We start from the raw sequence: 57671 nt of genomic DNA, 5'->3' as shown, positions 1-57671 counted from the left end.
TCTTCAGGTCGGCGGCGACCGACCACCGGTCCGGTTCGCCGGCCGGGATGTCCTCCACCACGAGCACCCGGCGGCTCACCGCGGCGCAGCGGCGCAGGATCGCCGCGGCGGTCGCGTCGTCCCAGTCGTGCAGGATGTCGAACAGCAGGTGGGTGTCGCCCTCGGGCACGGCTTCGAGGAAGCTGCCGGCGACCACCTCGCACCGGCCGGCCAGGCCCGCCTCCCGCACCGCTTCGCGCGCCCCGGCCGCCGGTCCGGGCAGGTCGAACACGGTGCCGCGCAGACCGGGGTGGGCGCCCAGGACGGCGATCATCGTGGCGCCGCGACCGCCGCCCACGTCGACCAGGTGCCGGGTGCCGTCCCAGGACACCACGGCGGCCAGGTCGGCGGCGACGCGCCGGGACTTGCCGGCCATCAGCGCGTCGAAGGCGTCACCGCGGTCCGGGTCGGCGGCCAGGTCGTCCCAGAAGGAGCGGCCGTGGACCCGGTCGTACCCGGGTTCGCCGGTGCGCACCGCGTGCAGCAGCCCGGCCAGCGCCAGGTCCATCCGCCCGCCCGGCCCGTCCAGGTCCAGCCAGGCCCGCAGGCCCGACGGATGGGCGGTGGCGAGCATCCGGCCGGCCGGGGTGACCGCGTACGTGCCCGGCTCGGGCTCGGTGTAGAGGCCGAGCTGGACCAGGTAGCGCAGGAGCCGGCCGAGCGCGTCCGGGTCGGCCCCGCCGGCCCGGGCGAGCGCCTTGAGCCCGGTGTGACCGTCGGCGATGTGGTCGGACAGCCGCAGCGTGGCGGCGACCCGCACGGCGAAGGGCGGAAGCATCTCGAGCATCGCCGAGATGTCGGCGCGACGGGCGGCCATGGTCAGCGATCCGCCGTGTACAACCGGCCCCGCGACCAGACCCGCGGCACGCCGCCCCAGCGCATCGCGGAGGCGGCGTCGGGGAAGAAGCCGCGACCAGGGTGGTTGGCGCTGGTGTTGCAGAGCACCGGGATGCCGGAGTGCCGCTCGTACGCGGTGAGCAGTTCGAACAGCAGCGGATGGGCCGGGCCGACGGTCTGCAGCCGGGCGCTGCCGTCGGCGTGCACCACCGCCGGCACCCGGTCCCGCCACCCGGGCCGGATGTGGTGCTCGAAGAGCATGTACGGGTCGGGTGTGCCGGGGTCGAACACCTCCGGCGCCCGCGCCTCCAGGCAGATCGGCGCCACCGGCCGGTACGACTCGCGCAGCTTGATCTCGTTGAGCCGGTCCTTCATCCCCGGGTCGTGCGCCGGGGCGATGATGCTGCGGTGGCCAAGGGCGCGCGGACCCAGTTCGGCCCGGCCGTCGACCACCACGACCGGCTCGCCGGTGCGATGCAGCAGCTCGGCGAGTTCGGCGACGCTGCACGGGCGGCCGGTCCAGCCGGGCGGGACCGGCGAGTCGACGAGGTCCGGGCCGTCGAACACCGACCAGCGCAGCGCGGCGCGGCCGGTGCGGCGGAACAGCTCCGCGCAGGCGGTGCCGATGGCCGAGCCGGCGTCGTTCGGGAACGGCGGCACCCACACGTCGCTGAAGTCGCCGCTGGCCCGCAGCCCGGAGTTCCACTTGATGTTCAGCGCGCAGCCGCCGGACAGGCAGAGCGGCTCGCCGGCCCGCACGTACGCGGCGCCCGGGCCGGTACGCAGCCCGCGCAGCAGCAGCCGGAACAGGAACTCCTGGAACGAGGCGAGGATCGCCGCATCCGAGAGCCCGAGCGGCGCGAGCCGGCGCCGGGCCTGGTGACTCCAGAGGAACGCGCCGGTGATGCCGATCGGCAGCATCGACTCGGCCAGCTCGGTCATCACCGTGATCGCCTCCTCGCTGGCCGGGGCCAGTGAGGCGTACGCCATCGCCTTGCCGGAGACCGGCAGCAGCGCCTCCAGCTGGGCGAAGTCGCCCAGCCCGCCGAGCCGGCGGCGCTCGTCGGCGGGGACGCCGAACGGCGGGAACAGCGAGGCGAAGATCGGGTAGAGGGCGCCGACGATCGGGACCACCACGCCGAGCGAGTGCAGCGCGGGCGTGGCCGGGTCGAAGCGGTAGAGGGTGGCGGGCATGCCGCCGTCCCACACCAGGATCAGCGCGGCGCGGTCCGCCGCCGCGTACGGGCTGGTGCTGTAACCGGCGAACGCGTGGCCGGTGGCGTGCGGGTAGCTGGAGTAGTCGAAGGTCTTCGAGCCCAGCGGCAGACCGCTGCCGGTGGTACGGGGGTGGGCCGGCAGCGGGTCGCCGGGCTCGGCGATGACCGCGTAGCCGGCCAGGTCGATCATCTGCCGCCCGCCGTCGGGCAGCTCGATCTCCGCCGCGGTGCGTCCGTCGCCGGACTGCACCCAGCCGTCGACGCTGATCGCGTCGATGTCGCCGATGCCCAGGCCGTGGTGTTCCAGTTCGGCCACCACGCCGCTCAGGTCGGTGAGGCGGGCGTGGCGGCGGCGGTTGCCGACCTTCTCCTCCTCGACCGACCAGAGCAGACGGTCGCCCCGGATGAGGGCGTGCGCGCCGTCGTGGGTCAGTTTCAGCCCGCAGATGACCTCGTCGTGCTCGGACAAGTCCGCACCTCCACCGATCGTTGCCAGCCCTCGCACGGTCCGTGGTGGACCGTCACTCCGTCGTGGCGGCCAGCGGCTCGGCGTCCTTGCTCTCCAGCTGCCGCACCACGTGGTTCTCGATGTCGGCGGCGGTACGGATGTTCTGCACGCTCTGCTCGTCGATCGGCGGCAGGTCGAACTCGTCCTCCAGGGCGAAGGCGAGCTCCAGGAGGGCCAGGGAGTGGTACTCCAGGTCCTCGACGAGGAGCACCTCGTCCTGGTCGCCCTTCTCCGGGTTGGGGGCCAGTTCGAGGACCAGCTCCCGCACCCGCTTCCGCGTCTGCTGCTCATTCGGAATCGGCACGGGGGCACCGTAACCCCGCCCCGATCGCCCCCGGAAGCGTGCGCGAACTCGACCGCGGACACCCTCCGGAGGCGGGTTCAGAGGCGCTCGTAGAGCACGTCGTCGGACCACACGTACCGGGTGCGGCCCCAGGACATGGCGGTGCCCGGGTCGGGGAAGAAACCGCGTCCCGGCAGGTTCGCGCTGGTGTTGCAGAGCACCGGTACGCCGCTGAGGCGCTCGTAGGCGCGCAGCAGGTCGTGGACCACCCGGTTGCCGGCGTCGACGGTCTGCAGCCGGGCGCTGCCGTCGACGTGCACCACCGCCGGGATGCGTTCCACCCAGCCGGCCCGGACGTCGTGGTCGAAGAGCATGTACGGGTCGCGGGTGCCCGGCGCGAACACCTCCGGCGCCCGCTCCTCCAGGCAGATCGGCGCCACCGGCCGGTACCACTCCCGGCCCTTGATCTCGTTGAGCCGCTGCTGCATGTCCCGGCTGGTGGCGGGCGCGATGAGGCTGCGGTGCCCGAGCGCGCGCGGGCCCAGCTCGGCCCGCCCGGTGAGCACGACGACCACCTCGCCGCGCTCGTGCAGCAGCGCGGCCAGGTCCTCGACCGGGCACGGCCGCGACGTCCAGCCCGGCGGCACCACGCCGTCCCAGCGCAGCTCCGGCCCGGCGAACTCGCTCCACTGAAGACCGGTACGCCCGGTCGTGCGGGCCATCTCCGCGCACGCGGCGCCGATGGCCGAGCCGGCGTCGTTGGGGAACGGCGGCACCCACACCCGCGGGAAGTGCCCGCTGCTCCGCAGGCCGGAGTTCCACTTGATGTTCAGCGCGCAGCCGCCGGACAGGCACAGCGGCAGCGCCCGCAGCTCCGGGTGCCGGTCGAGCATCGCCACCATGCCGGTGACCAGGGCCCGGAACAGGTACTCCTGGAACGACGCCAGCAGCTCGGCGTCGGTGGCGCCGAGGCCCCGGGCGAGCCGGAGCACCCGCTGGCTCCACTGGAACGAGCGCATCTGCGTGTCGACCGCGCCGAACTGCGCGGTGACGGCGCCCATCACGTCGATCACCGCCTCCACCGGTTTGCCCAGCCCGGCGTACGCCATCGCCTTGCCGGAGACCGGGAGCAGCGCCTCCATCCCGAACCGGCGGTCCGGGTCGGCGCTGCGCCGGTCGACCCGGAACGGATCGAAGTGCGAGGCGAAGATCGGGTACAGGCCGCCGAGGAACTCGTTGACCCGGCCGACGCCGCGTACCCGAGGGCCGTCCGGTTCGACCAGGTAGAGGAAGGGCGGCATCCCGCCGTCCCAGACCAGGCCGAGTGCCGGCTCGCCGCGCTGCGCGAACGGGCTGGTGCAGTAGCTGGCGAACAGGTGCCCGGTGGCGTGGGTGTAGCTGGCGAAACCGGCCGGGCCGAACCGCTGCGGCAGCGGGCCGTGCCGCGCGTCCAGGGGCCGCGCCGAATCGGTCACCGGGTCCTCGTAACCGGCCACGTCCAACGGGTGCGGGCGCGCGCCGTCGAGCAGCCACACGTACGAGGTGCCGTCCCGGTCCCGGGCCCAGCCGTCGACGGCCACGCCGGTCAGCTCGCCCGCCGACAGGCCGTGCCGGCGCAGTTCGTCGTGGATCACGTCGATGTCGTGCAGTTCCGAGTGGCGGTTGTGGTTGTCCAGCTTCTCCGCCTCGGTGGAGAACAGCAGCCGACCGTCGTCGATCACGGCCACCGCGCCGTCGTGCGTGACCTTCAGTCCGCAGATCAGGGATCGTCCAGGCACCTTCGCAGCCTCCTCGCCGGGTCCGTTCAACTGGGCAGAATGCCCAGTTGCCCGCACCTGACCGGGCAGGCGTGCCAGGGACATCGCGCCCACGTCACACGTCGAGCGCATGCTCGCGCCGGGCCGGCCGGCACCGCAAGCGTGCCCGCCGGCCGGCCCGCGCGGGCCTGCCGCCGTCGCGTGGCACCGCGTTACGCTCCGCCCACCCGTGCCCAGGAGGTCCCCGATGGACGGACAGGATCGCGCCACGGCGGCAGGCTCGCCGCTGACCGACTGGGTGCACCGGCCGCGCCCGGACGCGGCGGTCCGCTTCGCCGGGCCCGGCGACGGGTGGGACGAGTGGAGTTACGAGCGGCTCGCCGAGGGCGCCCGCCGGGTCGCCGCCGGGCTGCGCTCGGCCGGGACCGCCGACGGCGACACGGTGGTGATCGTGGAGCCCACCGGGCCCCGGTTCATCCAGCTCTACTTCGGCGCGATGGTCGCCGGCGCGGTGCCGGTGCCGACCGCGCCGCCCGCGTTCGGCCAGGACCTGACCGGGTACGCGCGGGCGCTGGCCCACCTGGTCGGGCGGGCCGCCCCGCGCATGGTGGTGACGTCCGCCGCGCTGGCCGGGCAGCTCGCCGGGCTGGTGCCGCCGCCGGTGCCGGTGCGGATCGACGACGACGTGATCGCCGCCGCCGACCCGGGCCCGTGGCCGGGCTGGGCCCCGGCGGAGCTGGCGATGCTCCAGTTCACCTCCGGCTCGACCCGGGCGCCGCGCGGGGTCCGGGTGCCGGTGCCGGCGCTGGAGGCCAACGTGGCCGCCATCGCGCAGTGGCTGCGGATGCGGCCGGAGGATCCGACCGCGTCGTGGCTGCCGATGCACCACGACATGGGGCTGATCGGCTGCCTCATCACGCCGGTGGTGCGGCAGAGCGACCTGTGGCTGCTCTCCCCCGAGCAGTTCGTCCGGTCCCCGCTGCGCTACCTGCGCTGCTTCGGCGTTCTCGGCGCGCGGCTCACCGCGATGCCGACGTTCGGGCTGGAACACATCGCGCGCAAGGTGCGCCCGCAGGACCTGGACGGCATGGACTTCTCCGCATGGCGGGCGGTCATCGTCGGCGCCGAGCGCGTCGGCACCGGTGCGGTGGAACGCTTCGTGCGGCTGCTGGCCCCGTACGGGCTGGACCCGCGCGCCATCCTGCCCGCGTACGGGCTGGCCGAGGCGACGCTCGCCGTCACCGGCCTGCCGCTGGACGAGCTGTGGACGTCGGTGCCGCTGGACCCGCGGCGGGTGGTGCTCGACGGGCCGGTGCCCCTGGCGCCGGAGACAGGTGGCGCGCTCGTCGGCTCCGGCCGCCCGCTGGGCGGGATCCGGGTCTCGATCGTGGACCGGGACGGCCGGGAACTGCCGGAGGACCACGTCGGCGAGATCGTGGTGGACGGTCCCTGCCTCACCGACGGCTACCACAACGAGCCGCCCGACGCCGACACCGGCCGCCGGGACGGGCCGCTGGTCACCGGCGACGCCGGGTTCCTGCACGACGGCCAGCTGTTCGTGCTGGGCCGCATCGGCGACAGCGTGAAGGTGCGCGGCCGTACGCTGCTGGCCGAGGACGTGGAGGCGGCGCTGGAGTCGGCCGGTCTGCCGCGGCACCGGCAGACCGTCCTGCTGGGCATGCGCGGGGACCGGCCGACCGCGGTGGTGGTGGTCGAGCAGGCCGACCCGCTGCGGCTGGAGGCGGCGCAGGGCCTCGTCGGCCGGGTGACCGAGGGTGCCGACCTGGTGTTCGTCCCGGCCGGTGTCGGCACCATCCCGCGAACCACGAGTGGCAAGCCGAAGCGGCGTGAGCTGTGGAGAATCTTCCTGACAGGACAGCTGACCACAGCCGCCGCGCACTCGGAGGATCCTTCATGACCACACGTCCGGACGTCGTCGTCCTCGGTTCCGGTGTCACCGGTCTCAGCACCGGCATCCGGCTGGCCGAGGGAGGCGCGCGGGTGCTGATCCGTACCGCGGAGCCGCCCGAGCGGACGACCTCGATGCAGGCCTCGGCGCTGGTCGGCCCGAACCTGTCACCGCCGGACGACCCGCAGCGCGCCTGGACCGACGAGACGCTGCGGGTGCTGCGCGGCGAGCCGATGCCGGGCGTGACGCTGTGCGAGGGTGTACTCGCCGCCCGGCCCGCCGGGGCCACCCCGCCGTTCGTGGAGCAGACCCCGGGGTTCCGGCCGCTGGACGAGCACGAGCGCCCGGCGGGCTTCGGCACCGCGTTCTCCGTCCGGCTGCCGCTGGTCGACATGCCCGTCTACCTCGCGTACCTCCAGCAGCACTTCCTGGACGCCGGGGGCGAGCTGCGCGCCGAGCCGGTGGCCTCGCTCGACGAGGCGGCGGCGGTGGCGCCGGTGGTGGTCAACTGCACCGGGCTGGCCGCGCGGAGCCTGACCGGCGACGACGAGCTGTACCCGGTGCGCGGCCCGAAGATCGTGGTGCGCAACCCGGGGATCGAGCGGTTCTTCCTGGAGGCGCCGATGACGCCCACCTGGGCGTCGATCTTCCCGCACGGCGACCACGTGGTGCTCGGCGGCGCGCAGCGACGCAGCGACGACACCACGCCCGACCCGACCGAGGAGCGGGACATCGTCGCGCGGTGCGCCGCGATCGAGCCGGCCCTGGCCGGCGCCGAGGTGCTCGCGCACACCGTCGGGCTGCGCCCCGGCCGCCCGGCCCCGCGGGTGGAGGCCGAGCGCCGGGGGGACGCGCTCGTCGTGCACAACTACGGCCACGCGGGGAACGGCGTCATGCTCTCGTGGGGATGCGCCCGCGACGCCGCCGCGCTGGCGCAGGGCGGCGGGACCACCGACCGGCCTGACGAGTGAGCCGGCGCCGCCGGGCGCCGGCCTGACCGGAGGGACACCATGTCCACTGCCACCTGGGCGTCCGGCGCCGACGCGTCGGCCCTGTTCCGCACCGCCGCGGACCGGGTTCGCGCGATCGACGTGCAGCACATCCGGGACGCGCTGTACGCGCCGGGCGGCTCGTACCGGTGGCCCCGGCACCGGATCAACGAGGTGGAGCTGGAGTGGCGGCGCTGGCGGCTGCGTCACCACCTCGGACTGCGCGACGAGCCGCCGGCCTCGATCCGGCTGTACGAGCGCCTGGCCGTGTCCGCCGGGGTGCCGCCGGCCGACGTGTCACCGCTGGCCGGCGGCGGGCCGCTGGTCGACGCGACGTACGACCAGATGTTCCCGCAGGGCCCGCTGATCATCAGGGCGGTGAAGTCGCGGGTGGTGCGGCGGCCCACCGACCACGAGGTGGACGAGGAGTACGCGACGCTGCTGCGCGAGTCCAGCGGCCGCCGCAGCGACTACCTGTCCATGCTGGACCCGTCCGGGTACTACTGGCACATGCCGGACCTGATCTCGGCGGCCACCGCGCGGGAGTGCATGAAGGACGTCGAGGTGCTGCTGGCCGCCCCGCGCGGCGAGTCCTTCGCGGGCGGGCCGCAGCCGGGGTGGGACGTCGAGCACGACGCGCTGGTGAGCCGGTCGATGAACGCGTACCTGGGCGCCGGGCCGACACTCATCAAGATCCACGAGGATCCGGCGCTGGTCGCCGAGATCAGCGCCCATATGGGCCGGCCCATGCACCCGACCCGGTGCACGTACCTGCGCTACGAGAAGGGCGACTACCTGGGCGTGCACACCGACCAGCCGACGTGCGAGGTGTCGCTGCTGTTCACCATCGCCGGCGACCCGGGGCCGATGCGCTCGTACCTCGACGAGACCGGCCACGACCCGGCCTGGCTGGACCGGTGGGTGCGGGAGGCGGGCAACTTCCCCGACGGGGGGCTGGACTTCATCTACCAGCCGCGCGAAGGGCTGGCGCTGACCGGCCGGGCGGTGCCGCACGCCCGCCTGCCGCAGGCGGAACGGGCCGTCATCGGCGCGTTGTTCTACAGCGGCCTGACCTGACCCGCGCTCCGGGCGCCCGGAGAGGGCGCCCGGACGGCGGCTCACCGGGGACGGTGACGCACCTGCGCGCCGGTGTAGCCGTGCAGCCCGGCCACGCCGCCCTCCACGCCCAGCCCGCTGCACTTCAGGCCGCCGTACGGCTGGTCCGGGGACAGTTCGGCGTGCGAGTTGACCCACACCGTGCCCGCGTCCAGCCGCGCGGCGACGTCCCAGGCGCGCTGCGGGTCCGCCGACCACACCGAGGCGCCCAGCCCGTACGGGCCGGCGTTCGCGGCCCGGACCGCGTCGTCGAGATCGGTGTACGGCACCACGGGCAGCACCGGCCCGAACTGCTCCTGCGTCACGACCGCCAGGTCGTCGGTGGCGCCGGCGAGCACGGTGGGGGCGTAGAACCGACCCGGGCCGGGCAGCGGCGCGCCGCCGGCCGCGACCCGCGCTCCCCCGGCGGTGGCCGCCTCGACCAGCGCGGTGACCCGGCGCAACTGCGCCCCGGTGGTGAGCGGCCCCAGCTCGGTACCCTTCACCGCGCCGTCGCCGACCCGGGTGGACCGGGCCCGGTCGGCCAGCGCGTCGACCACGCGACCGTGCCGCGACGCCGGTACGTACAGCCGCTTCACCAGCATGCACGCCTGCCCGCTGTTGGCGAACGCCTCCCAGAACAGCTTCTCGGCGATCGCGTCCGGGTCGGCGTCGTCGAGCAGGATCGCCGGGTCGTTGCCGCCGAGTTCGAGTGTGACCCGCTTGAGCCCGGCGCCGGCGGAGGCGGCGACCCGGCGCCCGGCGGCCACCGACCCGGTGAACGACACGTGCGCCGGCACCGGATGCGCGACCATCGCCGCGCCGAGGTCGTCCCCGCCGGACACGACGTTCACCACGCCGGGCGGGAACAGCGGCGCCAGCAGCCGCCCCAGTTCCAGCACGGCCAGCGGCGCATACGGCGAGGGCTTGAGCACGACCGTGTTGCCCGCCCGCAGCGCCGGGGCCAGCTTGGCGGCGGCGATCGCGACCGGAAAGTTCCACGGGGTGATCGCGGCGACCACGCCCAGCGGACGCCGGGTCAGCTCGACGTGCCCGCGCCGGTCGTCGCGCAGCAACTCGGCACCGAGGTCGAGTCCGGCGTGGTAGCGCAGCGCGCCCGCCGCGCCGTACGCCTCGGCGATCGCCATCGCCGTCGGCTTGCCCTGCTCGGCGGTGACCAGCGCGCCCAGGCGGGACGCGGCCCGCGACACCTCCTTCGCGGCGGCGAGCAGCGCGGCACGCCGGGCCTCGTCGTCGGCGGCCCAGCCGGCGGCGGCGGCGAGCGCCGCGTCCATCGCCCGGTCGAGCTGCCGGCCGGAACAGACCGGGGCGGCGCCCAGCGGCGCGCCGGTGGCCGGGTTGTCGACCGGGAGGACGGCGGCCGCCTCCTCGGCCACGCCGCCGATCGTCATCGCCGGGGCGTGCTCAGCGGTCGCGGTCATGGTGGCGTCCTCCGTCACATACGGCCCGCGCGGCGGGCGTCCTCGATAGATGGGTAGACGGGCCGGAAGCCCAGGTCACGGCGGGCGGCGGTGGTGTCCACGACGCAGCCCAGCGGGCCGCCCTCCTCCGCGTCGCCGGCTCCGGCGCCGCGCGCGCTGAACTCCGCGGCCAGCGGGCGCAGCAACGCCGCCGGGGCCGGCTCGTCGTCGGCCAGGTTGTACGTCTGCCCGGCCGCGGCCGGGCTGCGCAGCGCGGCGAAGATGCCGGCCCGCACGTCGGCGTGGTGCACCAGGTGCAGCCGCTCGTCGTCCGGCCGGTGCGCGGACCAGCTCAGCGCGTCGGCGAGATGCGGATCGCCCTCGCCGTAGGTGAACGCGACACGCAGCACGCACACCTCCAGCTCCCCGCCGGTGAACTGCCGCAGCGCCGCCTCCGCGCCGAGCTTCGCGGCCGGGAACGACGACTCCGGCGACTTCAGCAGCGGGTCGTCCTCGCGTACCGGCCGGTCGCCGGCGGGCGCGTAGACGAGGTAGCTGCTCATCTGCACGAACCGGCGCACCCCGGCGTCGAGCGCGGCGCGGGCCAGCGCCGCGGTCGCGGTCCGGTTCACCTCCTCGGCGCCCGGCCCGTCCAGGCCGACGAACGCGGACGCGATGTGCACCACCGCGTCGACCCCCTCGACCGCGCTGCGGCACACCGCCGGGTCGCGCAGGTCGCCGGTGACGAGCCGGCCGCCGCCCGGGCCCGGGCCGGGACCCCACACCAGCAGGCGCGCCTCGCCGCCGAGCCGCTTGAGGTGGGGCAGCAGCCGGGCGCCGACCCGGCCGGTCGCGCCGGTGAGCAGGATCCGGCCGAGCGGCGCCGGCTCGGCGTCGACGGTCTCCAGGGGTACGCGCATGGCTGTCGCCTCTCTGCGAGGTGGCCGCGCGAACAGCTGCGGGCGTACGCGGCCGGGATCCGTCCTATGCGGCCGCGCGCAGCGGCCGGCGCTCCTCGGCCAGCCGCTCCAGCAGCTCGATGCCCCGCCCCACGCCGGGCATCCCGGCCATCTCCGCCTGGAGCCGGGCGGCGTTGCGCCGGTAGAGGTCGTCGTCCAGGGTGGCGCGCACCGCGTCGCGGAGGCGTTCCGGCGTGGCCGCCGCCTCGTCCAGGCGGATCGCCACCCCGGCCGCGCTGAGCCGGTGGGCGTGGTACGGCTGGTCGACGGCGACCGGGACGACCACCATCGGCAGGCCGTGCCGCAGCGCGCCGACGGTGGTCAGGTAGCCGGCGTGGTGCAGCACCACGGCGGCGCGGCGCAGCACCTCGTCCTGCGGGATGTACGTGGCCAGCCGCACGTTCGGCGCGTCGATGCCGGTGGCGGCGAGGTCGACGCCGGAGCCGAGCGTCATGACCACGTCGACGTCCTCGTCGCGCAGGCCCCGCGCGGCCGCGCGGAACAGATGCGGCGTCTGGTTGAACGCCGTGCCCATGGTCATGTAGATCAGCGGCCGTGTCGCGCGGGCGGTGAGCCAGTCCGGCACCGGACCGTCCACCTGGTACAGCGGCGGCATGATCGGGTGCACCACCTCGTCCTCGGCCCGTCCGCCGAACCACAGCAGCGGGTCGTCGGACAGCGGCTGCATGCTCGGCAGGTACGCGTCGAGGTAGAGGTACGGGTAGAGCCGCGCCATGCCCGGGTCGGCGGGCAGTCCGAGGCGGGTGCGGGCCTGGCTCCAGCCCGCGCCCATCGTCTGCGCCGTGACCGCCCGGGGCAGGCGCGGGAGCTGGCCGAGCGCCGCGTAGGGCACGCCCACCGCGTCGGCGGCGAGCGGCCCGGCCCACTCCAGCGACTCGTGCAGCAGCACGTCGGCGCGGGTGGCCCGGAGCACCTCGACGATGCCCGGGATGAGCGCGGCGGTGGCCATGGCCATCAGCCGCAGCCGCCGGCGCTCGTCGTCGAACGCCGACGTCCTCGGCCCGTCGGCCAGCCACGCCGGGCCGACCTCCACCACGTCCAGCCCGGCCCGGGTCACCCAGGGGCCGAGGCCCCGTCCGGTGACCACAGTGACGTCGTGCCCGGCGGACCGGGCGGCGAGCGCGAGCGGGGCGATCGCATGGAAGTGCCCGACCGCGGGCTGGCAGGTCACCACGACTTTCATGAGGGCCATCCACCTCCGGATAATGGGTGACGGAGCCCTGGCCCCCGGTATTCTCGCCCAGCCGATCCGCAGGCACCACAGTCGACGGAGGCCACCGATGACCACCTCCTCCCCGCCCGGAATCGCGGCGGACTTCCTCGCCACCGTCACCGGCGCCGCGTACGCCGACGACCCGTACCCGTTCCTGCGCCGGCTGCGCGACGAGGCGCCGGCGGTACGCACCAACGCGGGCATCTGGCTGGTGTCCCGGTACGACGACGTCCGCGCCGGGCTGCGCGACCCGCGGTTGAGCTGCGACCTGGGCCGGCTGACCGCGTACGACGAGTACTTCCGTACCCGGGGCATCGACGCCCGGTTCCCGCTGCCGCTCAACGCGCTCGACGCGCCGGACCACCCGCGCATCCGCTCGGCGATGAGTCACGAGTTCGTGCCGCAGGCGGTGGACGCCATGCGCCCGGCGATCGACGCGGCCGTCGCCGAGGTGGTGGGCTCGCTGCCGGACCGGGGCGAGATCGACCTCGTCGCCGACGTCGCGTACCCGGTGCCGATCGCGGTGATCGGACGCCTGTTCGGGCTGCCCCGGGCGGACTGGCCGCTGCTGGAGCGGTGGTCCCGCGCGTTCGGCGCCGCCTCCGACCCGGACGCGCTGCTCAGCGACGCGCAGCGGGACGCGGCGGCCGAGGCGACGCGGGAAGCAGGCGACTACTTCGGCCGGCTGCTGACCCGCCGCCGGCGCGAGCCGACCGGTGACCTGATGAGCAGGTGGCTGGCCGCGCAGCGCGCCGAGCGGACGATGACACTCGCCGAGCTGCTGGTGAACGGCGTCTTCCTGCTCATCGTCGGGCACCACAACACGGTGAGCCTGATCGGCAACGGGATGCTGGCGCTGCTGCGGCACCCGGAGCAGCTCGACCGGCTCCGTACCGACCCGGCGCTGACGACGGGCGCGGTGGACGAGCTGCTGCGCTATGACAGCCCGGTGCAGACCGCGACCCGGGTCACCACCGGGGAGCACCGGGTCGGCGACGTCACGATCCCGGCCGGCCAGCCGGTGATGCTGCTCGTCGGCTCCGCCAACCGGGACGAGCGGGCGTTCCCCGACCCGGACCGGCTCGACGTGGACCGGCCCGGCGCGAACCGCAACCTCGGCTTCGGGCGGGGCGCGCACGCCTGCGTGGGCGGCTACCTGGCGCGGCTGGAGACGGCCGCGACGCTCACCGCGCTGCTGCGCGCCCGGCCCGGGCTGGCGCTCGCCGGTGCGCCGCGCCGGGCGGTGCCGAGCTTCAGCCTGCGGGCGCTGACCGCACTGCCGCTGCGCGTCGACCGGGCGCCTCACCCCTCCCGGTAGCCGCGCGACGCGACCTCGGCGACCAGGCCCGGCAGCACGGCAAGAGACGGGCAGCGCGCCTGGTCGCCGGTCTCGGCCAGCTCCGCCACGGCACCGGCGAGGGCCGCCACGACAGTAGTCACCAGATCGTCGCCGACGTCCCGGAACGCCAGGTCGTTGGTACCGAACCGCAGCCCGCTGGTCTGCCCGACCGGCCGCGGGTCGTCCGGTACCGGATTGCGGTTGGCGAGCACGCCGTGCGCCTCCAGCACGTCGCAGACGTACCGGCCGGACACCGGGGCGTGCCGCAGGTCGACGAGCACCATGTGGGTGTCGGTGCCGCCGGTCAGCACCGGTACGCCCCGCCCGGTGAGGGCGTCGGCGAGCAGCCCGGCGTAACGCACCATCCGGCCCATCGCGGCGGCGAACGCCGGCCGGGCCGCGTGGCGCAGCGCGACCGCCTTGCCGGCGATGGCACCGAAGTCGGGCGTGCCCTGGAAGCCGGGGAACACCGCCCGGTCCAGGTCGGCGGCGCGGATCCGGGACCGGGCGCCGAGCAGGGCCAGCCCGCCCCGGGGGCCACGCAACTGCTTGTACGTGGAGGTGGTCACCACGTCGCAGTGGTCGAACGGCGACGGGTGCAGCCCGGTGGCGACCAGGCCGCTGACGTGGCTGACGTCGGCCATCAGCAGCGCGCCGGTCTCGTCCGCGGCGCGGCGGAACGCGGCGAAGTCGACCGCCCGGGGGCAGGCCGAGCCGCCGCAGATGAGCAGCCGGGGCCGGACCTCGCGGACCAGCGCGGCCACCGCGTCGGTGTCCACCAGCCCGTCCGGGCCGACCCGGTAGTGCCGGGCCCGCACCCGGCGGGAGACGCTCGCCGCGCCGGAGACGTGCGACAGGTGCCCGCCGTGACTCAGTTCCAGCGACAGCACGGTGTCGTCCGGCCCGAGCAGCCCGTAGAGCACGGCCAGGTTCGCCGCCGAGCCGGACGCCGGCTGCACGTTCGCGTGCGCGGCGCCGAACAGCAGTTCGGCGCGGGCCCGGGCGAGCCGTTCCACCGCGTCGACGGTCTCGGCGCCGGAGTGGTAGCGCTGACCCGGGTATCCCTCGGCGGTGACGGCGCCGAAGCCCAGCGCACCGGCGGCCAGCACGGCCGGCAGCGTCGGGCTGGCCGCCGCGACCAGGTTGAGCTGCCGGCACCGCCGCTCCCGGTGCCTGTGGGCGAGTGCGACGAGCGCCGGGTCGGCGGCGGCCAGCCGGGCGAACCCCTCGCCCCCGGCGGCGGCGACAGCGGACAGCGCCGCGATCCGATCGGTCGTGCCGGTCTCCGGCGCGCCGGTGAGCGCCTCGCTGGTCACGGCGTCGACGGCCAGGCCGCGGCGGCGGGCAGCGACCACGCGGTACGCAGCACCTCGGCGATCAGCGCGCCCCGCTGCCGCACCAGGTAGAAGTGGTCGCCGGGGAACAGCCGGGCGGTGAACGTCCCGGTGGTCACCGCCCGCCAGCCGTCCAGGGCGGCCGGGTCGACCTCCGGGTCGCGGTCGCCGGAGCAGGCCAGCACCGGGCAGGCCAGCAGCGGTAGCGGCGCCGGCCGGTAGGTCTCGCTGAGCCGGTAGTCGGCCCGCAGCACCGGCAGCAGCAGCGCCCGCAACTCGTCGCTGTCGAGCACCTCCTTCCGGGTGCCGCCGGAGCGGGCGACGTCCTGCCACAGCTCGTCGCCGCTCATCAGGTGCACCGAGCGGCCCGGGTCCACCGGCGCCTGCCGGCCGGACACCACGAGCAGCACCGGCGACGGCAGGCGGCGGGCGGTCTCGAACGCGACCGCCGCGCCGAGGCTGTGCCCGAACAGGACGGTGGGTGCCGGGTCGAGGCGGGCGAGCGCGTGCGCCACCTCGGAGGCGAGGCGGCACAGGTCGGTGGCGGGCGGCTCGGCGATGCGCTCCTCCCGGCCCGGGTACTGCACGGCCAGCAGCTCCACCCCGCCGGGCAGGTGCCCGGCCCACTGCCGGAAGCCGCTCGCCCCGCCCCCGGCGTGCGGGAAGCAGACGAGCCGCGTGGCCGGCGCGGCGGGCGCGGCGTACCGCTGGAGGCAGCGGGTCAGCGGGGTCATGCCGCCTCCGGTCCCGCGGCCAGGTGCCGCGCGGACAGCACCGTGGGGGTGTCCCGCCGGACCAGGTGCATCGGCCCGAGCAGGTCGAGCACGTCCTGGGTGAGCCGGCCGAGCGTGAGATGGTACTGGCCCCTGGTCATCGGATCCTCGCCGTCGGTCACCGCGTCCCACAATCCCGTCAGGGCGGCCTGGACCGCCTCCGGCCACTGTCGTGTGAAGACCTCCGCGAACGTCGGCGCCGCCGCCGGGCCGACCGGCTCCGCGACGCCGTAGCTCAGGTGCGCGTCGGCCAGCTCGTCGAACCCGGCCAGCCCGTCCGTCGGCGGCAGGTGCGGCCGGGGGCACCACAGCACCGGCCCGTTGCTGCTGACCAGCGTCAGCGTGCCGCCCTCGGCGCCGACGGTGATCCGGTGCCACAGGTGGGCGTGGTTGTCCGGCTCGCGCGGGTCGAGGTGGTGCTGCACCCGCAGCGTGGCCGGCACGCCGCCGAGCACGCCGGCGAGGCTGTGGAACGGCGCCTCGGCGGGCGGTACGCCGGGTGGCGTGACCGGCGGGGCGAACGTCCACGGACGCAGCCGGGGCAGCGCCTCGCCGAGCACGTCGAACAGCGTGTAGAGCACCTGCACGCTGGTGGCCGCGTCGACGAACAGCAGTTCCTGCCGGGCCGCGAGGTCGCGTACCGCGGCGATGAAGCGGCGTACCGCGGCCACGTGGACGTGGTGGCTGTTGAGCCGGTACCGCACCCCGGCGGCGCGGGCCTGGCGCAGGCACTCCGCCAGCTCCCCCGGGTGCACCGGGTGCTCCTGGAGGACGTGCACGCCGCGGCGCATCAGCTCGACCGCGAGCCGGGCGCCGGGCCCGCCGGTGGGCGCGGAACCGACCACCACGCAGGCCACGTCCACGTCGCCGGGCAGGTCCGCCACCCGGGTCCACAGCGGCACGCCGTAGCGTTCGGCGCAGGCCCGGGACCGCTCGCTGCCCCGGGCGAGCACGCCGGCCAGCTCGAACGGGAACGCCGGGTCGGCGACGCCGGCCAGGTAGACCCGGCCGAACCCGGTGCCGGCGACGACCACCCGGGGCCGGGTCACAACGCGCCCTCCTCGACCGCCGTCGCCGCCTCGGCGGCGGGCACGTCGAACGTCTCGAACGCAGTGAGCGCGCCGGTGCGCAGCAGCGCCTCGACCAGCCGCTCCGGGTGCAGGCCCTCAGCCGCGAAGTGCGTCCCCGGCTTCACCAGCCCGTCCAACACCTGCCGCGCGGCCAGCGCCAGGACCGTGCCGGTGAGGGCGGACGTGTCGGTCGAGCGGGCCAGCACGGTCCGGGTGACCGGGTCGCCGGCGGCGTCCGCGCCGGACAGCTCCAGCAGCATCAGCTGGTACGGGCGGCGCGAGAACATGTCCAGGTCGGCGGCGCGGGCCAGCTCGGCGGCGGCCCGGGTGAGGTCGCTCTGCCCGGCCATCGCCCCCTGGAGGCGGCCCAGTGTGGCCATCATCGCGGCGCCGCCGTCGAAGACGGAGTTCCAGCGGACCTCGTCCAGGCCGAGTCCGGCGCCGAGCCGGCGCGCCTCGTAGCCGAGGTACGGGTGCACGCCGACCGGGTTGGGGAAGAACGGCACCAGCGCGTCCACCTGTGGTTCGGCTGCGCGGGCGACCGGCCGGCCGCCGATCCACACCGCGCGCGAGTCCCGCTCCCGGTCGTGCAGGCTGAGCAGGTAGTCGACCGCGCCGGCCGGGGTGAGCTTGTCCATCACGCCGAGGTGGGCGACCAGGCGCCGGGGCCGGGTCACGCCCCGCGCCGCCAGCCAGCGGGGCAGCAGCCCGCTGAGTCCCGGCATCATCCCGGCGGTGACGAGCGCGATCCGGCCCTGCGCGGCCAGGTCGCGCCCGGCGAGACGGTCGTACAGCGGCTCGTCCCCGCCGGCGTCCACGTAGTCCGCGCCGGCGGCCAGGGCGGCCACCGCCACCCGGTCGAGCACCTGGTGCGACGCGCCGCCCGCACAGACGACGAGCCGGCAGCCGGCGCAGAAGCGGGCCAGCGAGTCGGGGTCGTACACGTCGACCGCGACCGCCTCCCCGGCGCCGCCGAGCCGGTCGCGGACCAGCGCCGCGGCCCGGTCGGGGTTCCGGCCGCCGACGCGCAGCGGGCCCACGCCGTCGCGGTGCAGCCGGGCGACCGCGGCGCTGCCCACCGCGCCGTACCCGCCGACCACGGCGACCGGGCCGGCGGTCACCGCGACCACCGCACGTCGACCGCGCCGAGGCACTGGTCGCGCCAGCGGGCCGGGATCGCCTCCGCCGCCGCCGGCCAGCGCTCACCGTCGAACGCGAGCACGAGCGTGACGTCCCCGGCGTACGGCTCGGCGCGGCGTCGGGCCGCCGCGTCGAGGCTGTGCCGGAACATCTCGTACCGCCGCTCGGTCTCGGCCGAGGTCAGGCCGGCCCGCGCGGCGATGGCGGCGAGCCGCTCGTCGGCCGGACGTTCGGCCTGCCGCAGCAGCACGTCGGTCACGCCGGGCGCCTCCTGGCCGGCCGGCGGATAGGTGAGCCGTCCCGGCGGCAGCACGCCACCACCGGCCGCCTCGACGGCGCGTGCCAGATCCGTCTCGGCGGGCAGCCCGACGTCCGGCGGCGCCACGCCGAGGGCCCTGGTGAAGGCGTACTCGACGAGCAGGTCGTCCCGCAGGTCCGGGGTGAACGGCTCGGTGACGACGGCGACCAGCCGGCTGATCTCGCCGCCCTGCTCCAGCCGGCGCCGGGCCACCTCGACCGCGAGCAGGGCGCCGAAGTCCCGCCCGGCCAGCGCGAGCGGCGCGGTCCCGGCCAGCACGTCGGCGCAGGCGGAGGCGTGCCAGTCGACCAGCACCGCCGGGTCCAGGCCGAGGTACGTCTGCGGCGCGGTCACCACCAGGCCGGAACCGGCGGCGGCGAGGTCACCGGCGACCGGGGGAAGCCCGCCGGTGCCGTCGTGCACGAGCACGTCCGGCCCCGGACCGTCGAGGCCGACCAGTGCCACCGGCCCGTCCGGCCCGGTCTCACCCCCGGACCGGGGCTCGGCGGCGGAACCGGCGCCCAGCCCGGCCGCGAGTTCGGCGAGCGTGCACCCCTCCAGCAGGTCGCGCAGCATCTGGTCGAAGAAGGCGTCGGCGGCCGCCGGCACCGACTCGCGGATCCGGGCGACGAGCTGAGCGGCCAGCAGCGAGTCGCCGCCGAGCTGGAAGATGGTGTGGTCGCGGCCGACGGTCGGCACGCCCAGCACCTCCGCCCACGCCTTCGCCAGCGCGATCTCGACCTCCCCGGACGGCTCCGCCGACACCGGCGCGGCCCCGCCCAGCTCCGGCGCTCGCAGCAGCGCCGGCAGGGCGGCCCGGTCGACCTTGCCGTTGCCGGTCAGCGGCAGCGCGTCGACCACCCCGATCGTGCCCGGCACCATGTAGCCGGGCAGCCGCTCCCCCAGGTGCGCGGTGATCTCGGCCGGGGTGACCGGCACCCGGTCGGCCTTGAACCGCACCGCGAACACGTGCATGCCGATCCGGTCCAGGGCCTCGTCCTCGTCGGACAGGCAGACCACTGTGGAGGCGCCGGCCTCGGTGAGCAGCGCCTGCCACTGCGGCCGGGAGACGAACGTCTCGTCCTGTCCGGCCCGTACGTCCTCGAAGTCGCCGGCGGTGGCGTCGAACAGGAACTCCATCGAGGTGAGGATCTGGTAGTTGTCCCGGGTCGTCTCGATGAAGACCAGCCAGCCGCCGGGGCGGAGCATCTCCCTGAACCGCGCCAGCGCCCGGCCGGCGTGGCGGGCGTAGTGCAGCACGTTGGCGCAGAGGATCACGTCGAACGCGTTGGACTCCAGGCCCTGCGCCCGGTAGTCGGCGTTCAGGTCGTAGATGCCGTAGCCGACCCAGGGGTACGCGGCGAAGCGTTCCTGCGCGGCGTTGAGGAAGAAGGTGGAGACGTCGGTGAACAGGTAGCGCACCGGGTGCGCGGCGAGCGCCGGGATCAGGTCGATGCTGGTGCCGCCCACCCCGGCGCCCACCTCCAGCACCTGCATCGGCCGCCCGGCCGGGAAGTCGGCTGCCAGCGTGCACATCGCCTCGACGACCAGCCGGTTGACCGTGTCGCTGAGGAAGTTGCCCTGGTAGGCCGACTCCTGGATGTCCAGCCGCCCCTCGGGGAACAGCAGCTGGATCGGGTCGGCGTCGTCGCGCAGCAGCTCGGGCAGCCGGGTGGTGGCCGCGCGGAAGTACTCCACCAGTTCGGGCCGGTGCCCGCCACCGGGCAGCAGCTCGTCGACCCGCGCCCAGGCCGCCGCCACGTCGTCGGCGGTGACCGGCGGTACGCCGGTGAGCCGGTCGCCGTCGCGGCGCATCATGCCGCCCGCGATCAGGCCCTTGACCCAGCGCCGGACCAGCCGGTGGTGCTTCGGGGCGACGCGGGCGGCGTCGAGCACCTCCGGCAGCGTGTGCGCCGACCCGGCGGTACGGAACAGGCCGGCGCCGCGCAGCGTGGTCACCATCGCCAGCAGCGCGGTGCGGTCCAGTTCGCGGGCGAACGCGACTGCGGCGTCGGCGTCCATCTCTCGGCGTACCTCGGCGAGCCGGCGCCGGGCGCCCTCGAGGAGCCGGGCGGTGTCGCGGACGGCAGCCTCCCGGTCCGGCTCCCGGTGTGCGGTCTCGACCACCGCGGCGAGGCGCCGGTCCAGCGGCGGCTCCCCCTCCACGAACGCGACAGCGGCACCGACCGCCGGATGCGACTGCATCGCCGCCTCGACCTCGGCCAGTTCGATCCGATGGCCGCGGATCTTGACCTGGTCGTCCTCCCGGCCGAGGAACTCGATGACGCCGTCGGGCCGGTAGCGGCCGAGGTCGCCGGTGCGGTACCGGCGCTCGCCGCCGGGTTCGTGCACGCTGAACCGGCGGGCGGTCTGCTCCGGGCCGCCGAGGTAGCCGGCCGCAACGCCCACGCCGCCGATGTACAGCTCCCCCACCGTCCAGTCGGGGCAGTCGCGTCCGGCCTCGTCGAGCACGTGGAACGTCTGGTTGGTCAGCGGCGTGCCGTACGGGATGCTGCGCCAGTGCGGCGGGACCGCCTCGATCGGGTGGTGGATCGACCAGATCGACGCCTCCGTCGCGCCGCCGAGACTGACCAGCCGCAGCCCGGGCAGCCGACCGCGGATCTGGTCCGGCAGGGTGACCGGGATCCAGTCGCCGCTGAGCAGCGCCAGCCGCAGCGACGGCAGGTCGACGCCGGCCTCCACGGTCAGGTAGTCGGCGAGCATCTGCATCTGCGCCGGGACCGAGTTCCACAGCGTGACGCTGTGCAGCAGCATCGTGTCGACCCAGTGCGACGGGTCGGCGCGCCGGTCGTGGTCGGGCAGTACCAGCGCGCCGCCGACGGCCAGCGGGCCGAACAGGTCGTACACGGACAGGTCGAAGGCGAGGCTGGCCAGGGCCAGCACCCGGTCGTCCGGCCCGACGCCGAAGCGGACGTTGACGTCCTCGACGGTGTTGACCGCGCCCCGGTGGTCGATCATCACGCCCTTGGGTGTGCCGGTCGAGCCGGACGTGTAGATGACGTAGGCCAGGTCCTCCGGGCCGGCGGCGGGCGTCAGCAGCCGCTCGTCGGGCTCCACCGGGTCCAGGCGGTCGACCAGGATCGGGGCGTCGAGACCGTCGGCGGTGGCGGCGGTGGCCAGGACGTGCCGCGCGCCGGCGCCGGACAGCAGCGCGTCGCGTCGCGCCCGCGGGCTGCGGGTGTCGATCGGCAGGTAGACGCCCCCGGCCAGCAGCGCGCCGAGCGCCGCGACCGGCTGCTCCCAGCCGGTGTGCATGACGATGGCGACGATGTCGCCGGGCGCGCAGCCGCGCTCGCGCAGCGCCGCCGCCACCGCGCCGGCCCGGCCGAGCAGCTCGCCGTACGTGAGCGTGCGCTCCCCGGACAGCACCGCCGGGCGGTCCGGGGTGCGCCGGCACTGCTCGACCACGCCACTGTGCAGCAGTCGTCCGGACAGCGGCGCCGCGGTGTCGTTGACCTCGGCGCGACGGCGGCGCTGCCGTTCCGGCAGGTCCACCGGAGACGGCTGCGACCAGGGCGGCGCGTCGCCGGCGAGCCGCCGTACCAGGTCGCCGAACGCGGCGAACATGTCCTCCGCGACACCGTCGGGGAACACCCCCTGCCGGACGTCCCAGTGCAGTTCGAGGCCGTCGCCGCGTTCCAGCGCCTGGCAGTCGATCCACACCTGCGGGGTCTGGCTGATGCCGTAACCGGTCTCCCCCGCCTCCGGCCCGGGCGCGGTGGTGTCGCCGAGACCGAGCGCGCTGGTGAACACCACGGGCATGAGCGCGGCGTCGGCGCCCCGGCGGCGGGCCAGCTCCCGCAGCACCGTGACGCCGCCGACCAGCCGGTGGTCGAGATCCTGCCAGAGCCGCCGTTGCAGGGCGCCACCGCGTTCGGCGAGCGTGGTCCCCTCGGCGCCGTCGACCTCCAGCAGCACGGCGGAGGTGAAGTCGCCGACCAGCCGGTCCACCTGCGGGTGCAGCGGCAGCCGGTTGAGCATCGTCAGGTTCAGCACGAACCGTCGCCGCCGGCTCCACCGGCCGATCACCTCGGCGTACGCGGTGAGGACCGCCGCGGTCGGACTGAGCCCGTGTGCGGCGGCCGCCTCGCGCAGCGCGGCGTATGCGGGGCCGTCGAGACGCAGCTCGTGGCGCCGGAACCGGACCGGGTCGCCGGTGGACGGGTCGCCGAGGACCGGCAGGTCCGGCGCGGCCGGCAGGGTGTCGATCCGGTCGAACCAGTACGCCTGGTCCCGCTCGTAGCGGCGGGTGCCGCGCAGCCGCCGCTCGGCGGCCAGGTAGTCGCGGAACGTGACGTCGAGCGGCGGCCGGACCAGGTCCGGATCGGTGTAGTGCTCCTGGAACTCGGTGAGCAGCAGCTGGATGCTGACGAAGTCGGCGATCAGGAAGTCGATCGAGACGTGCAGCAGCGCGCCGTCGTCGGCGCGGGTCACCGCCAGGTCGAACAGCGGCCACTCGTGCGGTTCGTAGACCCGGTGGTCCATGGCGGCCCGGACGGCCGCGACGTGCGCCTCGACCTCCTCGGCGGGACGTCCGCGCAGGTCGGTGGCGGCGACCCGCACCGGCGGCACCTCGGCCAGGACGCGCTGCGAACCGTTCGCGTCGATCACCGCCCGCAGCATGTCGTGCCGGTCCACCAGCGCCTGCCAGGCGTCGCGTACCCGCTCCGGGTCCAGGTCGCGCAGCCGCACCTCGCCGTAGGCGTGACAGCCGACCCCGCCGTACGCGAAGACGGTGCGCCGGCCCATCAGGTACGCGGCCTGGATGTCGGTGAGCGGGAACGGCTCGTGGCGGGCCGCCGGTTCGGGTTCGATGCGTCCCGACTCGGCCTCGGCGAGGTACGCGAGCAGCTCGGGTTTGGCGGCGAGCAGCCGGGCCCGCCGTTCCTCGGTCAGCACGCCCTGCGGCGCGCGGAAACGCAGCCGGGCGTCCTCGGCCCACAGCCGGACGCCGGCGGCCTCCAGCTCGGCCAGGATCGCGGCGGCGTCGGCACGCAGCGCTGCGGTCACAGCACACCCTCCTCGACGGCGAGTTCCACGGTGGACTGGGCGGCGACGAGGGCGGCCTGCTCGGCGACCGTCGGCGCGGTGAGAAGTTGGCGCAGCGACAGCTCGACCCCGAACCGGGCCCGGGACGCGGCCACCAGCCGGGTGGCGAGCAGGCTGTTGCCGCCGAGCGCGAAGAAGCTCTCCCGGCGGCCGGTGACCGGCTGGCCGAGCAGGTCGGTCCAGAGTTGCGCCACCGCCTCCTCGACCGGGTCGCTGATCCGTTCCCCGCCGGTGTGGTCGGGCCGGTCGACGATCGCCTCGACGCGTGCCCGGTCGACCTTGCCGTTCGCGGTGAGCGGCAGCTCGGCGAGGTGTTCGACGCGGGACGGCACCATGTGCTCGGGCAGCCGGCGGGCCAGGTGCGCGCGCAGGTCGCCGGGATCGACGCCGCCGGGTGCGACCACCGCCGCGAGCAGCCGGCGCTGCCGTCCCCCGGGGGCGACGGCCACCGCCCGGGTCACCGCCGAGTGGCTCTCCAGGGCCGCCTCGACCTCGCCCAGTTCGACCCGATGGCCGCGGATCTTCACCTGGTGGTCGGCGCGGCCGAGGAACTCCAGCGTGCCGTCCGGCCAGTAGCGGCCCAGGTCACCGGTGCGATACCAGCGGCCGCCGTCGTGGCGGACGAACCGCTGCGCGGTGCGGCGTTCGTCGCCGTGGTAGCCGAGCGCGACGCCCGCCCCGCCGATCCACAGCTCACCCGGCACCCAGTCGGGCCGGTCGGCGCCGGCCGGGTCGGCAACGCGGTAGCGCTGTCCGCGCAGCGGGAAGCCGTACGGGACTGATGTCCACTCCGGGGGCACCTCGGTCACCTCGAACGCGTTGGACCAGATGGCCGCCTCGGTGGCGCCGCCGAGGGCGATCAGCCGGCAGCCGGCGGTCACCGCGTCGAGGCGCCGCCGCAGGTCCAGCCCGACCCAGTCGCCGGAGGCCAGGGCCAGGCGCAGCGGCAGCGGCGGCCGGTCGCCCGCCATGGTGAGCAGCATGTCCAGCAGCGCCGGCGCCGAGTTCCAGACGGTGACCCGGTGGGTGTCGGCCAGGCGCAGCCAGGCGGCCGGGTCAGCTCGCTCGTCCTCGGCGGTGAGCACCACGGTCCCGCCGGCGGCGAGGACGCCGAACAGGTCGTAGACGGACAGGTCGAAGTCGAGGGCGCTAACCGCCAGCACCCGGTCGCCGGGGCCGACACCGAAGCGCGTGCTGATGTCGTCGACCGTGTTCCAGGCGGCGCCGTGCGCGGTCACGACGCCCTTGGGCTCGCCGGTGGAGCCGGAGGTGAAGATGACGTACGCGGGCTGGTCGGGCGTGACGGTGACCGGCTCGGCGAGTTCGGCGGCGGCCAGCGCCCGCGCCATCGGCAGCGCGGTCACGCCGTCGGGCACCGCCGACCCGGTGAGCGCGACCCGGATCCCGGCGCCCCGGTGGATCCGCTCCCGGCGCAGCTCGGGCTGGTCGGCGGCGACCGGGACGTACGCGGCGCCGGCGTGCAGGACGCCGAGCACCGCTGCCACCTGGTCCGGTCCCCGCGGCAGCGAGACGGCCACGTTGTCGCCGGGCCGCACGCCGGCGGCGACGAGCGCGCCGGCCACGCGGCGGGCCCGCCGGGCGAGTTCGCCGTAGCTCAGCGTCGCGCCGTCGCCCCAGGCCAGCGCGGTACGGCCGGGGTCGTCGCGGGCGACGGCGGCGAACCCGGCGTGCAGCAGCCGGTCGGTGACCGGCGCGCCGGTGTCGTTGACCCGGGCCCGCACCTGCGCCTGCCCGGCCGGCAGCGGCACCGGCGCGGGCCGGTCCCAGCCGGCGGTGGCGAGGTGGCGCAGCAACGCGCGGTAGGCGTCGAACATCGCGTCGAGCACGCCCGGCGCGAACAGCTCCTCGACCGCGTCCCAGTTGAACAGCAACCCGCCCTCGTGCTCGGTGACCTGGTGGTCGAGCCACACCTGCGGGGTCTGGGACAGGCCGGTGACGTACCGGCCGAACGGGGTGGTCAGACCGAACGGGCGATCGGTGGCGGCGCTGACGCCGATGGTGCTGGTGAACACCACAGGCATGGCGACCTCCGCCGAGCCGGTGTGCCGGGCCAGTTCCTGCAGGACCGCGATGCCGGAGAAGGAGCTGTGCTCGATGTCGGCCCAGACGCGGCCCTGGAGCCGGCGGACGGCGGCGGCGAAGCTCTCCCCCGGCTCGGGCGTGTTCGCGACCAGCAGCAGCGAGGTGAAGTCACCGACGATGCGGGGGATGTCGGGGTGGGTGGCGGGCCGGTCGAACAGCGTGAGGTTCAGCGTGAAGTCCGGCGTGGCGCTCCACCGCCCGAGGACGGCCGCGAACGCGGCGGCGACCACCGTGGACGGGGTCACGCCGTGCTCGGCGGCCCGCGCGACCAGGCGCGACCACGCCTGGTCGTTCAGGCGTCCCTCCCGCCGGGTGAAGCGGGGCCGGTCGACCTGGCGGGGGTCGCGGGCCAGTGGGAGCCGCGGGCCGGGCGGCAGGTGCGGCAGCCGCTGCGTCCAGTAGCGCCGGGCGGCCTCGCGGCGTTGCGGGTCGGGATCCCCGGCCACCACACAGTCGCGGAAGGTGATCCCCAGCTCGGGCAGGGCGGCGGCCGGGTCGGCGTACAGCTCGGCCAGGTCGGCCAGCACGATCATGATGCTGAGCGCGTCGAGGACCAGGAAGTCGAGGCTGAGGCCGATGCGGGTGCGGTCCGCCGAGCGGACCGCGCGGACCGCGAACATCGGCCAGGCGGCCGGGTCGTGCACCAGGTGGGCGAGGTCGTCGCGCATCCGCTCGACCGCGACCGGGTACGCGTCAACGTCGGCGTCGGTGACCGTGATCCGGTAGCGCGGCACCTCGGCCAGGACCCGCTGCCGGGCGTCGTCGTCGAAGACGGCGCGCAGCATGTCGTGCCGGGCGACGACCCGGTTGACCGCCTCCTCGAACCGTTCCAGGTCGACCTGCTCGCCCTCGAACTCCCAGTACCAGTGCGAGCCGACGCCGCCGAGCGTGAACTCGGGACGCCGGCCCAGCCAGTAGGCGCGCTGGACCTCGGTGGCGTCGAACGGTTCGTACCGTCGCTCGGGGTGGGCCTCGACCGGCACGGCAGTGGCGGGCGCGGCCGGGGCGGCCGGCGCGGACGCCTCGCCGAGCCGGTCCACGAACGCCCGGAGCGTCGGCGCGGCGAACAGCGTCGACAGGCGCGCGCCCGGGAAACCGGCCGCCCGCACGGCGGTGACCAGGCGGGTGGCGAGCAGGCTGTTGCCCCCGAGGGCGAAGAAGCTGTCGTCGGGGCCGACGGTGGGCCGGCCGAGCAGGTCGGCCCAGACGGCCGCGACGGCGAGTTCGGCCGGACCGGTCAGCCGGCCCGCCGCCTCGGCTGCGGGCCGGGCGTCGTCGCTGAACCGGGCGGCGAGCGCGGCCCGGTCGATCTTCGCGTTCGCGGTGAGCGGCAGCGCGTCCAGCACGTCGACGCGGTGCGGCACCATGTACGGCGGCAGCCGCTCCCCGGCGTACGCCCGAAGCGTCTGCGCGTCGACGGGTCCGCCGGCCACCGGGGTCACCGCGGCGACCAGCCGCGGTCCGGCCGCACCGGGTACGGTCAGCGCGACCGCGCGGGCCACTCCCGGGTGCTCGCGCAGCGCCGCCTCCACGTCACCGAGGTCGAGCCGGTGTCCCAGGATCTTCACCTGGCCGTCGAGCCGGCCGAGGAACTCCAGGCGCCCGTCGGAGTGGAAGCGGGCCAGGTCACCGGTGCGGTACCAGCGCTGCCCGTCCCGCTCGACGAACCGCGCGGCGGTGCGTTCCGGGTCGCCCCGGTAGCCCGGCCCGACGCCGACGCCGCCGAGCCACAGCTCGCCGGGCACGAGGTCGGGCCGATCCCGGCCGAGCCCGTCGGCCACGCGGGTGAGCTGGTTGCGCAGCGGGGCGCCGTACGGCACCGACCGCCAGTGCGCCGGCACCTCGGTCACCTCGTGCCAGGTGGAGTGGATGCCGACCTCGGTGGCGCCGCCGAGCGCGACCAGGCGGGCGCCGGGCGCCCGCGCGGTGAGCCGGTCGTACAGGTCGAGCCCCACCCAGTCGCCGCCGACGAGGGCGAGCCGCAACGGCAGGTCGCCGGCTTGCTCCGCCGCCTCGCTCTCGGCCGCCACGAGCAGCATGTCCAGCAGCGCCGGCACCGACGTCCACACCGTGACGCGGTGGCGGCGGACCAGGTCGAGCCAGTGCTCGGCGTCGCGGCGGGCGGTGTCGTCGACGCAGACCAGCGCGGCGCCGGCGGTGAGGAACGCGAAGATGTCGTACACCGACCAGTCGTGGTCGAGCGCGGACAGCGCGAGCCCCCGGTCGCCCGGGCCGATGCCCCATCGGTCGCCGATGTCCTCGATGGTGTTCATCGCCGCCCGGTGCGTCATCTCCACGCACTTCGGGCCGCCCGTCGAGCCGGACGTGTGGATGACGTACGCCAGGTCGTCGGGCCCGGCCGGCCGGGGTTCGGCGAGCGGCGGCGCGTCGGCGGCCGCCTCGACGGCGAGCACCGGCAGCCCGTGGCTCCAGATCGGCTGGTCCCGGGTGGCCGTGTCGGTGAGCACGATCCGCACCCCGGCGGCCCGGTGGATCGCGGCGCGGCGCACCGGCGGCAGGTCGACGCCGACCGGGGCGAAGACGCCGCCGGCGCACAGCACGCCGAGCACCGCCTCGATCTGCGCCGGCCCCTTCGGCAGGGTCACCGCGACCGTGTCGCCCGGGTTCAGCCCGGCGGCGACGAGCTGACCGGCGATCCGCCTGGCCCGCTCGGCGAGTTCGCCGTATCGCACCCCGCCCCCGGCGGCGACGAGCGCGATCCGGTCCGGCCCGGCGGCGGCGTGCGCCAGGAACCCCTCGGTGAGTGTGGTCCGCCGCTGCGGACCGGCGGTGTCGTTCAGCGCCGCCCGGCGGCGGGCGGCGGCCTCCGGCAGCAGGCTCGGCACCGGCTCGGCCCAGGCCTGCAGGTCGGTGGCGATCCGGTCGAGCAGCCATAGGTACGCGGCGAACATGTCGTCGAGCACGTCGGCGGGGATCAGGCCGTCGACGGCGTCCCAGTTGAGCAGCAGCCCGCCGTCGTCCTCGGTGACCTGGTGGTCCAGCCAGACCTGCGGGGCCTGGGAGATGTTCCAGCCGGCGTCGCCGAAGCAGTCGCGGACCTTGCGGCTGAACAGCTCGCCGAGGCCGAGCGCGCTGGTGAACACCACCGGTGCGAGCGCCTGCGCGCCGCGTTCGGCGGAGAGCGCGCGCAGCACCTCCAGGCCGGAGAAGTCGCTGTGCAGGGCGTCGGCGCGGACCCGGTCCTGCAGCCGGCGACAGGCGTCGAGGAAGGTGCCCTCCCCGGTGTGCACGGCCACGATCAGCAGGTTGGTGAAGTCGCCGACCAGGTGCGCCACGTCCGGGTGCAGCGGATCCCGGTCGAACAGCGGCACGTTGAGCAGGAAGTCGGGCTCGGCGCTCCACGCGGACAGCACCTCGGTGAAGGCGGCGGCGAACACCATCGACGACGTGACGCCGTGTGCCCGGGCCCGCTCGTCGAGGCGTTCGCGCCAGGTCGCGTCGAGACGGTGGAAGCGCCGGACCACGCGGTGGACCGCCAGGCGCTCGGGCGCGGTCGCCAGCGGCACCTGCGGCGCGGCGGGCATCTCCGGCAGGCGTTCGCGCCAGTAGGCGACGGCCGTCTCCCGTCCCCGGGCCGGTGCGGCACGGCGCTCGGCGAGGTACCGGCGGTAGCTGTAGCGGATCGGCGGCAGCGCGGTGTCCGGGTCGGCGTACAGCTCGGCCAGGTCGTTGAGGATGATCCGGAAGCTCAGCGCGTCCGCGACGATCATGTCGATGTTGAGGTGCAGCCGGCTGGCGCCGCCGGGCAGGACCGAGACGGCCAGGTCGAAGACCTCGCCCCGGGCGATGTCGAAGCGCCGGTGCGAGAGGCGGTCGCGGATCTCCGCCAGCCGCGCGGTGACCGCCGGCCCGTCGAGGCCGCGCAGGTCGTGGACGGTGGCGCCGGACCACGGCGAGGAGTCGGTGATCCGCTGCCGGCCGTCGTCGAGGATCGTCACGCGCAGCATGTCGTGGCGGGTGATGAGCGCCCGGGTGGCGGCGTCGAGCCGGGCGGTGTCGATCGCGGCGCCGTCGAACTCGGCGTAGAAGTGGGTGGCCACGCCGCCCAGCACGAGTTGTTCGTGCCGGCCGACCCAGTAGGCGTACTGCATCGGGGCGAGGTCGAACGGCTCTCCGGGGTCGTCCGCCGAGGCGGTGGCGGGAGCGGTGGCGGGAGCGGTGGCGGTGGCGGGAGCGGTGGCGGGTGCGGGTGCCTGGCGTGCGGTGAGCAGGTCCATCCAGCCCGCGAGCGTCGGCCGTTCCATGAGTTCGGCGTACTTGACGTCCACCCCGGCCGCCCGCCACCGGCTGGCCAGCCGCATCACCTTCAGCGAGTCGAGGCCGCAGGCGATGAGGTCGCCGTCCGAGGCGTCGAGCGCATCGGTGTCGCCGACCGCGGCGCCGATGTCGGCGCGGACCCGGTCGAGCGTCAGCTCGTGCTGCGTATCCATTTGTCCCCAATCCCACCGGTGGCGACGTCAGGCCGCCTCGTTCGCCCGCTGCCTGAGCTGGTCCGCGAACTCGAGCCACTCCTCGGCGATGCTGCGCGCGATGTCGGCGACCACGTACGTGCAGTGCGCCGGGATGGTGCCGATCAGCTCCGCGTAGCCTTGCGGCCCGGTGGCCTGGCTGTCGAGCCAGCGCAGCAGTGCACGGCCGGACTCGGTGAACCGGACGGACGGGTCGTGCCGCAGGTTCTGCAGGTTGACCGAGCGCTCCCGCATCGGCGGCCGGCGGCTCAGGCCGGCCCGGGCCGGGCGCGGCTCACCCCCGCGCTGACGCAGCGGCAGCGGGTCGTCGCCGCGCTTCATCCGCTCGCGTACGTCCCGCGCGGTGGCCGGGGAGATGCCGGCGGTCTTGGCGATCTCGCGCAGCGACGCCTCCGGCTTGCGGCTGATCAGCTCGCTGGCGATGCGGCGGCCCTCGGCGCTGTTGACCGGGCGCAGCCGGCCGTCGCGGCCGAGCCGGGCGTGCACGTCGGGGGCCCCGATGTCCTGCCGGCGGATGCTCGCCACGGTCTTTGCCGCGAGCCCGGCCGCGGTCGCCACCGCCCGGTCGGACCAGTGCGGGTGCGACCGGAGGATCCGCTGGGCCGCCGCCTCCCGGTCGGCGAGCGACAGCGGCAGCCCGTGGGTGACGTTGGCCTGCACCGCGAGCACGAACGCCGCCTCGACGGTGCCGTCGAACAGGCGGGCGGCGATCTGCGTCTCGCCGCGCAGGACCGCCGCGCGTAGCCGGTGCATGCCGTCGATGACGCGCATGGTGCCGCGGTGGACCAGGATCGGCGGCAGCGGCGCGTCCGTCTCGGCCAGTGTCTGCGCGTGCAGGTCGTCCTCGCCGGCCAGCCGGGGCGAGTCGGCCGCGCGCAGGCAGGCGATCGGCAGCAGTTGCACCGGCCCGCCCTCGGTCGCTCCCGCCGACTCCTCGTCGAGGTCCGCCACCACCGTCATGGCTGCTCCCTTGGTCACGCCGCCTCCAGGGGATGTCGTATCTAGCTTTTATGTGTCTCGTCGCGTCGCAAGAGCCGTGATACGCGAATCCTAATCAGACGGGGAAGCAGAGCACACGCCCCGGACGGGCCGGGATCGCGACAGGTCAGTGATCGCCGTCGCTGCACTATCTCGCTTTCAAGCGTCCCACCGGCGCTACGATCCCGTCGTGCGAGTGCGATACGACGCGACCGCGATCGCCGGACTGGACGACCCCTACCCCGCGTACGCGGAACTGCGGGAGGCCGGGCCGGTCGTGCCCGCCGGTCCCGGGGTGTGGGCGGTCACCGGGCACGCCGACGTCACCGCGCTGCTGGCCGACCCGCGCGTCGGTCACGAGTTCCCGGACGTCGTGTACCAGGCCTCGGGCGAGCCCGACGCGGTCACCGGTTTCTTCCGGGCCACAGTGCTCAACCGGGACGCGCCCGTGCACACCGTGCTGCGCCGGGCGATGTCCCGGCTGCTCGCACCCCGGGCCGTGGCCGGGCTGCGCGGCCGTGTCGACGAGCTGGTCGGCGAGCTGTTCACCGCGATGGACGGGGACGCCGACCTGGTCACCGGGCTGGCCGCGCCGCTGCCGGTGACCGTCGCGGCCGAGCTGCTCGGCATCCCCGCCGCCGACCGCGACCTGGTGCGCCCGTACGCGATGACGCTGGCCCGGGCCTTCGGCGCCGGCATCCGGGTGGAGGGCGACCGGGACGCCACCGCCGCCGCGGTGACCTGGCTGCGCGCCTACGTGCGAGACCTGCTGGCCGAGCGCGAGCGCCGAGGTCGCGACGACGATCCACTGGCCGGCCTGCTCGCCACCGCCGACCCGGGCGGCGCGATCACCGCCGAGGCGCTGGTGGACAACGTGATCTTCCTCTTCTTCGCCGGCTTCGACACGACCACCAACCTCGTCGCCACCGGCTGCGCCGCCCTGCTGTCCCGCCCGGACGTCCTGGCCCGGCTCCGGGCCGAGCCGGAGCTGGTGCCGAGCGCGGTCGAGGAGTTCCTGCGCTTCGACGCGCCGATCCAGGCCACCGCCCGGCTGACCCGCGCCCCGATCGAGGTGTCCGGACGGCGGATCAACGCCAACCGGCTGGTCGTACTGCTGCTCGCCGCCGCCAACCGGGACGGCAGGCGGTTCGCCCGCCCGGACGAGCTCGACATCGCCCGTACTCCGAACCCGCACGTCTCCTTCAGCGCCGGCCCGCACTTCTGCCTCGGCGCCACGCTCGCCCGGCTGGAGGGGGCGGCGGTGTTCGACCGGATCGCCCGCGGCCTGGCCGGCTTCGAGCCGGCCGGCGCCCCGGTGCGCCGCCGGCACATGAGCTTCCGGGGGTACGACCACCTGCCGGCGCGTGTTCGACTGGGCGCGTTCCCCGGTTGAACACCCTCGCTACCGGACCAGGCGCACCGGCAACGACTTGATCCCGTTCATGAAGTTCGAGGCCAGCCGCTGTGTCGGGCCGGCGCGGCGAAGATGCGGCAGGTGCGGGCGCAGCGCCCGCAGCAGCGCCACCGCCTCGGCCCGGGCCAGGTGCGCGCCGAGGCAGAAGTGCGGGCCCACGCCGAAGGCCAGATGGGGGTTCGGGGCCCGGTCCAGCCGCAGGCGGTCCGCGTCGGCGAACACCGCCTCGTCCCGGTTGGCCGACGCGTAGTACAGGACAACCTTGTCGCCGGCCCGGATCGGCTGGCCGTCCAGTTCGGTATCGGCGGTGGCGGTCCGGCGGAACTGCATGATCGGCGTGACCCAGCGCAGCAGCTCCTCCACCGCCACCGGCACCCGGTCCGGGTCGGCCAGGGCGTCGCGGACGGCCGGGTCGTCGGCGGCCAGCTCCAGCGCGCCGGAGACCAGGTGACGGGTGGTCTCGTTGCCGGCCACCACGAGCAGCAGCCACAGGCCGCACAGCTCCGGCTCGGTCAGCGGCCGGCCGTCCACCTCGGCTGTGGCCAGCACGCTCGTCAGGTCGTCGCCCGGGTCGCGGCGGCGCGCGGCGGCGGCGTCGGCCGCGTACCCGAACGCGTCGGCCATGGCCCGCTTGAACGTCCGGACGTCGCCGCCACCGAACTCCGGGTCGTCGAAGCCGACCAGGTGGTTGCTCCAGGAGAACATCAGGTGCCGGTCCTGCGGCGGCATGCCGAGCAGGTCGGCGAGGACCACCAGGGGCAGCTCGGCGGCCAGGTCGCGTACCGCGTCGACCTCACCCCGGCGGGCCGCCGCCGCCACGATCCGGGCGGCGTGCGCGTCGATGGAGTCCTGCAGCGCCCGGACCGTGCGCGGCGTGAACGCGGCGGTCAGCACCCGGCGCAGGCGGGTGTGCCCGGGCGGGTCCATGCCGGCCAGCAGCTGGCGGGTGCGCTGGAGGTCGCCCCGGGTCTTCGGGTCGGCGAGGAACGGCCCGCGGGTGGCCGAGGAGAACAACGCCGGGTCGCGGGAGGCCCGCACCACGCTGTCGTACCGGGTGACCGCCCAGTACCCGTCGCCGCGGTGCAGCACCTCGCCCGCCGGTCCGTCGCCCGCGCGCCCGGACCGGCGGCGCAGGGCCGGCTCCCGTACCCAGGCCACCGGCGCCTCGGCCCGCCGCCTGGCGAACTCCCGCCACGGCGGTCCGGACACGTACGTGGCCGGGTCGGCGAGCAGTTCCGGCGACGCGTCAGGGCTCACCGCCGCCGTCATCCGTGGGCCTCCGCCAGGATGCCGCGCTCGCGCAGCAGCGGCAGCACGCCCTCGCCGAACCAGTACGCCTCCTCCAGGTGCGGCTGGCCGGACAGCAGCAGGTGCTCCACGCCCAGCCCGTGCAGCTCGGCGATCCGGTCGGCGACCTGCTCGTGGCTGCCGACCAGGGCCGCCCCGGCGCCCGGCCGGAGCAGGCCGTACCCGGCCCAGACGTTCGGGTACACCTCCAGCCGGCCTTCGGCGCCCGCGCTCATCCGGGCCATCCGGCGCTGTCCCTCGGACTCGCTGCGCCGGAACCGCTCCTGGGCGGCGGCCACCGTCTTCGGGTCCATCCCGGCGATCAGCCGGTCCGCCTCGGCCCACGCCTGCTCCGGCGTGTCCCGGGTGATCACGTGGAAGCGGGTGCCGCAGGAGAGCCTGCCGCCGCCGCGCTCGCGTACCTCGCCGAGCAGCGCGCCCAGCTCCGGCGGTGACTCCCCCCAGGCCAGATAGACGTCGCCGTGGCGCAGCGCGGTGTCCTGCGCGCCGGCCGACGAGCCGCCCACGAACACCGTCGGCGCGGTCCGCGGCGGGCGCGTCACCAGAGCGGCCCGGACCCGGTGGTGCGTCCCCTCGAAGTCCACCGGCGTGCCCGTCCACGCCCCGCGCAGGATGGTGAGGAACTCGTCGGCGCGCTCGTAGCGCTGGCCGTGGTCCAGCCAGTCGCCGTAGCGGCGCTGCTCGTCCGGGTCGCCGCCGACCACCACGTTGAGCATGAGCCGGTCCCCGGACAGACGCTGGAACGTGGCCACCATCTGCGCCACCAGCGTCGGCGACATCAGCCCGGGCCGCAGCGCGATCATGAACCGGATCCGCTCGGTGCGCCCGGCCAGCGCGGCCGAGACCAGCCAGGGATCCTCGCAGAACATCCCGACCGGGATCAGCATGCCCTCGAAGCCGAGCCGCTCCGCCGCGAGCGCGACCTGGGCGAGGTAGGCGAGGTCGGGCTCCCGGCGTACCGCGCGCCGCGCGCCGGCACCCCCCGGACGCCAGCCGATGTCCCGCCCGTCGCTGTGCGACGGCAGGAACCAGTGCAGGTGCAGCGTCATCCGATCGTCCCTTCACCGGGCCGGGTACACGTTACGACTCCACACATACGAGAGTCGACAAAGGAGGCGGCCGAAACCTACGTTGCTGGGGTCACCGACGGGCCGGGTGGCACCGCCCGGGCGAGGAGGATCCGCGATGGCGCAGCTGCTGCACCCGATGGTGGCCGCCGCGCCGGACGCGGTCGCGCTCGACGACGGCTACGCGGCGCTGAGCTGGCGGAATCTCGACCAGCGGGTGAATCGCTGGTGCGACCTGCTGCACCGGGAAGGGCTGCGCCCGGGCGACCGGGTCGGCGTGCTCGCCGGCAACCGGCACGAGGTGTTCGAGCTGCTGCTCGCCTGCCTGCACGCCGGTCTGGTGATCGTGCCGATGAACTGGCACCTCACCGGCGCCGAGGTCGCGTATCTGCTCTCCGACTCCGGCTGCCGGGCGCTGGTCACCGACACCGAGCGCCTCCCGGCGGCCCGGGACGCGTGGCAGCGCAACGACCGCCGCCCCGGACTGCGCGTCGTGCTCGGCGACGAGCCGGTGGACGGGTTCGCCGCCGCCGAACCGCTGCTCGCGCAAGCCGACGCCGCCGAGCCGCCGGAGGCGGGCAGCGGCGCCACCGGCCTCTACACCTCCGGCACCACGGGCGCGCCGAAGGCGGTGGTCAGCCGGCTGTTCCGCCAGGGCGAACCGCTCCCCCGGCTGAGCGGGCGCCTGAACCGGCTGTGCACGGTGTTGGGCATGCCGGCGGACGGGGTGAACCTGCTGTGCGGCCCCTGGTACCACTCCGGCCAGCTGTTCTTCTCGCTGCTGCCGCTGATCCGCGGGTTCCGGCTGGTCACCCGGCCCCGGTTCGACCCGGCCGCGACGCTGCGGCTGATCGACGACGAGGGCGTCACCATGACGCACCTGGTGCCGACCCAGTTCGTGCGGCTGCTGCGGCTGGACCCCGCGGTACGGGCCGCGTTCGGCGGCGCCACGCTGCGGCGCGTCTGGCACGGGGCGGCACCCTGCCCGGTGGACGTGAAACGGCAGATGATCGCCTGGTGGGGCCCGGTGCTCAGCGAGTACTACGCGGCCACCGAGGCGGGCATCGCCACGATCATCCACGCCGACGACTGGCTGGCGCACCCGGGTAGCGTCGGCCGGCCGCTGCCGCGTACCGAGATCGTGGTGGTCGGCACCGACGACATGCCGCTGCCGGCCGGGCACGAGGGCCGGGTCTACCTGCGCCGCCCGGACGGCTTCGAGTATCGCGACGCACCGGAGAAGACCCGGGCCGCACACCGCGCCGACGGCAGCTTCACCTACGGCGACCGCGGTTACCTGGACGCCGCCGGCTATCTCTACCTGACCGGCCGCGCCGACGACATGATCCTGTCCGGCGGGGTGAACGTGTACCCGGCCGAGGTCGAGGCCGTCCTGCTGCGCCACCCCGCGGTACGCGACGCGGTCGTCTTCGGCGTGCCGGACGAGGAGTTCGGGCAGCAGGTCCGGGCCGTGGTCGAGGTGGACACCCACGCGCTGACCGACGACCTGACCACCGCGCTGGACCGGCACTGCCGCCGCGAACTGGCCGGGTTCAAGGTGCCGCGCTCCTACGAGCTGTCCACCGCGCTGCCCCGCGAGGACTCCGGGAAGGTGCGGCGGCAGGCGCTGCACCGCAGCTCGGCACACCGATCGCAGATACCAGACAGCTGGCGGTGAGATGGACAAGGCCGGTTTCTACCGCGAAGCCCGTCACGACGTGGACGGGCCGCTGCACGGCGTACGCGTGCTGGAGATCAGCAAGGTGTGGGCCGGGCCGATGACCGGCGCGGTCCTGGCCGACCTGGGCTGCGAGGTGATCCGGATCGAGATGCCCGGCAACCGGGAGGGCCGGATGCCGCCGGACATCCCCGGCACCGGCCTGTCCTGGTTCCGGGAGACGGTGCACCGCAACAAGCGCAGTGTGTCGCTGGACCTGCGCAGGGAACCGGCCCGGGAGGCGTTCCTGCGGCTGGTGGTCACCGCCGACGTGGTGGTGGAGAACTACCTGCCGGGCACGCTCGACGGATGGGGCGTCGGCTACGCGCAGTGCCGGCGCGTCAATCCCGACATCGTCTTCGTCTCCATCTCCGGCTGGGGCCAGTACGGCCCGCGCGCCACCGACGCCGGCTTCGACCCGATCGCGCAGGCGGCGGCGGGCTGGATGGGCCTCAACGGCGAGCCGGACGGCACACCGATGAAGGCCCCGTCCTTCCTCGCCGACGATCTGGCCGGGCTGCACGGCGCGATCGGCGCGCTTGCCGCGCTGCGACACCGCGACCGCACCGGCGAGGGCCAGCACGTCGACGTGTCACTGCTGGACGCGTTGCTCGCCAACAGCGGCGGCTACCTGACGCTCGGCGCGACCGGCGTGCCGCTGCGCCGCTGGGGCGACCAGGCCGACTTCGTCGTACCGGCCGGCACGTACCGCTGCCGGGACGGCTGGCTCTACCTGGCGGTCGCGCTCGACAAGCACTGGCGCTCGCTCGCCGCGGCGATGGACCGGCCGGAACTGGCCCGGGCCCCGGGCTTCGCCACGAACGAGGAACGCCGCGCCCGCCGCGACGAGGTCAACGCGCTGGTCGGCGCGTGGTGCGAGGCGCGGACCGTCGCCGAGGCGGCGGCCGGGCTCGCCGCCGCGGGCATCCCGGCCGAGCCGGTACGCGACTTCGCCGACGCCGCCGCCGACCCGCACGTCCGGGAACGCGACATGGTGCAGACCGTCCCGCTGTGCAACGGCACCACGGGCCCGCTGACCGGCCCGGCCGCCAAGTTCTCCCGGACACCGACCCGGGTGCGGCACGGCGCGCCGGCCGTCGGCGCGGACACCGAGGCGCTGCTCACCGAGGCCGGCGTCGACCGGGCGGAGCTCGTGCGGCTGCGCGCGTGCGGCGCCACCGAACGACAGGAGGCCCCGGCATGTACCCGCCCCCGCTGAGCCCGTTCGACAGCATCGAGATCGAACGCTCCGGTCACGGGGTGCGCATCCGCACCCGTACCGTCGTCGAGCCGGACGGCCCGTACCTGTCCGGCCACTTCCCCGGCCGGCCGATCCTGCCCGGGGTGTTCCTGGTCGACACGCTGCTGCGCGCCGTCTGTGCCGGGGTGGACGGCGCGCGCCTGACCGTGCTGCGGTCGGCCCGGTTCACCGCGCCCGTGCTGGCGCCGGGCGAGTTCACCATGCGCGTCGAGGTGACAGGTGACCCGGCGACCGGGCCGCTCACCGCCCGCGCCCGCTGCCACCGGGGCGACGGGGAGCGGTGCGCCTGCCTGGAGGCGCAGTTCGACGCCGGGCGGTACCGGTGACCGCGCCGGTCGGGCAGGAGACGATCCGCGGGCTGCTGCCGCAACGGTTCCCGCTGCTGCTCGTGGACCGGGTGGTGGAGGTCCGGCCGGACGGGATCGTGGCCGAGAAGGCGGTCACCGCCGCCGAGTGGTGCTACGCGGGCCTGGACGAGACCGCACCACCCGAGGCGTACGCGTATCCGGTGGCGCTGCTGCTGGAGTCGTTCGGTCAGGCCGCCGCGCTCGCCTGGTTCCTGCGGGCGGGCGCCGGCGTGCCGGGGCCGGGCAGCGGGCTGCTGCCACTGTTCGTCGGCGTGCGTGAACTGCGGCTGTCCGGCGCCGCGTACCCGGGGGACGTGCTGCGCCACGACGTACGGCTGGACAAGGTCGTGGACGGCGCGGCCGTCGCGTCGGGCACCGTCACGGTCGGCGGTCGGACCACGGCGGTGATCGGTGAGCTGATCGCCGCCGTCCGGCCCGGTGCCGCGCTCGCGGGGTTGGGGTAGGCCACGATGCCGGTGGAGATCGCGGCGAGCGCGGTGCGGACCTGCTTCGGCGACGGCGACGCCACGTTCGCCGCGCTGCTCGGCGGCCGGTGCGGGGTGGCGCCGCTGTCCGGCTACGATCCGGCCGCCGTGCACGTGCGCCACGGCTACCCGATCCCGGACGGCTCCGGCGGCGAGCTGTGGCCCGCCGCCGGCTGGCTGCGCGACTGCGTCCGGCGGGCGCTCGCCGACGCGGCGCTCGACCCAGCCCGGCACCGCGTCGCGGCGCTTGTCGGCACCGGGCTGCGCGAGCTGCGCGCGGTCGAGCGGGCGGTGGCCGACCGGGCGCCTTTCCGCGCGGGCGGGCTGCACTTCCGGTCCGCCGTCGCGGACGCCGGCGTGCCCGGCGCGGTCACCGTCGCGAACGCGTGCAGCGCGGGCGGTCACGTCCTCGCCCTCGCGCAGGACATGATCGAACTCGGTGAGGCCGACGCCGTCGTCGTCGCGGCCACCGACGCGATGACCGAGTCGATGCTCGCGATGATCGGCCGGGTCACCGACGAGCCCGCCGACCGGGTACGCCCCTTCGACCGGGACCGGGCCGGCGTGCTGCTGGGCGAGGGGGCCGCCGCGCTCGTGGTGACCCGGGCCGGGCTGGCGCCACGCGTGCTGGCCCGGGTGGTCGCCACCGGACTGTCCTGCGACGCCTACCACGAGACCGCGCCGTCGGCCGAGGGCGTCCGCCGGGCGATGGACGACGCGTACGCCCGGGGTGCCCGGGAGCCGGCCGACGCGGGCCTGGTGGTGGCGCACGGCACGGGCACGGCGCTCAACGACCCGACGGAGGCGGCGGCGCTCGTGGCGTTTGGCGGCCCCACCACGGTCACCGGCGTCAAGGGCGCCATCGGGCACACCTCCGGCACCGCCGCGCTGCACGGTCTCGACGTCGCCGTCCGTTGCCTGCGCGCCGGGGTGGTGCCGCCGATCTCCGGGTTGCGCACGCCGTTGCCCGAGGCCGAGGGCCTCCACCTGGTCCGCGACCGTCCGGCCCGGACTCGGGCGGCGCTGGCGCAGGTGAACGCGTTCGGCTTCGGCGGGGTCAACGCGGTGACGCTCGTCGAGGCCGCCCGGTGACCGCCTCCGGACCGGCGGCGGCGCTCACCGCCTGGTACGCGTACCTGCCCGGTCCGGACGCGCCGCCGGCGGAGCGAGCCCGGACCGTCCTCGGGCGCAAGGGACTGCTGTACAAGGAGACGGCGACCCGCCTGGCCCTGTGCGCGGTGCACCGGGCGCTCGGCCGGGCCGACGGCGACGGCACCCCGCCGGGGCGGGTCGACCCGCGCACGGCGGTGGTGGCCAGCAGCAACCTGGGAAACGTCGGCACCGTCGCCGGGATCGTCACCACCGCCCGCGCCGACGGCTGGCGGGCGGTGTCCCCGCTGTCCGCGCCGAACGCCTCCCCCAACGTCGTGGCCAGCTCGGTGGCGATCTGGTTCGGCTTCGGCGGCCCGAACCTGATGTGCTGCTCCGGGGCCACCTCCGGCCTCGACGCGCTCGCCGCCGGGCTGCGGCTGCTGGCGGCGGGCCGGGCCGACCGGGTGGTGGTGGTCGGCGCCGAGCCGGACGACGACACCGCCGTCGCGCTGCACGCGACCCGCCCGGGCCGCCCGGGTCCGCTGCGCGCCGGTGCCGCCTGCCTGGTGCTGGAGCCGCTCGACCGGGCGCCCGGGCCGTACCTGGTCGTCGGTCCGGTGCGGACGGTGCCAGGTGACCCGCCGGACGGCCTCGCCGCCGGTGGCGAGGGCGGCCACTACGGCGCCGACGGCCTGGTCCCTGTCGCGCTGGCGGCGGACGCCCTGCGCGCGCCGGGTGGGCCGGTGCGGGTGGAGGTCCGCTGCGGCGACGACGAGGACGGGTTCCGCGCGGTCACGGTACGCGCCGTGCCGGAACCCGGTTCCGCATCCCGATCCGACCGTCGAGAGGAGACCCGGTGACAGCGGTCCTGCCGGACGAGACCACCACCGTGGCGCTGCGCCCCCGCTTCGAGGGCGCCAACATCCGTACCTGGGTGGGGTTCAAACACTTCATGTACCTGGCCGAGGAGTCGGTGCTCGCCTGGTTCCGCGAGCGCGACGCCGGGCCGTCGCGGCTGTACCACGAGCACGGCCTGGGCCTGGTGATCGCCGACGCCTCGGTGCAGTTGCCGGCGGTGCTCGACGTGGACGACGAGGTGAGCGCCGAGGCGCGGCACCGCGGCGGCGGTGAGTTCGCGGTGCGGCTGACCGCGCGCGGCGTGCCGGTGCTGCGCGGCCGGGTCCGCGCGGCCCTGGTCCGGACCGGCCCGGCCGTCGACGTCGCCGTGCCCGGTGACGTGCCGGTCGTGGCCGAGGTCCGGGCGGACGCTCCCGCACCCGCCACCGACGCGGCCGGTACGCCGTTCGAGTGGCGGTGGCGGGCACCGTACTTCTACTGCCAGTACTCGCAGCCGGTGCAGCACTCCGGCTACGTGCGCGCCGTCGAGGAGGTGGTGGACCGGTTCCTGGCGGCGCGCGGCATCTCCGTCGGCCGGATGCTCGACGTGCGCGGCTGGATCCCGGTCGTGTCCCGCGCGTCCGTGCGGGTCCTCGCCGCCGCGCGGATGGAGGAGGAGATCGAGACCACGTTCACTGTCACCGACGTGCTGCGCGGGACCATGTTCGACGCCGACGTCCGCTTCGCCGTGCGGCGTGACGGCGAGCAGGTTCCGGTCGCCCACGCCCGCATCCTGCACGGGTACGCGATCAGCCGCGGCCCGGACGCGGGACGGCTGGCCGAGTTCGACGACGAGGTCGTCGCCGCGCTGCTCGGGACGGCGTGATGGGTGCCCGGAGCGTCGCGGAGGAGCGGCTGCGCCGCAAGCAGCGTCTCGCGGCCGCGTTGCGGCTGTTCCACAGGTACGGCTTCGACGAGGGCGCCGGCGGTCACCTCACCGTCCGCGACCCGGGTGAGCCGCACCGGTTCTGGATCAACCCGTTCGGCCGGTCGTTCGGCCGGCTGCGGGTGAGCGACCTGCTGCTGGTGGACCTGGACGGCACCGTCGTGGACGGCGAGGGCACGATCAACCCGGCCGGTTACGCCATCCACAGCCGCATCCACGCGGTCCGCACGGACGTCGTGGCGGCCGCGCACAGCCACAGCGTGTACGGGCGCGCGTTCGCCACGCTGGGCCGGCTGCTCGACCCGCTGACCCAGGACGCGTGCGCGTTCTACGAGGACCACGGCCTGCACGACGGCTACTCCGGGGTGGTCCTCGACCGCGACGAGGCGGACCGGATCGCCAAGGCGCTCGGCCCCGGCAAGGCGGTCATCCTGCGCAACCACGGCCTGCTGACCGTGGGCGGCAGCGTGGACGAGGCGGCCTGGTGGTTCTTCAGCATGGACCGCTGTTGCCGGATCCAGCTCGCGGCGGAGGCGGCCGGCACGCCGGTGCCGATCGCGCCCGCCGAGGCCCGTCTCACCCGGGCCACCATCGGCACCCCGGGGCTGGGCCGGCTCAACTTCCGCCCGATGTACGAGGACGTCGTGCACGCCGAGCCGGACCTGCTCGACTAGGGCTGGTCATCCGGGGGCGGCCGGACCAGGACGTGCGGCTGGGTGTACCCAGCCAGTCCCCAGTGTCCGTTCTCGACCCCGGGGCCGCTGTCCTTCCGCCCGCCGAACGGCAGGTCGGGCCGGACCCCGGCGGCATGTGCGTTCACCGACACCTGGCCCACGTCCAGGCGGGCGGCCACCGCGGCGGCCCGGTCCGGGTCCGCCGACCAGACCGAGGCGGTCAGGCCGAACGGTGTCGCGTCGGCCCGGGTGAGCGCCTCCTCGACGTCGTCGAACGCCAGCACCGGCAACACCGGCCCGAACTGCTCCTCGGTGACGACCCGGTCGGTGTCGGACACCCCGGACAGGACGGTGGGCGGATGGAAGTGACCGGCTCCGTCGACGGCTCGACCACCGGCGGCGACTGTCGCGCCGTCGGCGACGGCCGCGCGGACGAGCCCTGCCACGTACTCCCGCTGGGCCCGGGTGGTCACCGGGCCGAGCCGGACACCGGGGTCGGCGCCGGGGCCCATCCGGACGGTAGCGGCGCGGTCGGCGAGCGCCTCGACGAGCGCGTCGTGCACCGGCCGGGCCACGTACACCCGCTTCACCGCCATGCACATCTGGCCGCTGTTGGTGAAGGCCGCCCAGAACAGGTCGTCGGCGATCCGTGCCGGGTCGGCGTCGTCGAGCACCACCGCGGCGTCGTTACCGCCGAGTTCGAGCGTGACCCGCCGGAGCCTGGCGGCGGCCTCCGCCGCGACCCGCCGGCCGGTAGCGGTCGACCCGGTGAAGGTGATCTTCCTGGGTACGGGGTGGGCGCACAGCCACGCCCCGAGCGGGTCCGGCCCGGTCACCACGTTGAGCACGCCGGGTGGCAGCAGGTCCCGCAGCAGTTCGCCGAGGGCGAGCGTGGCGAGCGGGGTGTGCGGGGAGGGCTTCAGCACCACGGTGTTGCCCGCCCGCAACGCCGGAGCGATCTTCCAGGCGGCGAGCGCGAGCGGGTAGTTCCACGGCGTGACGGCGGCGACGACGCCGAGGGGCCGCGCGGTGACGATCGCGGTGTCGCGGCGGCCGTCGATCGTCTGTGGTCCGGTCTCGATGCCCGCGAAGTAGTGCAGCCACGCGGCGGCGGCGCGTACCTCGGTGGTCGCCTCGGCCAGCGGCTTGCCCTGCTCGGCGGTGACCAGCGCGGCGAGGTCGGCGACCGCGCCGAGGACCGCCCGGGCCGCGGCGCGCAGCGCGCCGCGCCGCGCCTCGTCGTCGTGAGCCCACCTCGGGTACGCGGCGGCCGCCGCGGCCATCGCCCGGTCGAGCAGCTCGGGCGGGCAGGCCGGGGCGGTGGCGAACACCGCGCCGGTGGCCGGGTCGACGACGTCGAACGTTCCGGCGCCGGCGGCCGGGCGGCCGCCGACGGTCATCGTCAGCGCCACGGCTGCCCCTCCGTCGCTGGTGCCTGCGGCTGGCAGCGTATCCGCGGGTGGGCGGGGTGGGCAGCGTGCACGTTGTCCCGCCGCGGCGCTCCGCAGATGATGAGAGTCGGACCGGTCCGTGCGCTCCCCCGTCCGTCGCGCGTGTCGGGGCCGGACCGGGCCGTCGCGCGGAAACCCGCTCCCGGCGCCCGTCCGGCGCTTAGCGTGGGACGAGGAGCGGCCTGCCAGGGACGCCGGTGAGCGGAGGGAGAACGCGGTGACGGAGCCGGAGGAGGAGCAGGAGAAGACCCGCAAGACCGACCGGGTGCTGTTCTCGCCCGACGGCGACCCGCACCACACGCTCGCCGAGGCGCCCCAGCCGGACGAGCACCTGCCGCCCACCGTCACCCGCGACGGCCACACGGACGTGCTCGACGACGAGCAGTGAGCGCACCCGCCCGCCCGGCCCGCCCGGGCGGGCCGGGCGGGCGGGACGTGCCGCGGTCGGACCGGCGGATCGCCGTCACGCCGCCGGGACGTGTGGCGGTCAGACCGGCGGGATGCCAGAGCGGCCGATGTCCGACATGTCGTCGCCGATCTCGGTGCGGGTGCCGGCCACCGGCCCGGCGCCGGCCTCGGTGCGGTCCTCCACGCAGGCGTCGCCCAGCCCGTGCATCAGCTCCCCGACCACGGCGAGCGCCGAGCCCTTGTCCGGGCAGGGTGCCCCGGTGGCGAGCACCTGACCGTCGCCGCCGACGACGGTGAACCCCACACTGCCGTCGGCCTCGCTCTCGATGACGAACTTCACCGTGCTCCTCCCGCCCCGCTCAGCTCACGCCGTGCGTCTGCAACCACAGCTCCAGCAGGCCCAGTTGCCACAGCTTGTTGCTGCCGGCGGCGGCCTGGGCCCGGTCCGGCTCGGCCAGCAGCTCGTCGACGTACGCCCGGCGGAACAGCCCGCGCCGGCGCGCCTCGGGCGCACCCAGCGCCTCGACCACCAACTCTCGCACGGGACCGTCGACGTTGCGCAGCGCCGGCACCGGGAAGTAGCCCTTGGGCCGGTCGATGACCTCGGCCGGCAGCACCTCCCGGGCCACCTCCTTGAGCACGCCCTTGCCGCCCTGGGCCAGCTTGTGCTCCGGCGGGCACGCCGCGGCGAGCGTGACCAGGTCCTGGTCGAGGAAGGGCGTACGCACCTCCAGCCCCCACGCCATGCTCATGCTGTCCACCCGCTTGACCGGGTCGTCGGGCAGCATCAGGTGGGTGTCCAGGCGCAGCACCGCGTCCACGGCGGTCTGCGCGCCCGGCGCGGCCAGGTCGGCGGCGACCAGCTCGCCGCTGGCGTCACCGTCGCAGGCGTACGCCGGTTCGACCACCTCGGTCAGCTCGGCGTGATCGCGGTCGAAGAACGCGGCGGTGAACTCGGACGTCGCGTCCTCGCGGGCCGCGTCGGCAAGCCGGTGGTGGTAGCCGTAGCCGGCGAAGACCTCGTCGGCGCCCTGGCCGGACTGCGCCACCTTCACGTGCCGGGCGACCTGCTCGGAGAGCAGGTGGAACGCCACCACGTCGTGGCTGCCCATCGGTTCGGTCATGGCCGCCACGGTGGCGCGTACGGCCGGGCCGAGATCGCCGTCGACGAGCCGGATGCGGTGGTGGTCGGTGCCGAACGTGCGGGCCACCAGGTCGGAGTAGTGGAACTCGTCGCCGGTCTCGTCGCCGCGGCTGTCGAAGCCGATGCTGAACGTCTGGAGATGGTGCTGTCCGGCGCCGTCCAGCAGCGCCACGATCATGCTGGAGTCCAGGCCACCGGAGAGCAGCACCCCGACCGGCACGTCCGCGACCAGCCGGCGGCGTACGGCGGTGCGCAGCGCGTCCCCGACGGCGGCCCGCCAGTCGGCGGCGTCCATGCCCTCGTGGGCCGGGTCGCGCCGGTACTCGGGCCGCCAGTAGACGCGCTCGCGGCTGCGCCCGTCGGCCTCGACCACACGGACGGTGGCCGGAGGCAGCTTGCGGATGCCACGCAGGATCGTGCGCGGCGCCGGCACGATCGAGTGCCAGGACAGGTAGTGGTGCAGCGCGACCGGGTCGATGCCGGTGTCGATGTCACCGCCGGCGAGCAGCGCCGGCAGCGTGGAGGCGAACCGGAGCCGGCCGGGCGACTCGGCAAGGTAGAGCGGCTTGATGCCCAGCCGGTCGCGGGCCAGCACGAGCCGGCGACGCCGCCGGTCCACCAGCGCCACCGCGAACATGCCGACCAGGTGGTCGACGAACCGCTCCCCCCACTGCGCGTACGCCACCAGGATCACCTCGGTGTCGCTGGTGCTGTGGAAGGTGTGCCCGGCCGCGCGCAGCTCGTCGCGCAGCTCCGGGTAGTTGTAGACACAGCCGTTGAAGACCAGGGCCAGGCCGAGGTCGTCGCGGACCATCGGCTGGGCGCCGGCCTCGGACAGGTCGATCACTGTCAGCCGGCGGTGCCCGAGGGTGATCCAGCCGTCACTCCACGCGCCCTCGCCGTCCGGGCCGCGTGAGCGCATGGCCGCGGTCATCCGGTTCACCGCGTCGGTGTCGGGGGTGGCCCCGTCGAATCTGGCCTCACCGCTGATCCCGCACATGTCAGCGCCCACCGGTCAGTCGCGGAGCACTCACCATGCCAACCTCCCGCCGCGTCGTGTCCCGGGCGGTCCGCCGGGTACGGCGACTACCCGGCATGTGGCGAAGGAAACCCGGATGGGCGGTTGCCGAGCCGGGCCCGGCGAGCCGTCGTACGGTGGCGGTACGGGCCACGTCCCCGGGCGGTCCGGCCACGGGACGTGGCCAGGATCAACGACGCCTGCCAGGAGGACGTGTGTTCGCCAATTCCGAGGAACTCCTGCGATACCTCACCGACGAGGACGTGAAGTTCGTCGACGTACGTTTCTGTGACCTGCCCGGCGTGATGCAGCACTTCAACCTGCCGGTCGAGTCGTTCGACGACAGCGTGTTCACCGACGGCCTCGCCTTCGACGGATCCTCGATCCGCGGCTTCCAGGCCATCCACGAGTCCGACATGCTGCTGCTGCCGGACGTCGCCACCGCCTTCATCGACCCGTTCCGGGCGCAGAAGACGCTGGCGTTGAACTTCTTCATCCACGACCCGTTCACCCGGGAGGCGTACTCCCGGGATCCGCGCAACGTGGCGAAGAAGGCCGAGGCGTACCTCGCGGCGAGCGGCATCGCCGACACCGCCTACTTCGGCGCCGAGGCGGAGTTCTACATCTTCGACTCGATCCGCCACGAGACCTCGGCGCACCAGTCGTTCTACTACATCGACTCGATCGAGGGCGCCTGGAACAGCGGCCGGATCGAGGAGGGCGGCAACCGCGGCTACAAGACCGCCTACAAGGGCGGCTACTTCCCGGTGCCCCCGGTCGACCACTACGCCGACCTGCGCGACCGGATCGTGCGGCGCCTCGTCGACGGCGGCTTCACCGTCGAGCGCTCGCACCACGAGGTCGGCACCGCCGGCCAGTCGGAGATCAACTACAAGTTCTCCACCCTGCTGCACGCCGCCGACCAGCTCCAGATGTTCAAGTACATCGTCAAGAACGAGACCTGGGCCGCCGGCAAGACCGCCACGTTCATGCCCAAGCCGCTGTTCGGTGACAACGGCTCCGGCATGCACACCCACCAGAGCCTCTGGCGCGGCGGCGAACCCCTGTTCTACGACGAGACCGGCTACGCCGGCCTGTCCGACACCGCCCGCTGGTACATCGGCGGCCTGCTGCACCACGCCCCCTCGCTGCTCGCCTTCACCAACCCGACGATCAACTCCTACCGTCGCCTGGTGCCGGGCTTCGAGGCGCCGGTGAACCTGGTCTACTCGCAGCGCAACCGCTCCGCCTGCACCCGCATCCCGGTCACCGGCAGCAACCCCAAGGCCAAGCGCGTCGAGTTCCGCGTCCCGGACCCGTCCAGCAACCCGTACCTGGCGTTCTCGGCCATGATGATGGCCGGCCTGGACGGCATCAAGAACAAGATCGAGCCGCCCGCCCCGATCGACAAGGACCTCTACGACCTCCCGCCGGAGGAGTGGGGCGACGTCAAGCAGGTCCCGGGCTCGCTGCCCGAGGCGCTGACGGCGCTGGAGGCCGACCACGACTACCTGCTCGACGGCAACGTCTTCACCGCCGACCTGATCTCCACCTGGGTCGACTGGAAGAACGCCAACGAGGTCGACCCGGTCCGGCTGCGGCCCACACCGCACGAGTTCGCGCTCTACTTCGACTGCTGAGACGTACCGCCACCGTCCCCGCCACCCGCGGGGGCGGTGGTCGGCGGAAACGGCCTCGGGCCGGCCCTCGCCCTCGTACCGTCGGGACATGACTCCGCCTCACGTCGACACGCCGACCGTTCCGTGCCGGTGGAGCCGTCGGTGAGGCCGCGGCCCACCACCACCGCCACCACCACCCCGCAGATCCCCACCGTCCTGACCCTCGGGGTGGAAGAGGAGTTCCTGCTGCTAAACCCGGCCACCGGCGAGAGCATGCCGGTCGCCGACCGGGTGCGCGGCGCGCTGTCCGGCACCGCCCGCGAGCAGAGCCGGCAGGAGTTCCGGCACAGCATGGTGGAAATGGTGACGCCGGTCAGCCCTGATCTCGGGGAGCTGCGGGAGCACCTGGTCACGCTGCGCCGGGCGGCCGCCCGGGCGGCCGACGCGGCCGGGGCGCGGCTGGTCGCCGTCGGCGCCACCCCGGTCTGCGAGGCCCACCGCACGGTGCCCGACGAGCAGCGCTACCACGACATGTCCCGCCGGTTCGGCCCGGTCGCCCACGACCCGGCGGTCTGCGGCTGCCACGTCCACGTCGGCGTGCCCGACCGGGAACTCGCCGTGCAGGTCTGCAACCACCTGCGCCCGTGGCTGCCGGTGGTACAGGCGCTCACCGCGAACTCGCCCCTGCACGACGGGCGGGACACCGGGCACGCGAGCTGGCGCTCGATGCAGCTGGAACGGTGGCCGAGCATCGGACCGACGCCGCACTTCGACTCCGCCGCCGACTACGACGCCACGGTGGCGGGCCTGATCACCGCCGGGATCATGCTCGACGCCGCGATGGTCTACTGGTACGCCCGCCCGTCCGCGTCGTACCCCACGGTCGAGGTACGCGTCGGCGACGTCTGCCCCACCGTCGACGACACAGTGCTGGTCGCCGGGCTGGTCCGGGCGCTGGTGGCCACACTCGTCGACGACGTCCGCGCGGGTGTGCCGGCACCCCGCATCCGGGACTGCCTGGTCGCGGCCGCGCACTGGCGGGCCGCCCACGACGGCGTCGACGGGGAACTCGTCGACCTGCGCAGCGGGCTGCCCCGGCCCGCCTGGGACCTCGTCGACGACCTGGTCGTCACCGTCACGCCCGCGCTCACCCGTCACGGTGACCTGGATCTGGTCCGGCGCGAGCTGGACCGGGTGCGCCGGGACGGCACCGGCGCCACTCGGCAACGGCGGATCATGACCGAGACCGACGGGGACGTCCGCGCCGTGCTGGCACACCTGGCCGCACAGACCGTCTCGACGTGAGTCGATGACCTCCCCGGACCGGACCCGCGACCGGTCAGCGCAACCCGGCGAACAGGTCGTCCTCGGGTGTGGCCGCACCGGTGGTGTCCCGCACCCGCACGAACGTCTCCATGCCCATCAGCTCGGTGAACCGCTCCTGCCCCAGACGCAGGAAGAAGATGTTCTCCGCCTGGCTGGCGTGCGCGGCGAGCGAGGCGAACTTCTGCCCGCCGTAGGCGCGGGTGTCGACCCAGGTGGTGATCTCGTCGTCCGGCAGGCCCAGCGCCGGCATCTCGCCGGTCGCCTCCGGCTCGGGGAACTCCACCCCGATCTCCTTCATGACGGTGCCGAACTGCTGGAACGCGCTGCGCGGCACGGTGGTCCAGTAGACCTTGGCGGGGATGCCGGTCTGCTCGACAGCGGCCATGGTGATCCGGTGGGCCTGGATGTGGTCCGGGTGACCGTAGAAGCCGTTCTCGTCGTAGGTGACCACCACGTCGGGGCGGTAGCGCCGGATCAGCTCGGCCAGCCGGCCGGCCGCCTCGGCCACCGGCGTGTTCCAGAACGCGCCGGGCGCCTCGTTCGTCGCCCAGCCCATCATCCCGGAGTCGCCGTAGCCGAGCGTCTCCACGTGGGTGACCTTCAGCGCCTCGCAGCTGGCCGCCAGCTCGGCGCGGCGCATCTCGACCACGGCCTGCGGGTCGTGCCCGGGGTCGCCCGGCTTGATCCCGCCGGGACCGTCGCCGCACCCCCCGTCGGTGCATGTCACGAGCACTGTGGTGACGCCCTCGGCCGCGTAGCGCGCCAGGACACCGCCGGTGCTCGTCGCCTCGTCGTCGGGGTGCGCGTGCACCGCCATCAGGGTCAGGGAACGATCGGTCACCCCGTCACCATACGAGCATCGGCCGACGAACTAGCATTGCCCGGTCCGCAGACGGCGACGGAAGCGAGGCGCGATGGGTTGGCTCCAGCGGTTGCTCGGTGGCGGACGGGTCGAACTGGACCCCGCACGTCAGCAGGAGCTGCTGCGGGACGTCCGGCAGTCCTACGGGGCGCACGCCCGCCTCCGGTTCCCGGAGCAGGCCGACGCGATCACCCGGCTGCTGTCCGGTGACGACGGTCTCGTGGTGGCCGCCGGGATCGTCTGCGAGGCCGCCGACCAGGCGCACGCCGACCTGCTCGCCCAGGCGCAGGAGGTGTTCCGGCGCACCGGGCGGCGGCTGCTGGTGCACCGCCGCAACTACCGGCCCCTGTGGAAGGAGGCCGGGCCGGCGCTGCGCTGGCCGCTCGGCGCGCTGCCCAGCGGGCTGCACCCGTACGCGCAGCTCAGCGCCGCCGTGGCGGTGGTCGGCGGGCGGGCCGACCGGCTGGACCGGGTGACCGACCCGCAGCCGTTGGTGACGCGCCTGTTCGAGGTGCTCGACCTGACCACCGCCGGCTGGGAGTTCGGCCGGGTGCGTGTGGACACCGACAGCGCGACGCTGGTGGAACGGCTGACGGGCACCGGCGCGCGGGTGCTCGCGACGATGGACGACCCGCCCCGGCTGCCACCGGCGGTACGGGAGATGATGCGCCGCAACCACCGCATCGCCGTGTACGACCCGGCCGGTCCCCGGGTGGTCGGCGAGCTGAACCTGGGTGCAAGGCTGCGCGAGACGCTGCTGGCCTGACCGGCGGTACATCAGCCACCATGGCCTCTCATGGATGAAGTGACACCGCGTCAAGAGGTGTTACCGCTAACAGATCCGATTCGTGGTTCACGCGCCGGGCCGAACGGGGCGCGGGAGCGGCCGGCCGGCCCACCCGGGCCACGTGCACGATCCGCTCCGGCGCCACGTCCAGCAGCGCGCCGAGCGCGTCCCGGGTGGCGGCCACGTCGACGAGCTGACTGAGCGGATGCGCGGCCAGCCCGGCCGTGTGCAGCGTCAGCCACGTCCGCATCAGCACCCGTCCGAACTCGACCTGCCCGGCCGCGTCGAGGCCGGGCGGTGCGACGAGCGCCAGCACCCCGCCGCCCTGCCCGAGCGGATCACCGCCCGCGGCGGCGAGCAGCCGCGGCAGCCCGAGCGGGCGCAACACCGGGTACGCGGCGAGTGCCGCCCGCAGCCCGCCGGCCGCCGCCCGGTCCAGCCCGAGGCAGCGGTCGGTCAGCCCGTCGGCCCGGTAGCGCCGGTCCGACCGGTCCAGGCGCAGCCAGCGGCGCAGCTCCGCCACCACGGCCGGGTCGGCGTACACCTGTTGGTCGGCCGTGCGCAGCAGCGCGCGCAGCCGCCCGGCCGCCGGCACGACGCGGACCGCGCCGCCGGCCCGCCGGGCGACCGCGTCCGCCGCCGCGACCACGTCGGCGTCCGGGCCGGCGGTGAACCGGCCCCGGTGGGTACGCCGGTCCCACACGTCGGCGGTGCGGAACGGCGTCCGGTACGGCTGCCGTGCCGGCCGCAGCCGCCCTGCCCGCCGGTCGGACTCGTCGTGGTCGGCGGCCCAGTCCAGCCGCAGCCCCGCGTCGGCGGCGACGATCAGGCAGGTCTCCACGAACGCGCCCAGCGACAGCCGCAGGTCCCGCCCGGTCGGATCGCCCGCGGGCAGCGCGTCGGCCGGATCCCAGCCGACGGTGATCGCCCAGCGCTCGTAGCGCAACCGCCACGGCTGGGTGTTGTGCGCGCTCGGGGCCCGCCAGCACAGCGGCTCCAGCGCGTGGAACGCGGCGAGGTCCATGCTCACCGCTCCTTGGCGTAGAACGTGTGGCCGTGCAGCGGGCGTCCGCCGAGGCGCCGGTACTGGGCCGCCGACGCCGGGTTGTCCCGCCCGACGTACGTGCTGCGCAGCGCCGTGTAGCCGCCGTCGTGCAGGTTGTGGTGCAGGTGCGCGGACAGCAGCCGCTGGTAACCACGCCCCTGGAAACGCGGCACCACGCCCTTGACGATCAGCACCGCCTCCCGGCGGTAGCGGCGCCGGGTCGCCAGCAGCCGCAGCTGGTTGACCGGGTTCAGGTCGCCACGGACCGCGACCAGGAAGTCGCTGATGTCCGGCACGCAGAGCACGAACGCCACCGGTCGCCCGTCGCGGGTCAGGTAGAGCAGCAGGGACTCGTCCAGCACGTACGCCAGGCCGTCGGTCTGCCGCCGCAGCTGCGCCGCCGAGATCGGCGTGTAGTAGCCGAGCTGGGCGAAGGAGTCGTTGAGCATTCCGCGCAGCAGGTCGAGTTGCTGGTCGAGCCGCCGGGTGCTCCCCCGGTGCAGGTCCAGCCGGGCGCCGTCGGGCTGCACGCCCAGCGCGGGCGGCGGCGCGGCCGGCGGCGGGATCGGGCAGATCCAGGTGTCGGAGACGAACCGCCCGGTGAACCCGTACGCCTCGTACGCCTCCGGATAGTGCGGCGGGTTCCACGCGCTGTCCACGAAACCCCGGTCGGCGTACCCGGAGGTGATCACTCCGCCGGCCTGGTTGGGCAGCAGCGCCACCGGCCCGAACAGCAGGTCCCGCCCGGGTGTGGCGTGCGTGGTGATCGCGTCGAACAGCGGCCGGGCGGCCGGCGCGGTGAACTCGGTGAGCCCGAACAGCTGGCAGCGGCGGCCGAGCTTGGCGTCGAAGTCGCCGTCGGTGTGCAACGTGGTCCGGCCGACCACGGCACCGGTGGCGTCACGCAGCACGTACATCGGCACGCCGTCGCGCCACCAGCGGCGGATCTGCTGCCGGGGCGTCGGCACGTAGCGGGGCTCGTCCGCGTACAGCCGGTCGGTGAGCGCGAGGAAGTCGCGCAGGCCGCGCCGGTCGGTCACGCGCTCGAACCGGTGGCCGGTCACCGGCGCACCGCCGGTCCGGCCGTCTCCGCGCCCAGCGGGGTGAACTGCTCGATGTGGCCCATCGCGCCGTCCTCGGCCCGCCACGCGCCGTTGGAGTAGCCGTCCGGGGACGCGGTGTAGAGGCGGATGAACCCGGCGGTGGCGTTGCGGGTGCCGTCGGTCAGCCACATCATCAGCTTGCGGTGGTGCCGGGTCCGGGCGAAGCGCAGCAGCGCGTCCCGGTCGGTGAAGAACGCGATGGTGCCGAGCGTCAGCGGGAACTGCCAGTAGACGGTGTGCCAGCAGTAGCCGGACATCCGGCGCATGTCGCGCACCATCCGGATCCAGTCCGGGGCCAGGCGCAACAGCACCAGCGGGTTCGCGTACCGGGTGCCGCCGATGAACATGGCGCTGGCGCGGGCCTGGGCCGGGGCGCGGGAGAAGTCACGGGTACGCATCGTTCACCTCACCAGGTAGACGTTCTTGATCTTCTGCATGCCGGCGAACGGGCCGCCGTCCGGTTCGTGCAGCTCGACCCGCAGGTCACCGGCGGTCGGGTCCTCCACCAGGGACTGCGCGAAGTCCCGCGACACCGAGGTCAGGTGCGCGCGTACCCCGTCGCGGCAGGCGCCGGCGAGCGCCGCGCGTGCCGCGGGGGCCAGCGGGCGGCGCAGCTCCACGTGGATCACCGGCCGGGTCTCCAGGTCTGCGTCCTCGTGCAGCGTCAGGCAGAACCGGTTGATCTCGGCGGCGTGCGGGTTGCCGGTGTAGAGGCCGTACTCGACGTCCTGCGGGTAGAGGTTCGCGCCCAGGTAGGACACGGTGGAGTCGCTGCGGCCGAACAACAGCAGCAGCGGCAGCGCCATCCGCTCCTCGGACACCGCGGTCCGGAACTCGGCGCGGCGTACCGGGTCGGCGTGGGCCAGCTCGACGACCCGCCGGTACGGCACCAGCAGCGCCTCGTCACCCACGTTGTAGCGCAGCCGGGGCTGGAGCACGTGCGGGCTGGCGACAGTGCACAGCAGTTCCCGCCGCTCGTTGGTCTCCAGGTAGGTGGCGAACGGGTTGTACTGGAACACCATCGGCAGCCGCTGCTCGTCGCGGCCGAGCAGTTCCGCGCGCAGTCCCGCGTCGGTGCGCAGCCGCCGCCGCAGCCACACCGTGAACCGGGTCTCCGCGCCGATGCCGATGGTCAGGTCCGACGCCCCGTACGCCGACCGCACCCGCACGAACCGTTGTTCCAGGTAGTCGCGCAGCGCCTCGGTCATCCCCTCGCCGCCGCAGCTGGCGAAGATCCGGTACCGCGACCAGGGGAAGTCCTCGGCGTCCAGCCGGTCCCGCAGATGCTTGAGGAACGGCGGGTACGCGGTGACGAGGTAGTCGTGGCCGGGACCGAACTCGCGCAGCGTGTCGACGATCTTCCCCAGGTCCGGGCCGGTGTTCTTCACAGTGGCGATCCGGGCCATCGCCGCGCCGGTGGTGGTGCCGGTCGCCCAGGCGCCCATCGAGTACGCGTTGATCACGAACGGCCGGCGCATCGGGAACGCCAGCCCGGTGTAGCCGACGATGTCGCGGTGCACCGCCCGCAGCTCCCGCTCGCCACGCGGCCAGTTGAACGGCCGCCCGGACGAGCCGGCCGACTCGTCGACCACCACGCCCCGCTCCGGCAACCGCCCGTCCCGGCAGCGGGCCGAGGAGTCGTAGGCCATGACGTACCCGCGCTTGTCGGTCTCCGGGAAGTCCCGCAGCCGGCGGCGCAGGCCGCCCGGGCGGGCCCGCAGGAACGCCTGGTAGGCGGGCACCCGCCGGGCGGCCCGCACGCAGGTCGACCGCGCGTTCGCGGCGGCGAGCCGGTCCAGGACCGGGTGGTGGCGCCGGGCCAGCCAGCGCCAGCCGGCGGGGTGGTGGGCGACGAGCCGGGCCATGGCGGCGACCGCGCGGCCGGCGGGGGCCAGCGCGGCCTCGGCGGGCAGCGGCGTGTCGACGGTACGTGCAGCGGCGTGTCGGTGCAGCGTCTCGGCCATGACAAGCATCCTGTCGACGCCGCGACGCCCGCACATGAGCGACGGAACGGTACTGCGCTGAGTACCCGTACCCAGCCGGCAGGCCGCCGTGACCGGACGCGGGAATCATGAAAAGACGGACTTAAGGGGCAACGACCTGGCACCTTTACCGCTGTGAGCGTCGAGGCCTTCCGGCTCCGACCAGCCACAACGGGGGAAGAGGAAGATGGTTCACAAGGGATGGCGGCGACCTGCGTCGGCGCTGGCGGTGCTCGCCGTGCTGGCGTCGTCGACGACGTTCGCGGTCGTCGTCTCACCCCGACCCGCCTCGGCCACGGTGCCGGGCCAGCCGGGAGTGCCCCAGCCCGGCACTCCCGTCTTCACCGAGGACTTCTCCAACGAGAGCGCGGCCGACGAGCCGATCCGCATCGGCTCGTACACCGGCTCCCCCGGTTCGGTCTACGTGCCGGGCCCGGGAGGCAGCGGCGCGGACAGCGAGACGTACACGGCGGACCCGGCGTGGAGCCCCGGCGCGGCGCAGTGCAACGGCTGGGTCATGCGCGAGACGTCGCCACTGCCGCCCAACGGCGGCAGCCCGCCGGTGACGAACAACGACAACTGCGCCCGGAACGCCGCCTGGGACCGGCTGCGCGAGATGGCCCGTGACATGGGGCTGTTCCAGGGACAGAGCACCGAGGAGGCGGCCACCAACCAGGTGCTCACCGAGTACACCAACGGCACGACCGCCCAGCTGCCCGGATACCAGTTGGAGACGGACAACAACTCGATCCCGGCGGTGGGCGGGCACTTCTACGAGGTCTCGGCGATCTTCGCCGACCACCACCTGCGATCATTACCGTCAGTCACCATCGCGACACATGCCTAGCCTGCCGCCCGGAGCCGGGTGGAGACTCCGCCGCATGGAGAACGTGGAGCGTGAGCGCGCGAACGAGCGCTTCGAGAAGGTGGCCGAGGAGACCTCGGACACCGTGACCCACGCGGCCACGGTGCTGGAGGAGGAACTCGCGGCGGGGCTGGCCGGCGCCCGGCGGCTGGAGGAGAAGCTGACCGAGAGCCGGCGGGTGGACCCGGAGGCGTTCGACGAGCTCGTCGCCCGGGTCCGTACCGACGGGCACGCCCTGATCGACACCGTGGTCGGGCAGCTGAAGATGGCCGACGACCAGCGCGGCGAGGTGATCCGGCGGTACACGTCGGACGCGCACGACGCGCTGGACACCGTACTCAATCTGGCGCGGCTGGCCCCCGAGGTGGCCAACGGGCTCGCGGACCGGCTGGCGTCGCCGGCCCCGAAGCGGCCGGCGGACCGGTAGCCGCGCGATGGCGCCGACCGCCGGGGTGGCCGGCGGGCACGTGGAACGGATGCTGGAGCGCTATCGCGGGCTCGCCCTCGGCGCGCTGCTCGACGACGTGCCCGACGGCGGCCCGCGCTACCTGTACGACCTGGTCTCGGAGTACCCGCGGCGCTGGGGCAAGGGGCTGCGCGCCGCGCTGTGCCTGGCCACGTGCCGGGCGTTCGGCGGCGGCGACGCGGTGGGCCTCAACGCCGCGGTGACTGTGGAGCTGTTCCACAACGCGTTCCTCATCCACGACGACATCCAGGACTCCAGCGAGCAGCGGCGCGGCGGACGGACGCTGCACGCCGAGTACGGCGTGGGCGTGGCCCTGAACGTCGGCAACATGACCAACCTGCTGGCGTTGCGGCGGCTGGCCGCGAACCGGGCGGCGCTGGGCTCCGGGATCGCCTGGCGGCTGTTCACCGAGACCGAGCTGATGATGCGCCACTCGCTGGAGGGGCAGGCCATCGAGATCGGCTGGATCCGCGACAACGTGTGCGACTTGGACGCCGACGACTACTACCGGATGTGCCTGAAGAAGACGTCCTGGTACACCTGCATCTACCCGTGCCGCACCGGCATCCTCGTGGCGACCGGCCGGGAGAACGCCGTCGACGTGCTCGACCGGTACGGCTGGTACCTGGGCGCGGCGTTCCAGATCCAGGACGATGCGCTGAACCTGACCGGCGACTACGCCAGGTACGGCAAGGAGATCGCCGGTGACCTGTGGGAGGGCAAACGCACGCTGATCCTGATCGACTTCATGCGGCGGTGCACGCCGGAGGAACGCGAGCGGCTCGTGCGGTTACTGAGCCGGACCCGGGCGGAGCGCACCGACGCCGAGGTGCGCTGGCTGCACGGGCGGCTGCTCGCGTACGACTGTGTGGAGTCGGCGCGGCGCAGCGCCCGGGATCTCGCGCTGGCCGCCCGGCGGGAGGGTGAGCGGGCTCTGGGCGCCGCCGCGGACACCGAGGACGGCGGGTTCCTGCTGGAGCTGACCGACTACGTGGTGGAACGCGCCCGTTAGCCGCCCAGGATCCCGCGCAGCCAGGTGAGCTGTTCGCGCTGGTGTGCCGCCTCGCCGCCCTCGTGGTCGTTGAACTCGTACACCCGCACGTCCTTGTCGCCGCCGTAGCGGTGGTAGGCGGCGAAGCAGGTCGACGGCGGGCAGACCTGGTCGCGCAGGGCGATGGAGAACAGCGCCGGCGCGGTCGCGCGCGGTGCGAGCGCGGCGGCGTCCAGGTAGGACAGCGTGCGGAACACCCGGTCGGCGGCGTCGCGGTGCAGCGCGAGGTAGTCGACCACCTCGGCGTACGGGCTGTCCGGCCCGGCGACCCGCACGCCCCGGCGGATGTCGCACAGGAACGGCACGTCCGGCATGACGGCCACGACGTCCGGGCACAGCGCGGCGGCGGCCAGGGCAAGGCCGCCGCCCTGGCTGAAGCCGGTCACCCCCACCCGCGCGGGGTCGACGGCCGGGTGCCGCCGGGCCGCCTCGGCGAAGCGCACCGCGTCGGTGATCAGCCGCCGGTAGTAGTGCCCCGCCGGGTCGGCGACGCCCCGGGTGAGGAACCCGGGCACTGTCCCGGCCGGGTAGGGGTGCGGGTCGGGCGTGCCGC

At 74.9% G+C, this 57671-nt stretch carries 45 protein-coding genes (2 of these 45 only partly in view); 20 read left to right on the top strand and 25 right to left on the bottom strand.

What is annotated here, in order from left to right:
• From KSK32_RS24955 to KSK32_RS24940, 4 genes are all read right to left on the bottom strand, one after another.
• On the bottom strand, positions 1-856 hold the 5' portion of the coding sequence (locus KSK32_RS24955) for a methyltransferase (RefSeq protein ID WP_216933390.1). The gene continues 167 nt to the left of window position 1, outside the view; the window shows 856 of its 1023 coding nt (coding positions 1-856); its start codon is at positions 854-856; the stop codon falls past the left edge of the window.
• 2 nt (positions 857-858) lie between these two features.
• Entirely contained in the window at positions 859-2562 is a 1704-nt protein-coding gene (locus KSK32_RS24950; protein WP_254187182.1) for a carbamoyltransferase N-terminal domain-containing protein, read from the bottom strand.
• Positions 2563-2614: 52 nt separating this feature from the next.
• Positions 2615-2905, bottom strand: coding sequence for a phosphopantetheine-binding protein (locus tag KSK32_RS24945; RefSeq protein WP_216933389.1), 291 nt, complete (start codon positions 2903-2905; stop codon positions 2615-2617).
• A 77-nt stretch (positions 2906-2982) separates the two neighbouring features.
• Positions 2983-4662 carry a carbamoyltransferase N-terminal domain-containing protein gene (locus tag KSK32_RS24940; RefSeq protein WP_216933388.1) on the bottom strand — a complete coding sequence of 560 codons (1680 nt, stop codon included), beginning with the start codon at positions 4660-4662 and terminating at the stop codon, positions 2983-2985.
• 226 nt (positions 4663-4888) lie between these two features.
• Between KSK32_RS24940 and KSK32_RS24935 the strand changes: the two genes are divergently transcribed.
• The 3 genes from KSK32_RS24935 to KSK32_RS24925 are packed head-to-tail and all read left to right on the top strand — an operon-like array spanning position 4889 to position 8616.
• Entirely contained in the window at positions 4889-6559 is a 1671-nt protein-coding gene (locus KSK32_RS24935; RefSeq protein WP_216933387.1) for an AMP-binding protein, read from the top strand.
• Entirely contained in the window at positions 6556-7521 is a 966-nt protein-coding gene (locus KSK32_RS24930) for an FAD-dependent oxidoreductase (protein WP_216933386.1), read from the top strand. Before KSK32_RS24935 ends, KSK32_RS24930 begins: the two co-directional genes overlap by 4 nt.
• Before the next feature lie 39 nt (positions 7522-7560).
• The gene (locus KSK32_RS24925) at positions 7561-8616 is read left to right on the top strand and encodes a hypothetical protein (RefSeq protein ID WP_216933385.1); all 1056 of its coding nucleotides are present in this window, start codon (positions 7561-7563) and stop codon (positions 8614-8616) included.
• Positions 8617-8657: 41 nt separating this feature from the next.
• Here KSK32_RS24925 and KSK32_RS24920 read toward each other — a convergent pair whose 3' ends face one another.
• The 3 genes from KSK32_RS24920 to KSK32_RS24910 form a co-directional block, all read right to left on the bottom strand.
• Positions 8658-10076 (bottom strand): aldehyde dehydrogenase family protein, encoded by a 1419-nt coding sequence (locus KSK32_RS24920; protein WP_216933384.1) that lies wholly within the window; start codon positions 10074-10076, stop codon positions 8658-8660.
• Between the two features lie 14 nt (positions 10077-10090).
• Entirely contained in the window at positions 10091-10975 is an 885-nt protein-coding gene (locus tag KSK32_RS24915; protein WP_216933383.1) for an NAD(P)-dependent oxidoreductase, read from the bottom strand.
• Between the two features lie 64 nt (positions 10976-11039).
• Entirely contained in the window at positions 11040-12218 is a 1179-nt protein-coding gene (locus tag KSK32_RS24910) for a glycosyltransferase (RefSeq protein ID WP_216933382.1), read from the bottom strand.
• A 97-nt stretch (positions 12219-12315) separates the two neighbouring features.
• Here KSK32_RS24910 and KSK32_RS24905 point away from each other — a divergent pair, with 97 nt between their 5' ends.
• Positions 12316-13566 carry a cytochrome P450 gene (locus KSK32_RS24905; protein ID WP_216933381.1) on the top strand — a complete coding sequence of 417 codons (1251 nt, stop codon included), beginning with the start codon at positions 12316-12318 and terminating at the stop codon, positions 13564-13566.
• Here the strand turns inward: KSK32_RS24905 and glyA are convergent.
• Genes glyA through KSK32_RS24870 form a run of 7 tightly spaced genes read right to left on the bottom strand, consistent with a single transcriptional unit; the run spans position 13551 to position 30843 of the window.
• Positions 13551-14942 (bottom strand): serine hydroxymethyltransferase, encoded by a 1392-nt coding sequence (gene glyA, locus KSK32_RS24900; RefSeq protein ID WP_216933380.1) that lies wholly within the window; start codon positions 14940-14942, stop codon positions 13551-13553. The genes KSK32_RS24905 and glyA overlap by 16 nt on opposite strands.
• A complete protein-coding gene (locus KSK32_RS24895) occupies positions 14900-15655 on the bottom strand; it encodes a thioesterase II family protein (RefSeq protein ID WP_216933379.1) in 756 nt (251 codons plus the stop codon). Before KSK32_RS24895 ends, glyA begins: the two co-directional genes overlap by 43 nt.
• A complete protein-coding gene (locus tag KSK32_RS24890; protein WP_216933378.1) occupies positions 15652-16743 on the bottom strand; it encodes a Gfo/Idh/MocA family oxidoreductase in 1092 nt (363 codons plus the stop codon). Before KSK32_RS24890 ends, KSK32_RS24895 begins: the two co-directional genes overlap by 4 nt.
• The gene (locus KSK32_RS24885) at positions 16740-17885 is read right to left on the bottom strand and encodes a saccharopine dehydrogenase NADP-binding domain-containing protein (RefSeq protein ID WP_216933377.1); all 1146 of its coding nucleotides are present in this window, start codon (positions 17883-17885) and stop codon (positions 16740-16742) included. Before KSK32_RS24885 ends, KSK32_RS24890 begins: the two co-directional genes overlap by 4 nt.
• The gene (locus KSK32_RS24880; protein WP_216933376.1) at positions 17882-23233 is read right to left on the bottom strand and encodes a non-ribosomal peptide synthetase; all 5352 of its coding nucleotides are present in this window, start codon (positions 23231-23233) and stop codon (positions 17882-17884) included. Before KSK32_RS24880 ends, KSK32_RS24885 begins: the two co-directional genes overlap by 4 nt.
• Entirely contained in the window at positions 23230-29826 is a 6597-nt protein-coding gene (locus KSK32_RS24875; RefSeq protein WP_216933375.1) for a non-ribosomal peptide synthetase, read from the bottom strand. The genes KSK32_RS24880 and KSK32_RS24875 overlap by 4 nt, the downstream gene beginning before the upstream one ends.
• A 27-nt stretch (positions 29827-29853) precedes the next feature.
• Positions 29854-30843, bottom strand: coding sequence for a ParB/RepB/Spo0J family partition protein (locus tag KSK32_RS24870; protein WP_216933374.1), 990 nt, complete (start codon positions 30841-30843; stop codon positions 29854-29856).
• 190 nt (positions 30844-31033) lie between these two features.
• On the opposite strand from KSK32_RS24870, the gene KSK32_RS24865 reads away from it, so the two are divergent.
• A complete protein-coding gene (locus KSK32_RS24865) occupies positions 31034-32236 on the top strand; it encodes a cytochrome P450 (RefSeq protein ID WP_216933373.1) in 1203 nt (400 codons plus the stop codon).
• 9 nt (positions 32237-32245) lie between these two features.
• Here the strand turns inward: KSK32_RS24865 and KSK32_RS24860 are convergent, their stop codons facing one another.
• Positions 32246-33514, bottom strand: coding sequence for a cytochrome P450 (locus KSK32_RS24860; protein WP_308163720.1), 1269 nt, complete (start codon positions 33512-33514; stop codon positions 32246-32248).
• An 8-nt stretch (positions 33515-33522) separates the two neighbouring features.
• The gene (locus tag KSK32_RS24855) at positions 33523-34614 is read right to left on the bottom strand and encodes an LLM class flavin-dependent oxidoreductase (protein WP_216933371.1); all 1092 of its coding nucleotides are present in this window, start codon (positions 34612-34614) and stop codon (positions 33523-33525) included.
• Between the two features lie 136 nt (positions 34615-34750).
• On the opposite strand from KSK32_RS24855, the gene KSK32_RS24850 reads away from it, so the two are divergent.
• Genes KSK32_RS24850 through KSK32_RS24815 form a run of 8 tightly spaced genes read left to right on the top strand, consistent with a single transcriptional unit; the run spans position 34751 to position 41991 of the window.
• Positions 34751-36310 (top strand): AMP-binding protein, encoded by a 1560-nt coding sequence (locus tag KSK32_RS24850; protein WP_216933370.1) that lies wholly within the window; start codon positions 34751-34753, stop codon positions 36308-36310.
• Between the two features lies 1 nt (position 36311).
• Positions 36312-37568 carry a CaiB/BaiF CoA-transferase family protein gene (locus KSK32_RS24845; RefSeq protein ID WP_216933369.1) on the top strand — a complete coding sequence of 419 codons (1257 nt, stop codon included), beginning with the start codon at positions 36312-36314 and terminating at the stop codon, positions 37566-37568.
• Positions 37550-37936 carry a hypothetical protein gene (locus tag KSK32_RS24840; protein WP_216933368.1) on the top strand — a complete coding sequence of 129 codons (387 nt, stop codon included), beginning with the start codon at positions 37550-37552 and terminating at the stop codon, positions 37934-37936. The genes KSK32_RS24845 and KSK32_RS24840 overlap by 19 nt, the downstream gene beginning before the upstream one ends.
• On the top strand, positions 37933-38421 hold the full coding sequence (locus KSK32_RS24835) for a 3-hydroxyacyl-ACP dehydratase FabZ family protein (protein WP_289256389.1): 489 nt from the start codon (positions 37933-37935) through the stop codon (positions 38419-38421). The genes KSK32_RS24840 and KSK32_RS24835 overlap by 4 nt, the downstream gene beginning before the upstream one ends.
• 6 nt (positions 38422-38427) lie before the next feature.
• Positions 38428-39534, top strand: coding sequence for a beta-ketoacyl synthase N-terminal-like domain-containing protein (locus KSK32_RS24830; protein ID WP_216933367.1), 1107 nt, complete (start codon positions 38428-38430; stop codon positions 39532-39534).
• Positions 39531-40394, top strand: coding sequence for a beta-ketoacyl synthase N-terminal-like domain-containing protein (locus KSK32_RS24825; protein WP_216933366.1), 864 nt, complete (start codon positions 39531-39533; stop codon positions 40392-40394). Before KSK32_RS24830 ends, KSK32_RS24825 begins: the two co-directional genes overlap by 4 nt.
• Positions 40391-41257: a thioesterase family protein gene (locus KSK32_RS24820; protein WP_289256388.1), complete on the top strand. Its 867-nt coding sequence runs from the start codon at positions 40391-40393 to the stop codon at positions 41255-41257. The genes KSK32_RS24825 and KSK32_RS24820 overlap by 4 nt, the downstream gene beginning before the upstream one ends.
• Positions 41257-41991, top strand: coding sequence for a class II aldolase/adducin family protein (locus KSK32_RS24815; protein ID WP_254187180.1), 735 nt, complete (start codon positions 41257-41259; stop codon positions 41989-41991). The genes KSK32_RS24820 and KSK32_RS24815 overlap by 1 nt, the downstream gene beginning before the upstream one ends.
• Here the strand turns inward: KSK32_RS24815 and KSK32_RS24810 are convergent.
• Positions 41988-43403: an aldehyde dehydrogenase family protein gene (locus tag KSK32_RS24810; protein WP_289256387.1), complete on the bottom strand. Its 1416-nt coding sequence runs from the start codon at positions 43401-43403 to the stop codon at positions 41988-41990. The genes KSK32_RS24815 and KSK32_RS24810 overlap by 4 nt on opposite strands.
• Before the next feature lie 256 nt (positions 43404-43659).
• Here KSK32_RS24810 and KSK32_RS24805 point away from each other — a divergent pair, with 256 nt between their 5' ends.
• Positions 43660-43830 carry a hypothetical protein gene (locus tag KSK32_RS24805; protein WP_013285860.1) on the top strand — a complete coding sequence of 57 codons (171 nt, stop codon included), beginning with the start codon at positions 43660-43662 and terminating at the stop codon, positions 43828-43830.
• 99 nt (positions 43831-43929) lie between these two features.
• Here KSK32_RS24805 and KSK32_RS24800 read toward each other — a convergent pair whose 3' ends face one another.
• Positions 43930-44190, bottom strand: a complete 261-nt coding sequence (locus tag KSK32_RS24800; protein WP_013285859.1) for a hypothetical protein — start codon at positions 44188-44190, stop codon at positions 43930-43932.
• 19 nt (positions 44191-44209) lie between these two features.
• Positions 44210-45994, bottom strand: coding sequence for an N-acetylglutaminylglutamine amidotransferase (locus tag KSK32_RS24795; RefSeq protein WP_216936348.1), 1785 nt, complete (start codon positions 45992-45994; stop codon positions 44210-44212).
• Positions 45995-46227: 233 nt separating this feature from the next.
• Between KSK32_RS24795 and glnA the strand changes: the two genes are divergently transcribed.
• Together glnA and KSK32_RS24785 are read left to right on the top strand one after the other, a co-directional pair.
• Positions 46228-47652 carry a type I glutamate--ammonia ligase gene (gene glnA, locus KSK32_RS24790; protein WP_216933364.1) on the top strand — a complete coding sequence of 475 codons (1425 nt, stop codon included), beginning with the start codon at positions 46228-46230 and terminating at the stop codon, positions 47650-47652.
• A 141-nt stretch (positions 47653-47793) separates the two neighbouring features.
• Positions 47794-48936, top strand: a complete 1143-nt coding sequence (locus KSK32_RS24785; RefSeq protein ID WP_216933363.1) for a glutamate--cysteine ligase — start codon at positions 47794-47796, stop codon at positions 48934-48936.
• Positions 48937-48970: 34 nt separating this feature from the next.
• On the opposite strand, the gene KSK32_RS24780 is transcribed toward KSK32_RS24785, so the two are convergent.
• Positions 48971-49798, bottom strand: a complete 828-nt coding sequence (locus KSK32_RS24780; RefSeq protein ID WP_216933362.1) for a PIG-L family deacetylase — start codon at positions 49796-49798, stop codon at positions 48971-48973.
• A 73-nt stretch (positions 49799-49871) separates the two neighbouring features.
• On the opposite strand from KSK32_RS24780, the gene KSK32_RS24775 reads away from it, so the two are divergent.
• On the top strand, positions 49872-50585 hold the full coding sequence (locus KSK32_RS24775; RefSeq protein WP_216933361.1) for a hypothetical protein: 714 nt from the start codon (positions 49872-49874) through the stop codon (positions 50583-50585).
• Between the two features lie 28 nt (positions 50586-50613).
• Here the strand turns inward: KSK32_RS24775 and KSK32_RS24770 are convergent, their stop codons facing one another.
• From KSK32_RS24770 to KSK32_RS24755, 4 genes are read right to left on the bottom strand one after another with little or no spacing between them, the layout of a single operon-like run.
• On the bottom strand, positions 50614-51630 hold the full coding sequence (locus tag KSK32_RS24770) for a nitroreductase (RefSeq protein ID WP_216933360.1): 1017 nt from the start codon (positions 51628-51630) through the stop codon (positions 50614-50616).
• Between the two features lie 2 nt (positions 51631-51632).
• Complete coding sequence (locus KSK32_RS24765; RefSeq protein WP_216933359.1) at positions 51633-52715, bottom strand: GNAT family N-acetyltransferase; 1083 nt, start codon at positions 52713-52715, stop codon at positions 51633-51635.
• On the bottom strand, positions 52712-53152 hold the full coding sequence (locus KSK32_RS24760) for a DUF4188 domain-containing protein (RefSeq protein ID WP_216933358.1): 441 nt from the start codon (positions 53150-53152) through the stop codon (positions 52712-52714). Before KSK32_RS24760 ends, KSK32_RS24765 begins: the two co-directional genes overlap by 4 nt.
• Positions 53153-53155: 3 nt before the next feature.
• Complete coding sequence (locus tag KSK32_RS24755) at positions 53156-54718, bottom strand: phenylacetate--CoA ligase family protein (RefSeq protein ID WP_216933357.1); 1563 nt, start codon at positions 54716-54718, stop codon at positions 53156-53158.
• A gap of 205 nt (positions 54719-54923) precedes the next feature.
• Between KSK32_RS24755 and KSK32_RS24750 the strand changes: the two genes are divergently transcribed.
• Genes KSK32_RS24750 through KSK32_RS24740 form a run of 3 tightly spaced genes read left to right on the top strand, consistent with a single transcriptional unit; the run spans position 54924 to position 57079 of the window.
• Positions 54924-55583: a hypothetical protein gene (locus KSK32_RS24750; RefSeq protein ID WP_216933356.1), complete on the top strand. Its 660-nt coding sequence runs from the start codon at positions 54924-54926 to the stop codon at positions 55581-55583.
• Positions 55584-55617: 34 nt separating this feature from the next.
• Entirely contained in the window at positions 55618-56028 is a 411-nt protein-coding gene (locus tag KSK32_RS24745) for a hypothetical protein (protein ID WP_216933355.1), read from the top strand.
• Between the two features lie 7 nt (positions 56029-56035).
• A complete protein-coding gene (locus KSK32_RS24740; RefSeq protein WP_216933354.1) occupies positions 56036-57079 on the top strand; it encodes a polyprenyl synthetase family protein in 1044 nt (347 codons plus the stop codon).
• Here KSK32_RS24740 and KSK32_RS24735 read toward each other — a convergent pair.
• Positions 57076-57671, bottom strand: partial view of an acetylxylan esterase gene (locus tag KSK32_RS24735; RefSeq protein ID WP_216933353.1) — the 3' portion only. It continues 376 nt past the right edge of the window; the window shows 596 of its 972 coding nt (coding positions 377-972); the start codon falls outside the window, past its right edge; it ends in the stop codon at positions 57076-57078. The genes KSK32_RS24740 and KSK32_RS24735 overlap by 4 nt on opposite strands.

It is taken from the genome of Micromonospora sp. WMMB482, from assembly GCF_019038635.1.
GTDB lineage: Bacteria > Actinomycetota > Actinomycetes > Mycobacteriales > Micromonosporaceae > Micromonospora > Micromonospora marina.
The sequence above is the reverse complement of the archived record's forward strand: the minus strand, read 5'-3'. Positions and strand labels throughout refer to the sequence as shown.

Excerpts from the sequence above, each read along its gene's own strand:
- KSK32_RS24935 (WP_216933387.1), top strand. The coding sequence starts at position 4,889 with ATGGACGGACAGGATCGCGCCACGGCGGCAGGCTCGCCGCTGACCGAC.
- KSK32_RS24930 (WP_216933386.1), top strand. The coding sequence starts at position 6,556 with ATGACCACACGTCCGGACGTCGTCGTCCTCGGTTCCGGTGTCACCGGT.
- KSK32_RS24925 (WP_216933385.1), top strand. The coding sequence starts at position 7,561 with ATGTCCACTGCCACCTGGGCGTCCGGCGCCGACGCGTCGGCCCTGTTC.
- KSK32_RS24920 (WP_216933384.1), bottom strand. The coding sequence starts at position 10,076 with ATGACCGCGACCGCTGAGCACGCCCCGGCGATGACGATCGGCGGCGTG.
- KSK32_RS24915 (WP_216933383.1), bottom strand. The coding sequence starts at position 10,975 with ATGCGCGTACCCCTGGAGACCGTCGACGCCGAGCCGGCGCCGCTCGGC.
- KSK32_RS24910 (WP_216933382.1), bottom strand. The coding sequence starts at position 12,218 with ATGAAAGTCGTGGTGACCTGCCAGCCCGCGGTCGGGCACTTCCATGCG.
- KSK32_RS24905 (WP_216933381.1), top strand. The coding sequence starts at position 12,316 with ATGACCACCTCCTCCCCGCCCGGAATCGCGGCGGACTTCCTCGCCACC.
- KSK32_RS24895 (WP_216933379.1), bottom strand. The coding sequence starts at position 15,655 with ATGACCCCGCTGACCCGCTGCCTCCAGCGGTACGCCGCGCCCGCCGCG.
- KSK32_RS24875 (WP_216933375.1), bottom strand. The coding sequence starts at position 29,826 with ATGGATACGCAGCACGAGCTGACGCTCGACCGGGTCCGCGCCGACATC.
- KSK32_RS24855 (WP_216933371.1), bottom strand. The coding sequence starts at position 34,614 with ATGACGCTGCACCTGCACTGGTTCCTGCCGTCGCACAGCGACGGGCGG.
- KSK32_RS24850 (WP_216933370.1), top strand. The coding sequence starts at position 34,751 with ATGGCGCAGCTGCTGCACCCGATGGTGGCCGCCGCGCCGGACGCGGTC.
- KSK32_RS24845 (WP_216933369.1), top strand. The coding sequence starts at position 36,312 with ATGGACAAGGCCGGTTTCTACCGCGAAGCCCGTCACGACGTGGACGGG.
- KSK32_RS24840 (WP_216933368.1), top strand. The coding sequence starts at position 37,550 with ATGTACCCGCCCCCGCTGAGCCCGTTCGACAGCATCGAGATCGAACGC.
- KSK32_RS24830 (WP_216933367.1), top strand. The coding sequence starts at position 38,428 with ATGCCGGTGGAGATCGCGGCGAGCGCGGTGCGGACCTGCTTCGGCGAC.
- KSK32_RS24815 (WP_254187180.1), top strand. The coding sequence starts at position 41,257 with ATGGGTGCCCGGAGCGTCGCGGAGGAGCGGCTGCGCCGCAAGCAGCGT.
- KSK32_RS24795 (WP_216936348.1), bottom strand. The coding sequence starts at position 45,994 with ATGTGCGGGATCAGCGGTGAGGCCAGATTCGACGGGGCCACCCCCGAC.
- KSK32_RS24775 (WP_216933361.1), top strand. The coding sequence starts at position 49,872 with ATGGGTTGGCTCCAGCGGTTGCTCGGTGGCGGACGGGTCGAACTGGAC.
- KSK32_RS24770 (WP_216933360.1), bottom strand. The coding sequence starts at position 51,630 with ATGGACCTCGCCGCGTTCCACGCGCTGGAGCCGCTGTGCTGGCGGGCC.
- KSK32_RS24760 (WP_216933358.1), bottom strand. The coding sequence starts at position 53,152 with ATGCGTACCCGTGACTTCTCCCGCGCCCCGGCCCAGGCCCGCGCCAGC.
- KSK32_RS24755 (WP_216933357.1), bottom strand. The coding sequence starts at position 54,718 with ATGGCCGAGACGCTGCACCGACACGCCGCTGCACGTACCGTCGACACG.
- KSK32_RS24750 (WP_216933356.1), top strand. The coding sequence starts at position 54,924 with ATGGTTCACAAGGGATGGCGGCGACCTGCGTCGGCGCTGGCGGTGCTC.
- KSK32_RS24745 (WP_216933355.1), top strand. The coding sequence starts at position 55,618 with ATGGAGAACGTGGAGCGTGAGCGCGCGAACGAGCGCTTCGAGAAGGTG.
- KSK32_RS24740 (WP_216933354.1), top strand. The coding sequence starts at position 56,036 with ATGGCGCCGACCGCCGGGGTGGCCGGCGGGCACGTGGAACGGATGCTG.